The sequence below is a fragment of the Neptunitalea chrysea genome (assembly GCF_027924145.1).
GTDB lineage: Bacteria > Bacteroidota > Bacteroidia > Flavobacteriales > Flavobacteriaceae > Neptunitalea > Neptunitalea chrysea.
This window is the reverse complement of record NZ_BRVP01000014.1, coordinates 1-57,671: the sequence shown is the minus strand read 5'-3', so window position 1 is coordinate 57,671 and position 57,671 is coordinate 1. Positions and strand designations below refer to the sequence as shown.

The window sequence follows — 57,671 nt, the reverse complement described above, 5'->3', positions numbered from 1 at the left end:
GTAGAAACCCGAGCAAAATTTGCGGGTTTTCCTGAGGCTTATATTTTTGATAAATACCATAAAAATGCCTTTTTTGTTTCGTGTAGTAAGAATACGGGAAATGAAATTAATGCGCTCAACCAACGTGCTCTAGATAGCTTAACATCCGTAGATTTTGAGTTGTTACAAGACTTTAGAAAGTTGGTGTTAATGAAAACCAAAACTGTTTTTGCACACGATAATCTGTTTATGCAAGAAACACAAAAGCATACGCTAGACGTATATTTACTATGCAATACAAAAGTGGGTAAAAAGGAACTCAAGAAGCTTGAGAATCTTAGAAATCTTCAAGATTTAGCCACTATTCATATTCTTGATTTAAGTTTGCAAGAAAATTAATCAGCTTTTAAAAAAGCAATTGTTTTTTGGGTTACCGTCATTAAATCTTCAGGTAGGGTATCTGTATCCCATGGATGTTTTCCTGAAAAAACATGATCTCCATTAGGTATAACTTCTAATTGCGCCGTCGGGTTCCATTTTTTCATATGCTCTGCTTCCCAAAGCGGTACGGTAGCATCTGTATCTCCATGTAGCAGTAAAATAGGGATGTTTAGTTTTTGTACAGCGCGTTTAATGTTTAGTCGCTCGCGGTTTGCTATAAAGTTTTTATAAAATTGGTAGTAGTGAGGCATCTTTTGTTTGGTACGAGAGTTTTCTACATATCCTACACCTCTAAGTCGCCAAACTAAACGTTTAAATCCAGTAGGGAATCTGCTTTCAAAATCGCTAACACCTGCCCATGATACTAATTTTTTTAATCGGGAATCTTCTGCAGCACTTATAGTTATTATACCACCACCTCTTGAGTGACCTATTATGTAAATAGCATTGGTATCTATTTCTTTACTGTATTTAAAATCAGTGCTGGTAAAATAATCTATAATTGCCTGAATATCATCTAATTCTTTTACATAGTTATTGTTTCCAAAGGCTTTTAAATCAGGGAAATCTATAGGTTGTTCTACAGTACCGCCGTTATGCGAAAAATTGAATTTCAGGAAGCACATATGAGCCTTTGCAAATTCTTCTGCAACCAAATGCCAGCAGCCCCAATCTTTAAAACCTTTATAACCATGTACAAATATGACCAAAGGTTTTTTCTTCTGATGGGGTACAAGGGTTATGTCAGACAGAATAGGTAGATTGTGTTTTCCTTCTAATACAAATTGTTCTTTTATCATGGCTATACTTCTTTTTCAGTAAACGGAATAGTAGGATTTACTATTTCCTTAATAAGATTGTGTAATTGTTGTTCAAACAACATTAGCGTTTCTTGGGTTATAAGCACCTCTTTATGGGCTTTTGGAGCACGTTTATCTTTTTTGCAGAATTGTAAAAATCCGGCTTGTAAGTTTTTAAACGAAATAATACCGGCAATAGCATTGGTAAAGGGCACTTCTTTATTACGCATATATGCATAGGCAAGTATCTGAAAAGCTTTGCTATAGGTGTACTCATCTATAAGTTCTTCCCATTCAACAATCTCTACATGTTTACTTTCTACTCGCCCAGATTTGTAATCTACAATACGTAATTGCCCGTCTATTTCATCTACGCGATCTACCTTGCCTATTAGATGTACCGGAAAATTGATGCCTTCTATGGTTAAAGGAATTTTGTAATTACCTTCAATAGTAACAACTTTAACGGTATGATTTTTGACGAGGTTGAGTTCAGATTCTAAAAAACGCTTAACGTAAGTATTGGCTACATTATAAATAAGCAGGTTTTTACCCTTGCTATAATCGGCTCCTTTGTATACATCTGCAAATTGTTTTTTTAGCTCGGTTACGTATCCTTTTTGAAACGTTTGTATATTTTCTACAGATAGCACCTTGCCTTCAAAGGGTTTATAAAGGTCTTCAAGGGTATTGTGTATAATAGTACCCAGCGTATTTGCAGCAATGGTTTCTTCTACTTCTTCTTGTTGGCGAATGCCTAAAACAGATTGTAAGTAGAAATCTAACGGATTTCTAATATAATTGGTTAAACTACTAGGCGAATATCCTTTAGCAGAAACTTCTTTAAGGCGCGCTACTAATGGAGCGTCTTTTTGAATTGTTCTCTCTTGTTTAACAATGTTTATTTCTGGTGATGCAACCACATTGGTAATGGTGTGTTGCGGTAGATTTTCTACCTGCAGTTGCATAATGAAACGACTCTTTTCTCCTCCTTTTAAAGCGTCGGCAATTTCAGTGTTGTATAATATATAGATGTTTTTAGCACGCTGTAAAAGTCGGTAGAAGTGATAGGTATAGACCGCATCTTTTTCTTTGTATGTAGGCATTTCCAGTAAATTCTTAATATCAAAAGGAATAAAAGAATTATTGCTTTTACCTGATGGTAATATACCTTCGTTAACAGCTGTTAATATGATGGTCTCAAAATCAAGATTTCTACTTTCCAGCATTCCCATTATTTGAATTCCATCTAACGGTTCTCCCTGAAAATCTAAAGTCTCTGTACTAATAAGTTCTTTATAAATACTATATAACGTTTTAACAGAGCCAATAAAAGTATTATTTTGTAAATATTCGTAAAGCTGATTAAACAACGTATAGAATCTATATAAGTATTCTAATTCTAATCGATAGATGGTTTTATCGGTTTCGTAAAATTTTTGTAGCGCACTAATAAGATTAAAACAGTTATCCACTAACACTTTTGGGGTAACTTTAATGGTATCTGAAAAAAGGTGCTCTAATTCGTTACTAGGTGTATCTACCCATCCTTTTAACTGAAGTGGGGTAATTTGTATTTTATTCTTCTTCTGGATAAAGTTAATAATCTCAGTGGCTGTTTCACCCAATAATTGTCGTGAAATATGATGTGTTAACACGTTTAGCACATCTTTATAATACCAGTGCGCTTTTGGATTAAGATACAATTGAAAGTACAGTGAAAAAAATGCTGCAATGGGAGTTTCTGTAAGGGGTAGTCCCATGGTAATATTCACCTGTTGTACCTGATTAGGTATTTCATTTAAAACAGGTGTTAATAGGGTTTCGTCTCCTAAAACAACGACAGTGTTTTTCAACTGATTTTTTTGGTACAACTCTTCCAGAAGTGCCCCAGTGTATTTGGCTTGCCCTACATTTTTAGGAATGCCAATAAGTTGTATTTCTTTGGCAGTTTCAAACTCATTACATATCCATTTAGGCTGGTTTTCCTGAAAGTACTTCCAGGTTTTAAAATGTTTTCTGATAAATAAACCCGCATCATGCTCTTCATCTTTTAGAAAGTAGTTATCTATATCCCAATAAATATCGGCATTACCATTTTCTAAAAGTTCTTGTATAATTTTTTCTTCTGCTTTGTTTAAGGCATTGAAGCCTACAAATACATGTTTGGTATTAGGATTGTTTTGTTGGTAAAATTCAAGGTTTTCTATAGCCTCTTTATAAATCATACCTTGGTATCCTATTCCTTTTTGTTGCAGATTTTCTTTGTATTGATAATAGTAATCGCTTAAGCCATTCCAAAAGTCAATATATCTTTTTTGGAGCTCTGTTTGCTCTGCTTCTAAAGACCAATGATTCATTTCTTTTATAGAAGCTAAATACGGGAAAACCGTTTCAGGATCTACCAGATATCGGTCTACTTCATTAAAGTCTTGAAGTAAAAGTTGTCCCCATTTAGAGAAACTATAAAAGTCTTCTGGTTCGTTGGTTTCAATGGAAAGGTATGTGCTGTAAAGTTCAAAAAGTAGCTGAATATTATTAGCATATTTTAGACCCGAAATATTTTCTATAAACGATTCTATACTAATAAATGCAGGAGAGAATCCTGTTTTAGTGTAATTTTTTATAAAGGCATTTTTTAAAAATACACCCGCTCTTTTACTGGGTAAAATAAACGAAATATCCTCTACCTTCTCGGCGGTATTTAAAACATGTATGGCAACGTCTTCAAGAAAACTTTTCATTTTATAAAAATAAAAAACGCTCCGAATTTCGGAGCGTTTTACTATAATTGTTTATCAACTTTCTTATTTTACTAAGTTGATTTCTACACGTCTGTTGTTAGCTCTACCAGCTCTAGTTTTGTTAGAATCAATTGGTTTAGATTCCCCATAACCTTTGGCAGATAATCTGAATTCTTCAATACCGTGGCTAGTTAAGTATTCTTTTATAGAAAGTGCTCTAGACTCAGATAATTTTTGGTTGTTAGTTTCGCTACCAACACTATCTGTGTGTCCTTCAACTGTAAATTTAGCACTTGGGTATTCTTTTAATATATCAAGAATGTTTTCTAATACTTCTTGAGACTGTTCTTTAATTGATGCTTTACCAGAATCAAATAAGATAGTTTTAGCATACTCATTTAATTGTTTCTGAACTTTTTCAGTTACTTCTGGACATCCTTTGTTAGCTACTGTACCAGCAACGCTTGGACATTGATCATCTTTATCTAAAACACCATCTTTATCCGTATCTGGCCATGGACATCCACCGTTAGCGATAGGACCTGCTACTTGAGGGCATTTATCGTCTGCATCGGTAATACCATCAGCATCAGCATCAGGACAACCATTCAATGTTTTTAATCCAGGTACTTTAGGACACTTGTCATCTTTATCAGCAATTCCATCACCATCAGAATCAGGACAACCCATAAATTCTTCTAAACCAGCTTCGTTAGGACATGCATCTTTAGCATCTTCAATTCCATCACCGTCAGAATCAGGACAACCGTTAAATTCAATTAATCCAGGTATTTCCGGACATGCATCTTCCTTATCGTAGATACCGTCACCGTCTGTATCTCTTCCGCCAAATTTAAATACAATACCTGCAATGTGTTGGAAGTGTGGCATAGCCTGATCTCCAAACTGATGTTTGTAACCTGTTTGAACGTTGATACCAAAGTTGTCGCTTAACCAAAAATTAATACCAACAGCACTATTTACAGTAGGATTACTCACTGTACCTCCATCTTCATAGTTAGGTAAACCTTCGTCACTACCCATCCATGTATAACCGCCACCAACTTCTAAATAAGGATCAAAAAAACCGCTATTTAATGATTTTTGGAAACTATATTTAAGTGCGGCATCTAAGCCATAATATTTAAGTTCATTTACAGACGATTCTCCGTACTTCTTTATGTTATTAATAGATCCTCTAATACCAACAGAAAAATTACTTCCTACATATCTTGAAACTTGAAAAGTTGAAACTGCAGGTAATACATTCCAATGTTCTTTAGCATTGAAATATTGCGAAAACCAAGATCCCATTTGAGAGTTAGCATTGGTAGGATAGAAATCTACCGCATTGGCACCTAAACCAACGGCCCATGGGTTATTTTCATCCTGAGCTTGAGCGTTAGTGAATACCAAGCCTAGTATAAATACTAGTACCAGTCTGTTTAAGTGTTTCATATTGTTTTATTAGATTTAAGTTAAATATTCCAATATACAAATATATAGCATTTTTTTGGCAGGCAGGCAGGAAATATGAATATTATGATTTTCTAAATTCTAATTATTAAAGAGGCTAATTATTGTTAATTTTATAGTGTTTTTAAGTTGAATTTGGTAAAAAAATTATTAAATTAAACCTCTACTATTCGTATCTCAGGATATATATATACTAATTTTTTAGCGATGTTTTTATAACCCATTTCCGATATGGCATCACCATATTTTCCTAATTGCCTGTAATATGCATTATTTACTTCACCCGTTTTGTAATCAATAATAATGGCATTATCGTCATGAAGCATTAACCTATCTGGTATTAGTATTTCACCCGTTTTGGTGATAATTTCTTTTTCATTATAAACAATGTATTCAGAAGATTGAAAAAACTCTTTTAGCTCTTCATGTTCTGTAATTTCTAATAGTAACAGTTTAAATGCATCTGCCTCGTTGGTATTGAATAAACCTTCAGTGATAGCTTGTTCTATAGCTAGATCAATTTTTTGAACATTGGGTACCCATGATAAAAGCTGGTGAATAATGTTTCCTTTTTCTATGGCTTCCTGTTGGTGGGTGTCCCAAAGCATTCCGTTTTTAGTAACAATATTCCATTGTTTTTGAGCGGTGGCTTTTCCAAAAGGAATTGTCTTCTGATTGAATTTAGTTTCTTTCTCTTTAGAGGGGATATATAATGGAGTTCCATATACCTCATTATAAAGTGCTACTTCTTGTTTTTCTTTGGTAACAAAATTTTTAAGTAATCTTGACAGTGTATTATCGTAGTCTTTAAAGTTGCTTATTATATGTAATTGTGAAACCGCTCTGGTAAAAGCTACATAGATAACGTTAAAGGTATCTAATGTACTCTTACTGTCTAACGCTGTTTTTAAAAGGGCGTTGGCGGGTGAGTATTCTGAGAAATCTTTATTAGCACTTACTAAAACATTTTCAAAACCACCGTATTCTTCGGGGTTCATGGGAGCCCATAATTCATTACGATCACTTACTAACTTGTCATCTGCAAACGGATAAATTACAACAGGGAATTCAAGCCCTTTCGATTTATGAATGGTAAAAATAGAAATCGCATCAATTCCTTCAGGAGCCACTAGGCTTAGTCTATCTCCTTTTTCTTCCCAGTAATTTAAAAATGCAGTAAGTCCTTCTTTATGATCTTGTGAGAACTCCTGAATTTTATCCAAGTAATATTGAAGGTACGCATCAGATGCATCAGCCAAATTAAATTGGTATATAGCATATAAAACAGCATCGTAAAAAGGTTTGTTTAAAAATACCTTTAATGAAAAATTATAAGAAGCAAAGGCTTCTTCGTTAGGGAGTTGCACTCTGTTGTTTATAAACGAATGACAACCTTCCTGATTTTGACTCAATCCTAAGTATAAAAGAAGTTGTGCTTTTAATTCGGTATTGTCTTCAAATAAACCAAACTTTAGTAGGTTGTTCAAAAACTGTATTTTTGGACTGTTCTTGAGTAATAAGGTTTCAGAGGAAACCATTGGTATTTTTTCTTCGGTTAACGAATTTGCTAATAAAACCCCCTGAACATTAGTTCGGGTAAGTATGGCAATATCTTTAAGAGGAACACCTTCCTTGGTAAGTTTATCAATGGTCTCCAAGGTTTTGGATACATATAGATTGTTGGTAGGCGTCTCTTTATCAGGTTCTATAAAACTAACAGTAACTAATCCTCCTTTTTTAGTATTGGCTTTTTGATGTCCTAAAGCATAAAGCTCCTTATGTTCTTCTGTTAATAGAGACTCTTTAGCATAACTAAAAAAGGCATTATTAAAATTTATAATAGCATCATAGCTCCTAAAATTGGTATCAAGGTTCGCGTTGGTTACAGGAACCGTAAAAGGATTTTCTTTTTCAGAAAAAAGATTTACAAATTGTTCTGGGTTACCACCTCTCCATCGGTAGATAGCTTGTTTAGCATCGCCTACTAACAATAAGGATCCCTTTTTCCCGGAAACCGTTTCAGAGACTAATGCATTATCTATTAGTGGTACCAAGTTTTGCCATTGCATTTCAGAAGTATCTTGAAACTCATCTATAAAATAATGTCTAAACTTTTCTCCCAATCGTTCATAGATAAAAGGAGCGGGTTGTCCTTTTATTGTTTCAGAAATGGTGGCATTAAATTCAGATATCAGAACTAGATTCTCTTCTTCCTTTATTTTTTGAAGTTCGTTTTGTACCCTGTTAATAACCGTTAATGGTACAAGGTTTTTATAAATATTCTTAAGAAACTTCCAATGGTAATAGTCGTTTTTAATAGTAGCAAAAGACAGCCCTATTTTAGGAAGCATATCTTCTATGGTTGCAGCCTTAGCCTTGTCTAGTTTGGTCGGAATAATACCTTTGCCTTGTGCTATATTTTCTTCTAGTTTGGTTCCGTAAGGGTTTTGTCCGTACTCTAAATTACGGTGTTTTAAAAAATGGTTAGGTAAAGAGCTTCTGCTAAAATCAGAAAATTCTAATCCTGCATTAGAGATGTCCTCTAAAACGGTAGACGCTTCTTTTTTTATTTTATCAGAAAGTGTTTGAATGCTGTTTGCAACCTGTTTTTTTAAGCTATTAAAATCGGCTATTGATTTATCTTTTAATTTTAAAAGTGGCAGGTAATGATTCTCTTGCGTAATCTTTTTTGAAGTTTCTAAAATATCTCTTGAGATATCCCAGCTTTTATCCTCGTCAATTTTCTCAATAACAAAGTTTACTAATAATTCTGTTAGTTCTTTGTCTTCACCAGCATTAGCAATTAAGTTGTCTACCGCTTCTTTTAAAAGAAGGTCGGTATCTAGCGTAACTTCAAAATTTTGAGGAAGCTTTAAATCAAACGCAAAGGTTCTTATAATCCGATGGTTGAATTTATCAATAGTCGAAACATCAAAAAACGCATAGTTGTGTAATATTTTTTTCAGTGCTTTCTGAGAGCGCCGTTGTAAGGTTAAACAATCTATACCGAGTTCTTCACAAAGCATCTTAAACATATGGTTGTGGTCTTGTGCATGCTTGTTATGTGCAAAATCGGCAAGATTATCAACTATACGTTCTTTCATTTCGCCAACAGCCTTATTGGTAAAAGTAATGGCAAGTATGTTTTTAAAGCCTTCTGCATAATTACTAGATAGTAGAATTGACAGGTAATTTTTTACCAGCGTAAAGGTTTTTCCGGAACCTGCTGAGGCATTATAGATTTTAAAAGAAGTGGCGTTCAATTTATTTGCTTTATTGCAAAATAAGAAATCTTTATGGTTATTAACAATTAATTAGTATAACTATGGTGCTTTAATTGTTAAATTTGATATGTTTGAATTATTAACCTAAAAAAACGAAATACTATGTCATTTGAATTGCCAAAATTGCCTTATGCATATGATGCATTAGAACCACATATTGATGCAAAAACAATGGAAATTCACCATACAAAACATCATGCTGGTTATACTGCTAAGTTAAATGGTGCTGTTGAAGGTACAGAATTAGAAGGTAAAAGTGTTGAAGAAATACTTACTTCTTTAGATATGTCAAATGGAGCTGTTAGAAATAATGGTGGAGGTTTTTATAATCACAACCTTTTCTGGACGGTAATGTCTCCAAACGGAGGAGGAGAGCCAACAGGTGCTTTAGCAGAAGCTATTACTGCTGAGTTTGGTTCTTTTGAATCATTTAAAGAAAAATTTTCGAGCGCAGCAGCAACACAGTTTGGTTCTGGGTGGGCTTGGTTATGTGTTCATAAAGGTGGTAAAGTAGAAGTTTGTTCTACTCCAAACCAAGATAACCCATTAATGCCGGGTAACTGTGGTGGTACTCCAATCTTAGGATTAGATGTATGGGAACATGCTTACTATTTAAATTACCAAAATAAAAGACCTGATTATATTTCAGCGTTCTTTAGCGTAATTAACTGGGAGAAAGTAGCCGAGTTATATGAAGCTTCAAAATAATTAGTAGATTATATATACGAGAAAAGTCCGGTTTATACCGGACTTTTTTTATATCTTACTATTTGATTTTTAGAAATGGAATAGGTGTAAAATAAAAAAAGACGAAAATATATTTTCGTCTTTTTTTGCCCCAAATCTTACCATTAACTTAACCTACTTATGTTATGGCAGTACTAATGTAGTAAGACTTCGATGTTGTAAATAATTTTATAGACAAAATGCAGCTTTATTAGATAAAGCGCAGTATTGCTCCAACGTACTAGTATGCTCGTTCCTTATTACCTTCAAAAAAGTTTATAAAAGCTCTGTTTACCACGCGGTTACCACCCGGTGTTGGGTAATCACCTGTAAAGTACCAATCACCTAAGTTTTTAGGGCAGGCCTCATGTAGTTTTTCTACAGATTGGAAAACGATATCCAATTCAGCTTTTAACGCTTTAGGAGCTAATAATGTAGCAATTTTATCTGAAATTTGCTCGTTGGTAAACGGAGCATATAAATCTTTTACCACATTTACCACATCGGTATCGGTGTAATCAACCTGAGATAAACATCTTTGGTAAATGTCTTCAATGATATCTTCTGTACCAGCATCTTCGTGTAATGCTAAAGCAGCTCTAAACGCAACTAGATCTTCTAAGCGTGCCATGTCTATACCATAACAATCTGGGTATCTAATTTGCGGAGCCGAAGAAACAACAACAATTTTCTTAGGATTAAGACGATCTAGTATACGCAGGATACTCTTTTTTAAAGTGGTACCACGTACAATACTATCATCAATAATTACTAGGTTGTCGTTTTCTTTTACAGAGCCATAGGTAATATCGTATACGTGTGCAACTAAATCATCGCGGCTGTTATCGTCTGCAATAAACGTTCTTAGCTTTGCATCTTTAATGGCTATTTTTTCAATACGCGGGCGCACATTTAAAATTTCCTTTAAACGTTCCGGTGTCATGGTGTCCATTTCGGCAAGGATAAGCTCCTGCTTTTTGTTGTTCAAATACGTTTGAGCCTCTTTTACCATTCCGTAATAAGATGTTTCTGCTGTATTTGGAATGTATGAGAATACGGTGTTTTCTAAATCGCTATCTATTTTTTCAAGAATTTGCGGCATTAGTAATTTACCTAATAATTTACGCTCTTCGTAAATTTCTTTATCACTCCCTCTAGAGAAATAAATACGTTCAAAAGAACACGCTTTACGCTCAAGTGGTTCAAGTATTTTTTTATTCTGAACTTCTCCTGATTTTTTTACAATGATTGCATGCCCCGGGTCTATCTCCTTTACATTTTCAAAAGAAACATTGAAAACAGTCTGTATTACAGGTCTTTCAGAAGCAATTACTACAACTTCATCATCTTGGTAATAATAAGCAGGGCGAATTCCTGCAGGGTCACGTAATACAAAAGCATCACCATGGCCAATTAAGCCAGCCATTGCGTATCCTCCGTCCCAGCTTTTAGCAGAACGCTTAAGGATTTTAGCAATGTTTAAGTTTTCTGCAATTAACGGAGATGCTTCTATTTTGCTGTACCCTTCTTTTTTAAAGCGTTTGTAGAGTTTGCTTACTTCATCGTCTAAGAAGTGTCCAATTCTCTCCATTACAGTAATGGTGTCGGCTTTTTCTTTCGGATGTTGTCCTAAGCGTACTAATTTATCAAACAGTTCATTAACATTGGTCATGTTAAAGTTACCTGCAACAATAAGGTTACGGTGCATCCAGTTATTTTGTCTTAAAAACGGGTGTACACTTTCAATGCTATTTTTACCAAACGTACCGTAGCGTACATGTCCTAAGTAAAGTTCACCTAGATACGGTAATTTTCTCTTTTGAGCTTCAATATCATCAATTAACCCCGGAGTGCTATCCAATATACCATTAATTCGAGTATTTACCTGAGTAAAAATGTCTTGTATAGGTTGCTGCTGATTAGAACGTACTCTACTCATGTAACGCTCTCCTGGTTCCATGTCCATTTTAATACTGGCTAAACCAGCACCATCCTGTCCTCGGTTGTGCTGTTTTTCCATCATTAGGTACATTTTCTGAATACCATAAAAAGAAGTACCGTATTTTTCTTTATAGTATTCTAATGGTTTTAGTAGCCTAACCAAGGCAATTCCACATTCGTGTTTAATAGCGTCACTCATAGTTGTATTGTAAAAGTTATGGGGGCGATTTTGGCCTTATTTACTGTTGTTTTTATTATGTAATAAGTTGTATGTAAATGCATGTCCGCTCGCTAATCTCTTCGTATTAAAAAGCCCCGAAAATTCAGGGCATGTTATTAGGGTATTTCTATTTCAAATTGAGTTAACTTTCTAAACTGTCCGAGACGCTCCTGCATGTCGTCCTTTGTTAAGGTAGTCATCCGTTCTGTTCCAAATTTTTCTACGCAGAAGGATGCCAAATTAGATCCGTATATAATGGCATTCTTCATATTGCTAAATGAAATATCTCCGGTATTTGCTAAATAACCAGAAAAACCACCTGCAAATGTATCTCCTGCTCCGGTTGGGTCAAATACTTCTTCTAGAGGTAGGGCTGGCGCAAAGAAAATATTGTCTTTGTCAAATAGCATAGCACCGTGCTCTCCTTTTTTAATAACCACGTAACTTGGGCCCATTTGTAAAATTTTCTGAGCAGCTTTTACAAGCGAGTATTCATCAGAAAGTTGTCTGGCTTCTTCATCATTAATAGTAACAACATCTACTTTAGATAAAACTTCTATTAACTCATCCCAAGTATTATCCATCCAAAAGTTCATGGTGTCTAAAACTATTAATTGTGGTTTTTTCTCCATTTGCTCAATTACACTTAATTGGACGGATGGATGTAGATTTCCTAACATAACTACGTCTGCGTCTTTAAAATGATCAGGTACAATCGGTTTAAAGTTAGCAAGTACGTTAAGTTCTGTTACTAAGGTGTCTCTTGAATTTAAATCGTTATGATATTTTCCTTTCCAGAAAAAAGTTTTTCCATCTTTCACAACTTCAATTCCTGATATATCGATGTTTTTACTTTTAAGCATCTCCAAATCTTCAGCAGGAAAGTCTTCTCCTACTACAGATACAATACAAGAGTCAATTTTGAAATTAGATGCAGATAAGCCTATATAGGTAGCTGCACCGCCTAAAATTTTATCAGTTTTACCAAAAGGGGTTTCAATAGCGTCAAAAGCTACTGTACCTACAATTAATAGTTTGCTCATTAAACTTTAATTTTTTGCAAATATAAGGTTACTTTTTTATTTACTAAATTTACATTGATAGAAGTGGAACCTTAAATTTATTTATTCTCAAATCCGTAATCTGTTTTAAGTGGTGGCTTTTTAGAAGCCTCTACAGCTAAAAAATCACATCGTTCGTTTTGAGGATGATTATTATGACCTTTAACCCACTGAAAATATACCTTATGTTTTCGGTATTCTACTAAGAAAAGTTTCCAGAGATCGCTATTTTTTTTTCCTTTAAAGTTGGTGCGTTCCCAATTGAAAAGCCATTTTTTAGTTACGGCATCGACTACATATTTAGAATCGGTGAACACAGTTACGGTAGTTTCAGTAAGCTTTAATTTTTTTAAAGCTTCAATCACTGCAAGTAGCTCCATTCGGTTATTGGTGGTTTCTGTAAATCCTTCAAAAAATTCTTTCTTGTAGGGTTTGCCAACCCATTCCATTACAATTCCGTATCCGCCTGGTCCTGGATTGCCTCTAGAGGAGCCGTCTGTATATATATGTACCTGAGAATTACTCATTCAATAGTTTTTCAATTATTTTAGGGAAGTATTCGTATTCTAGGGTGTGCACTTTGTTAGCTACGTCGTTGGCAGTGTCTTCGGGAAGTACATCGCACTCGGCTTGAAAAATAATAGCCCCATCATCATAGTTTTCATTTACATAATGAATGGTAATACCACTTTTTGACTCCTTATTAGCCACTACAGCATTGTGAACATGGCTTCCGTACATGCCTTTTCCTCCGTATTTAGGTAATAATGCAGGGTGAATGTTAATAATTTTGTTGTTAAATTCACGAATTATATTTTCTGGAAATTTCCATAGGAATCCTGCCAAAACTATGAGGTCTGGAGCTGTCGATTTTAGTAAATTTAAGACATGATCTTCTTCGTAAAACGCAGCTCTGTTAAAAGTAAGTGCACTGATGTTATTATTTTTTGCACGCTCTAAAACATAGGCTTTTGGATTGTTACACAGTATGATAGAGACTTTAAAGGTAGGGTCGTCTTTAAAATAGCTAACAATGTTTTCTACATTAGAACCCGACCCCGAAGCAAACAACACTACATTTTTCATGAAAATTTAAATCAATGGTTAAAACGCAAAAAAACTAATAATAATTAAGAATAAGAAGCCCTAAAACTAAATAGTTGAATTAATTTTCACTAATTTAGAAGCACATTTTTGAACTAAAATGTTGTATTCAATTAAAGTTTTTTATTTTTGCCAACAAATTAAATTTTAAAACTAAAAGATTATGTCAGACATTGCATCAAGAGTAAAGGCTATCATCGTTGACAAATTAGGGGTTGACGAGAACGAAGTGGTAGCTGAAGCAAGCTTTACTAACGACTTAGGAGCAGACTCATTGGACACAGTGGAATTAATAATGGAATTCGAAAAAGAATTTGATATTCAAATTCCTGATGACCAAGCAGAAAACATTGCTACGGTTGGTCAGGCAATTCAATACATTGAATCGGCAAAGTAATTTAAAATTTATACAAAGGTATTCATGAAGTTATAGAATGTTCAGCAAAAAGCTGAACATTCTCTTCGTGTTCTAATGTTAATTGGTAAATAAAATTATTTCACATGAAATTAAGGCGAGTTGTTGTTACAGGTTTAGGTGCTTTGACGCCGATAGGTAATAACCTTAAAGATTACTGGGAAGGATTGAAAGATGGAGTAACAGGGGCTGCCCCTATTACACATTTTGATGCTTCAAAATTTAAAACACAGTTTGCCTGTGAGTTAAAAGATTTCAATATTAATGATTTTATTGACAGGAAAGTGACGCGCCGATTAGACAAGTTTTCACAGTATGCTGTGGTTGCTAGTGATGAAGCTATTAAAGATTCTTCATTAGATCTTGAAACAATCGACAAGTCGAGGGTAGGTGTTATTTGGGGAGCTGGTATTGGAGGGTTAGAAACTTTCCAAGACGAAGTACTTAACTTTTCTAAAGGTGATGGTACTCCTAAATTTAACCCATTCTTTATTCCAAAAATGATTGCCGATATTGCTCCTGCTCACATTTCTATGAGAAATGGGTTTATGGGACCAAATTACACAACTGTTTCTGCGTGTGCATCTTCTGCAAATGCGCTTATTGATGCGTTTAACTACATTCGTTTAGGCATGTGTGACGTGGTTGTTTCAGGAGGTTCTGAGGCGGCTGTTACCATGGCCGGAATGGGTGGTTTTAACGCTATGCATGCACTGTCTACCAGAAACGATAGTCCAGAAACAGCATCAAGACCATTTGATGCTGATCGTGATGGGTTTGTTTTAGGTGAGGGTGCTGGTGCGCTAGTATTAGAAGAATATGAATACGCAAAAGCTAGAGGAGCAAAAATCTATTGTGAAATAGGTGGTGGTGGATTGTCATCAGATGCGTATCACTTAACGGCTCCACATCCTGAAGGAATTGGAGTAATTGCGGTGATGCAAAACTGTTTGAAGGATGCTGGTATTTCTCCAGAAGAAGTAGATCATATTAATACACATGGTACGTCTACACCGCTTGGAGATGTAGCCGAGCTTAAAGCGATTTCTACTGTATTTGGTGAGCATGCGAAAGATATTAATATCAATTCTACAAAGTCTATGACAGGACATTTATTAGGAGCAGCCGGCGCTATTGAGGCGATTGCTTCTATTTTGACTTTAGTAGATGGTATTGTGCCACCAACTATTAACCATACAACTATGGATGATAGAATTGACGCTGGCTTGAACTTGACCCTTAATAATGCTCAAAAAAGAGATGTTAAGGTTGCAATGAGTAATACATTTGGATTTGGTGGGCATAATGCTTGTGTTTTATTCAGAAAGATTGAAGAATAATATATGGGGCTCATACGCAAAATATTAAATTCCCGATCTAAAGACGACGGGAATTTTTTTATTCATTTGCACCGAATTTTAGGATTTAAGCCCAAGGATTACGAAATATATAGAATTGCCTTTACGCATCGTTCTACAAATTTGAAAGATGAAAAAGGGAACGCTGTAAACTACGAGCGTTTAGAGTTTTTAGGTGACGCCATGCTTAGTGCTGTTATTTCCAAATATTTGTTTGAAAAGGTACCATCAGGTGACGAAGGATATCTTACCAAAATGCGATCTAAAATAGTAAGTAGAGAGCATTTGAATGAGTTGGGTAAAGAGCTACACTTACTTGATTATGTGATAAGCAGTATTTCTAAAGAAAGTTTTGGAGATAATGTACACGGAAATCTTTTTGAGGCACTTGTGGGGGCAATCTACTTAGATAAGGGGTATAATTCTTGTGAGCGGTTTATTGATAAACGTGTTATTAAACCACATGTAGATATTGAACGCCTAGAAGGAAAGGTGATAAGTTATAAGAGTTTACTTATTGAGTGGTGTCAAAAGGAGAAAAAATCATTTTATTTTAATGTATTTGAGGATAACGGAAATGATGTTTTAAAACATTTTGCCGTAAAGTTGAGTATAGACAATAAGTTAGTTTCTAAGGCTAGAGCTACTTCTAAGAAAAAGGCTGAAGAAGCCGCCGCCAAGAGGGCCTATTTTGCACTTCAAAATCAAATAGAGAATAGGTAGGATTATTAAATTGTTAACTATCTCGTTTTCGTGCCCTGTTCTCATTAAACATTTGAAATATAATTATCTATATTTTTAAAGAAGTCATATCTTTACAATAATTTGCAAATTTTCGATGGCGATATATCGATTAACAGATGATTTTGAAGAGGATGATGTTTTTACATTAATTGCCGTACATAGTTCGGTTGAAGATTATCGTATGGCATATTTGTTTAACCGATATTTAAAAACACGTTTTGTAAAATCGGATCCGGTTGAAATTGATGAGGATGGTATATTTCAAAAGTTTGAATGGGTAGATTCTAAGACAGAGTTTAGGTGGTATCTAATTCAAAACGGAATGAGCAAAGCAAAGGTTCAGGAAAACAATTTTTTACTTTTTAACAATTTGAGTAATGAAGAGAAAGTATATTTGCTTCCTGAATACAAAAAAGTAGATTTTTTTGTTAAAATAGAGGCTCCTGAAGAATTTCTAGACCTCAACAATATTGTGCAGTCAGTACAGCAAATACCAAATATTGTTACAACATATAAAATAGCAGCAAATCAAATCAAAACTAGAACGAACTTAATTTTCTGAAAATGCTAAAAATTAAAAAAACCAAAATAGTGGCAACATTAGGCCCTGCTACCAGTGATAAAGAGACTCTTAAAAAGATGATCGAGGCAGGTGCTAACGTGTTTAGAATTAACTTTTCTCATGCAGATTACAAAGATGTTGAGGAACGAGTTAGAATTATTCGCGAGTTAAATGAAGAGTATGGATATGCAGCGGGTATTTTGGGAGATTTACAAGGACCAAAACTACGTGTTGGTGTAATGGCTGAAGACGTAGTGGTAAATGATGGAGATACAATCACTTTTGTTACTGGGGAACCTTTTGAGGGGAATGCAGAGCGTGTTTACATGAACTATAAAATGTTCCCTAGGGATGTGAAACCTGGAGAGCGTATTTTATTAGATGATGGGAAGCTTATTTTTGAAGTTACTGCAACTAATAAAGAAACAGAAGTTACTACTAAAGTTATTCAGGGTGGGCCATTAAAGTCTAAAAAAGGAGTGAACCTTCCTAATACGGCTTTATCATTGCCTGCTTTAACTGAGAAAGATCTTAAAGACGCTATTTTTGCTATTCAGCAAAAAGTAGATTGGATTGCACTTTCCTTTGTGCGCCATGAGCAAGATATTATAGACCTTCAAAATATTATTAAAGAACATTCTGAAGAGAAAATTCCAATTATTGCTAAAATTGAAAAACCTGAAGGCGTTGAGAACATCGATAAGATTGTTTCTTACTGTGATGGTTTAATGGTAGCACGTGGAGATTTAGGGGTTGAGATTCCTGCTCAGGAAGTTCCATTAATCCAGAAAAAATTAGTTCTTCGTGCTAAAAAGGCTCGTATTCCTGTAATTATTGCTACTCAGATGATGGAGAGTATGATTACGAGTTTGACGCCAACTAGAGCAGAGGTGAACGACGTTGCGAACTCTGTAATGGACGGTGCCGATGCGGTAATGTTATCTGGTGAAACTTCTGTAGGAGCGTATCCGGTACAGGTAATTGAAAAAATGAGCAGCATTATTCAAAGTGTTGAGGACTCATCATTAATTAAAGTACCACAAGATCCTCCTTACATCAAAACAAAAAGATATATTACAAAATCTATTTGTTACCATGCTGCTTTTATGGCAAACGAAATTAAGGCAAAAGCAATTTCTACACTTACTAATAGTGGGTATACTGCTTTTCAGATTTCTGCATGGAGACCAAAAGCGTATATCTTAGTATTTACATCTAACAAGCACATATTAACACAACTTAGTTTACTTTGGGGTGTAGAAGCTTTCTATTACGATCGTTATGTAACCACTGATGAGACTATAGAAGATGTAAACCGTATTGCTTGTGAAAAAGGGTTCCTTGAGCCGGGTGATATGTTAATTAGTTTAGCTGCAATGCCTATTAGAGATAAGGGTATGGTAAATACACTACGAATTAAAGAAATTGAAACATGTAACTTCGGATAATTAACGATACCGAGTTATTACAGATATAAAAAATACTGCCTTTTAAGGCGGTATTTTTTTTATAAGTCAAATTTAAGCTGAACTAAAATAGCGGTATCCTCTTTTTTAGTTTCTTTTTTTTCGGTATTTAAATTGCTTAATGAAATACCTAAAAGGCGGACAGAGTTCTCTGGCTTCTGCTGGTATAGCAGTTCTTTTGCTATTTCTAAAACGAGATTCTTATCTGCTATAAAGTAAGGAAGTGTTTTGCTTCGGGTATGCTGTTCAAAATTGCTATACTTTATTTTTAATGTAATGGTTTTGCCTGCAATTTTACTTTGCTTTAATCGCTTATCTAGTTCTTCAGCAATATTTGTAAGTCGCTCCAACATAAAAATTTCCGAAGTAAGATTCTCACTAAACGTACGTTCTGCCCCAACCGATTTTGGGGTACGGTGTGGCTTTACACTACTTGTATGCACACCTCTAACTATGTTATAGTAATGAGCTCCACTTTTCCCGAAATGGGTGTTTAAATAATCTAAGGATTTAGTTTTTAAATCGGCTCCGGTAAAAATGCCATGTTGGTACATTTTATCGGCAGTAACCTTACCAACCCCATAAAACTTACGGATGTCTAATTTCTCCAGAAACTCAATAACTTCTTCGGGGTTTACTGTTTTTTGTCCGTTGGGTTTATTATAGTCGCTTGCTATCTTAGCTACAAACTTATTAATAGAAATACCTGCCGAAGCTGTAAGTCCAATTTCATTAAAAATTCGGGTTCGTATTTCTTCTGCAATGAGTGTGGCACTCGGATTTCCTTTTTTATTTTCGGTAACATCTAAATAGGCCTCATCGAGTGCAAGTGGTTCAACCAAATCGGTATAATCATAAAAAATAGCTCTAATTTTTTGCGAGATTTCTTTATAACGATCAAATCTTGGTTTTACAAAAATGAGTTCTGGGCATCTCTTTTTTGCTAAATAACCACTTATAGCACTGCGAACCCCATATTTGCGAGCTTCATAACTTGCGGCAGACACAACCCCTCTTTTAGAACCTCCGCCAACAGCCAATGGTTTTCCTTTGAGTTCGGGATGATCCATTTGCTCTACAGAGGCATAAAAGGCATCCATATCTACATGAATAATCTTTCGTAATGGTATAATGTCTGGTGGCGTACTCATTAATACAAAGGTACGCTAAAAGCCATAAGTTGCTTGTTTCAAAATGTGGCAGAAGGCATGGGGTGAACATCTAAAACTAGGTTGACATTAAAAAAAAATGTAATTTTGAGCATCTGTTTGGCAATGATGTCTGCCTTGAACCGCTAAAAGAGCTGATGACGTCTACTTTTTGGCAATATTGCCACAGGAAACGTATATATTTTAATCAGTATGGCATCAATAAAAGAGAAACTAACTTCTATAGAACAAATTCCTTCATTAGTATACTTATGTAAATGGCTTTTAATATGCGCTATTATTGGAGTTTTGGCGGGTTCTGCTTCAGCAGCTTTATTAGAAAGTTTACACTGGGCAACTGAATACAGAGAAAGCCATAAGTGGATAATAGCCTTATTACCAATTGGTGGACTTATTGTAGGGTTGGTATACCATTACTTTGGCACGAGTGTAGTAAAAGGAAATAACCAGTTGTTAGAAGAATTTCACTCACCAAATAAAATCATTCCTTTTAAGATGGCGCCTTTGGTTCTATTTGGAACCGTAATGACACACCTTTTTGGAGGTTCGGCTGGTAGAGAAGGGAGTGCCGTGCAAATGGGGGGGGCTATTGCCGACCAGTTTACTAAATGGTTTAAACTAAATAAAGACGACAGAAAGATTGTTATTGTAGTAGGGGTAAGTGCTGGTTTTGCATCGGTGTTTGGTACACCTTTAGCAGGAGCCATATTTGCATTAGAGGTAATGGTTTTAGGGCGTATGCGTTACGATGCTCTTTTTGCTAGTGTATTGGCAGGGGTGATAGCGGATTACGCTTGTAAAATGTGGCCCGTACACCATACGCATTATGGGGTAGAGAATGTACCTGGTATAGCGCCCGATACTTTGATTTATGCTATAGTTGCCGGGTTGGTGTTTGGCTTGGGCGGACTGGCGTTTTCTAAATTAACGCATTTCTTTACAGTACTTTTTAAAAAATTGAATTACCCACCTTTACGCCCGTTAATTGGAGGTGCGGTAGTAGCGATGGCGGTATATCTTATTGGCACTACCAAGTATATTGGATTGGGAGTACCTACCATTGTAGCTGCTTTTGATGCCGATTTGCCGTGGTACGATTTTGCGGCTAAGTTAGTGTTTACCGCGTTTACTTTAGGTGCCGGATTTAAAGGTGGTGAGGTAACTCCGTTGTTTTATATTGGAGCAACACTTGGGAATGCCCTTATTTGGATTTTGCCATTGCCAACCGATTTATTAGCCGGAATGGGATTTGTAGCCGTGTTTGCCGCAGCTACCAATACACCAATTGCTTGTACAGTAATGGCTATAGAGTTGTTTGGTGCTAAAGGAGCTGTGTATTTTGGTATTGCCTGTGTGGTGGCCTATATGTTTTCGGGGCATTCGGGTATTTACTCGTCTCAGATTGTGGGGAGTCCAAAGCACTTTTTGTTTGGTGTAGATAAAGGGAAAACGCTGGCTGCTATAGAAAGCTTTAGGAAAAAGAAATAAAGAGTCATACTTCATATACATGATAGAAATAGAACGTAAGTTTTTAGTAACGGCTGAAACGTTTAAGCAAGAGGCTATAAAACAAATCAGAATCGTTCAGGGGTTTTTGAGTACCGACCCTGAGCGTACGGTTAGAATACGTATTAAAGGGGCAACCGGATTTATTACCGTAAAGGGAAAATCGGATGATGAAGGATTGTCGCGCTTTGAGTGGGAAAAAGAAATTACGGTAGAAGAAGCAGATACCTTACTGCAAAAGTGTTTACCCGGAGTTATAGATAAAATTAGGTATGAGGTACCTATGGGAAAATTTGTCTTTGAAGTTGATGAGTTTTTTGGGGACAATGAAGGACTGGTTGTTGCCGAGGTAGAATTAGAAAGTAAGGATGAGGAGTATCCAAAACCTGCATGGCTAGGTGCAGAAGTTACCGGAGACATTAAATACTATAATTCGCAATTGAGTAGTAACCCCTATAATAATTGGTAATATGAAAAAGGTTATTTTAGTAGCTGCAGTGGCTTTGGGCGTAATAGCATGTGATATTAATATTAAAAAGGAATTAAATAATAATTCTAATGTGCCAGAACTGGAGACCATTGCTGTTGAAAAAACGGACTCCTTGCATGAAACCTTTACCTATGAGGAAGGCGACACTACCTATGTTATGCAAAAGTACTTTATGATATTCTTAAAAAAAGGACCAAATAGGAATCAGGATTCGGTAACGTTAGCTAAGCTTCAAAAGGAACATTTGGCTCATTTAGAGAAGTTGCATTTAGCGGGGAAAATAAGTATAGCAGGGCCGTTTGATGATAACAGTGAGGTATTGGGTATAGCAGTGTATAATACACCAACATTTGAAGAGGCTGATAGTTTAGCCAATGCCGACCCTATGGTAAAAGCTGGTAGATTAACTATAGAATCGCATCCTTTTTGGGCGGCTAAAGGGAGTAAATTAAAGTAAACTACTTTGGGGTAAGCCTACGAAGTAGCTAATCTCGATTATTGAATAAAATTTGCATATTATTATTTTTTTAGCTAAATTTTTAATGTAAAATAAAAATAGCAGGCTAAAAATGAGAAAGTGTTATGTTTATATTTCTGTAAATGACTGTAGAACTTCTTTTTTTACAGGCTTAACCGATGACCTGCGTAAAAAGATAAGCAACCATACCCCGGTAATCACTCAAACCAAGACTACAAGTAGTAAACACCTTGTATACTACGAAACTTTTATGAACCTGAAACAGGCGATTAAACGGGAACGCCAATTACGAAACTGGAAAGTAGGTTGGAAATTAACACTCATTAAACGATTGAATCCTGAGCTAAAAGCATTGGAAATGTAAACTAGTTTCAAAGTTTAAATGCGTTACCGTCATTCTGAATTTAGTTCAGGGTTACGTGTGGGCACACAACTATTTTACAATTACCAACTACAGTGGGTTAATTAGAAAACTCGTATGTCAGATGACTTTTTAGGTCAGCTATTTGTTGGGTATTTTCAGGAAACTTATCTATAAAAAAATTAGCCCAATATTTAGCGTTATTACAGTAAGTAAAAGTTAACTCACATTGAGTTGCCCGAGTGAGTGCAATACCATAGTAGGCATAGGCATCGTTAGGAACTATTTCCAAGGCTTGCTTAAACTCATAATAAGCCTTGTCCCACTTTTGTGCTTCAAGATACGTATGTCCATTAGTGATATACGTTGTGTATTGTCTTTTTTCAAGTGCAGCTTCTTTTTGCAGGTTTTCAAGTCCTTCTACTTTCGCTTCGTAAATTTTAATGGCAAATAATACAGTTGCCACCAAAGCAATAATGCTTAAGGTGATTATTTTAAAGGCGGAGGCTTTTCGTTGTTGTTTTTCAATTTTCTGTTTAATAGCCTTTAGGTCTTCACTAGTAGCTGTATTAGAAAAATGAAGTTTGGTATGCGCATACTGGGTCAAACCATCCAAACGAGTCTGATGATCTTTACTAAGGTTTCGGTGTTTAGATCTCATGATTTGATTGTTTCTAAAAGAATCAATCATAGCCTGTGCACTGGCTCCAATTCCAAATCCCGGTTTATAATTTCTGCTCATAATGGCCGGTGTATTTTTATATTGCAACAATACATGCTTGTGCTTTCAGGTTTTGGTTATTCTTAAGCGAATTATTAGCCTCCTACTCCAAACATAAGATTATCAATTAAGTGTATACTAATTATACGTAGGTACAAATGATTTTGTTACAATTATGGAGTAAAAATTAATGGTTTTAACACGTACAAAGGTTAGAAGTTTAAAATAACAAAAAGCACAACGGTTTACCTTAAAACTTACTTAAAAGGCAATGTAGAAATTTGGATGTCTGGTACTTTTTTCATTATCATTTCATGATGTTCTAAAAAGCTGTAATAAAACCGCGCTGCTAACTTTTCGGCTCTTTCTACTTTAGGTCCTAATGTTATGGAAGTTATAGCTGATTTTACGGGGGCTAATTTTATATACACCCTTTTCAATGTATTATCTACCTTTGGGGTGTACTTGGTAAGGTCTAAAAGAGAGATGGTTAAGCGTATTTCATTTTCGTATTGGTATTCCGCGCTTTTTATTAAATAGGCAATTTCATTTAATTGATCTTTTAAAACTTTTATTTTATCAAGTTTATCAGGGCTGTCTTTATAAATGGCTAAATACTTTTCAGCCAATTGTTTTATACTGCTTAGGTTGTTAGTAATTTTAGCTGTTTCTTCCTTCTCTAAACCGGGTATAATAAAAGTATTTTCTTTTACCCAATACATTATCCTATAAAAATTGAGTTCTTTGAATATGGTTTTAGAGTTACTTTCATTCGCGTTGTGGTCATTAGGAAGGTTTTGAATAATTTCATCTTTAAATTTTTTCATTTCCAACGTAATGGCAGTTCCTGTTGCTTCTATCATGGCTTCTTTGCCATACATACGCCATGCAGTAAGGTCGTTGTCTTTCTCAGACGGAACAAAACTGCCTATAAAAGGTTTATAGGTAAAAGGGAAAACTTTGTCATTTATTAATTCTTCATCTATTTCAAGATACTTGTAGAGTGTAGTGCCTTCTGCACTATCATTCATAAAGTTACCTTCTGATAGGCGAAAAGAACTTTTTTCAAAGATTAATTTAGTAGAAACTGATGTGCTTGTATAATGGGTTATGCAATCACCATCATATAATAAGAGACGCTTAATATTTTCAATTAAATCACTTATACTTTTCACTTCTTTTTCTTGTAATAAGCTCTTTATTTCTTCCAGCCTGTTTTTAACAAATGAACTAGAGTGATTAGTTAGCTTTAAGTATTTTTGGTAATTTTCTTTTGCTCTTTCTAGTTTATTATTGTTGTAATAAAGGTCTGCTAAATTATAATATGGAGCTGCAAAGTCGGGATTAATTAGAATAGCTTTTTCGTAGTATTGAATAGCCTTTTCATATTTTTTTTGATTACAATAGACAGTTCCTAATCCGTTGTATGGGGTTAAATAGTCGGGATTAATTTTAATAGCTTTTTCGTAGTATTGAATAGCCTTTTCATATTTTTTTTGATTACAATAGACAGTTCCTAATCCGTTGTATGGGTATGCAAAGTTGGGATCAATTTGAATAGCTTTTTTGTAGTTTTGAATAGCTTTTTCATACTCTTTTTGATCTTTGTATATATTGCCTAGGTTATTGTATGCAGACTTATCGTCGTCTGATTCACCTTGAATGCTCTTATTATAATATTTTATCGCTTTCTCAGTTTTACCAATTTCATCGAGTGCATATGCTTTGTAAAAAAGCAAATCACCATCATTGCAATCATCTAATTGCTCAGGCGTCAGTAAATCGTCTAGTTCTTTATAATTATGGTCATCAAATAGTGCTTTCGCTTGTTTTTTTAGTTCTTGGCAAGTCATATTCGGTTAATTAGGATGACTAAAGATACTAAATAACGGATGGTAATAAAAATTAAATAAGTGTGTTACAGCCCTAAAAAAAAATTAAAAATCATGTAACAACTACAAAAAAAGTGCACTAATACAAGTGTTAATCCTATCAATCTTACGACTAATATAGCAAAATCACTCACTTTTCAAAATTCTAGAAGTAGAAGGTGAACTGAAAAATAAAGGCGGTCGGTAACTCATAAAATTGTATTGAAAATTGGAAGGCTATAAAATTAAGAGTAATTTTATGGCAGGCTGGCTACGCCCAAAAAATAAAATTGTATTGAAAATTAAATAAACTATTTAAGCCTAAAAAAATGAGCGAAAATTTTAAGAAAGTAAAAGCTTTTTTACAAGAATTAGAATATACTATTCTACAAGAAAACAGTGATGAAGAACTTTTTGTAGTAGAAAAAGACGATGCGGGAATCACCAATTTAATTATTGATTGTGAAGACCCAATAGTAATTATTGAAGGGGTATTGTTTGACGTAAAAACAAAAACAACCGAGTTGTTTGAAAGCCTGTTAAAAAAGAATCGTGAGATTATTCATGGAGCTTTTGTACTAGATGAAACGGGTACTAAAGTATTTTTTAGAGATACCTTACAGCTAGAGAATTTAGACCTTAACGAGTTAGAGGCTAGCCTAAACTCTTTAGAACTTTTATTGAGCGAGTACGCTACAGAAATTATTGAATTTTCAAAATAAGACAATCATAACACTAAACTAGATATTAAGATAATGGGAATATTTAATAGACTTTTTACCATTGGTAAAGCAGAAGCAAATTCTGCGATAGATAAGTTGCAGGATCCTATAAAAATGACGGAGCAGGGAATTAGAGACTTAAAAACAGATTTAGATAAAAGTTTACAGGCATTGGCAGAAGTAAAATCATACGCCATTAGAAGTAAACGAGATTATAAAAACTATTCGGGGCAGGCTAGTTCATACGAGCAAAAAGCAATCTTATTACTTAAAAAAGTAGAAGAAGGTGGGTTAGATGTTGCCGAGGGCGATCGTTTGGCTACCGAGGCACTAACCAAAAAAGAAGAGGCTACTGAGCAGGCTAAAAGAGCGCAGGAAGAGGTAACTAGATTTGATCAGAACATTGTGACTTTAGAAGCCAATGTAAAAAAATTAAAGTCGACCATCTCTAGATACGAGAATGAGTTACGTACCCTTAAAGCAAGAGCACGTGTAAGTGCGGCTACAGCTAAGATTAACAAGCAGGTTGCAGGTATTGACAGCAACAGTACGGTAAGCATGCTAGAAAAAATGAAGGAAAAAGTAGATCAGCAAGAGGCGTTAGCTGAGGCGTATGGAGACATTGCTTCAGAAAGTAAAAGTGTTGATGATGAGATAGATAAAGTGCTTGGTGATAGTGATGTAAAGGCATCTGCTTCGTTAGCTGCTTTAAAAGAGAAAATGAAAAATTCTTAAGATGGGATTTTTTGATAAATTTTTTTCCAAGAAAGAAGAACCGCATTATGACAGTACCAACATAACGGTTCGTGATTTGGATATCAATTTTGTATTTGACTATGACCTTTCTACATGGAAGGTCATTGCTTTATACGAATACGACTGGGGCGATAGTTATTTTACACGCGAGTTTAAAATTACCGACGGAGATGAAACCTTGTACTTGGGAATGGAAGAAGATGATGAACTGGAATTAACTATTGGAAGCAAAATAAAACTAAGAGAATTAGGGACTGTTTTGGTCAATGAGTTGATGACGCATCAATCACCTCCCAATGCTTTTGCTTTTAAAGGCGAAAACTATGTATTAATGGAACAAGCGCCTGGGTATTTTCATGATGTTAGTAAAGGAGAGAACGATTGGGAAGAGTTTATCTCTTGGGATTTTGAAAATGAAAAGGGAACCCATGTAATTACCATAGAACAATGGGGTGAAAAAGAATTTGAAGCCTCATTGAGTATGTACATTGAAGAATACCAATTAGATAATATTTTACCTGCTTCTGAAGCAACAAACTAACCAAACTATTATGATGAAGGAAGGATTTGTAAAAGGAATTTTAGGCATTCTATTGCTGTTCTTTGTATTAAAGAGCTGCGTGAATTGCACCAGTGGTGGCAATCGTTATTCCAATACACAACCTGCAGTGAGCGAAGTATCTGAACTCACTAAACTAGTTAGAAAATACAAAGACGAAAAAAACTTTTCGATTATTCTGTACGATATGGATTCTAAGAATTCGGAATCGTCTAACGCAACCTATTTACAACAATATCAGGTGGTGGTAGAAAAACCAGATACAGTAACTGCTGAGGTTACCGAATGGTATAAAGTATCTCCGCAAATGTTTAACAAGCACATTAACGATCTTGGAATGGAAATTATTTCTAAGAAAGATGGGGTGTTACATCAAGAGGCTGCTCCGGCTGGGTATACCAACTATGTAGGAAATCCACAGTACGGTCATTGGGTGAATAGAAGTGGCGGATCGTTTTGGGAATTTTATGGTAAGTATGCTTTTATGTCGTCTATGTTTAATATGATGACCTACCCTGCCAGAAGAGCCTATTGGAACGATTATCATACCAATTACTACGGTAGAGGTTCGTATTACGGGCCAAGAGGTAGAACCGTATATGGTACTTCTACTTATAAATCTACCAGTACTACAGGTACCTCTAAAAGATGGAGTAGTAAACCAAGTACGTTTAAATCAAAAGTACGTAATCAGGTAGCACGTTCTGCTGCTGCTTCTAAAAGCAAAAGTTATTCTTCTGGAAGTAGGTATGGTAGCAATAAAACAACCCGTAGTTCTTCTAGATCATCTTCTGGATCTTCATACAGATCGAGAAGTGGTGGATTTGGTAAGTAAAACAAATTAGAAAAGACTAATAACATGTTTCAAGAATTTTCATATTCCATATATAATGGATTGATATACATAGCGCTGGCGTTTGTATTCTTTTTTTTAGGAAAGCTTATTTATCAACTATTACACAAAGATATACGTGTTAAAGAAGAGCTGGTAGTTAAAGACAATCTGGCGTTTAGCTTTGCCCATGTAGGGTATTTTGTGGGGCTATTGTTGGCTATAGGAAGTGCTATAGCAGGGCCTTCTAAAGGATTGGTAGAAGATTGTATAGAAATTAGTATTTATGCAGCATTGGCATTGGTACTTTTAAATATATCGGTGTTTATTACAGATAAAGTAGTGTTGAGAAGATTTTCGGTACAAAAAGAGATTGTTGAAGATCAGAACTCAGGTACAGGAATTATTGAAGGAGCAGTTTCTATAGCGTCTGGATTAATTATTTTTGGCGCTATTAGCGGGGAAAGTGAATCGATTACACATGGGATGTATACCACTGTTTTATTTTGGGGTGCCGGACAATTGTTATTGATACTTACTACCCGTGTATACAACTGGATAACACCTTACGATATTCACGAACACTTAGAGAAAGATAATGTAGCCGTAGGGGTTGGATTTGCAGGGGCACTTATTGCTATTGCCAACTTAATACGTTTTGCTATTACGGGTGTTTTTGAAACCATGGACGAGGTAGCCATTGCTGGGATAGAAGTTGCAGGTGGGTTGTTAATATTACCGGTAATGCGTTTCTTAACCGATAAAATTTTATTACCAGGAGCCTCTTTAACAGATGAAATTGTAAACCAAGAAAAAGCTAATATTGGAGCAGCCTTAGTAGAAGCCTTTGGGTATATAGGCGGATCTGTATTGCTTACTTGGTGTATTTAAGAAGTAGAGTTTAAATAAAAAGCTAATTTGTTTACTAAAAAATCAACGCTTTTAAAAGCAGCCATTTTTGCTACCGGATTTTCGGGTGTGGTGGCAGAGTATATATTGTCTACGCTGGCTACGTATTTCCTTGGAGATTCCATTTTTCAGTGGATTATGATTATTTCACTAATGCTGTTTTCTATGGGGTTAGGAAGCAGGGTGAGTAAAAGTTTTCATACCAATTTACTTAAAAAATTTTTACTGGTAGAGTTTACCCTGTCTATACTAGTAGCTTTTTCGCCTTTGGCGGTGTATACCATTTCGGCCTATTCAGATGCGTACGGACTTATTATTTATATGTTGGCTATAGGTATTGGTATGCTTATAGGTATGGAGGTGCCTTTGGTTATTAGAATTAATGAGGAGTTTGAGCAACTTCGCTATAATATATCAAACATTCTTGAAAACGATTACTACGGAAGTCTTTTAGGCGGGGTGTTTTTTGCCTTTATTGGGTTGCCTATATTAGGGTTAACGTATACACCTTTTGTGTTAGGGTTAGTTAATTTCTCTGTAGCTGTATTGCTTATGTTGGTATTGTGGAAGCTCTTCTCAAGCTCTGATAAAAAGACATTTATACCCTCGGGTATTTTTGTTTTAATAGTGTTGGTTGGCGGGTTGTTTATGGCAAAGCCTATCATACAATTTGGAGAACAAGCGAAGTACAAAGACAAGGTAATTTTCCAAAAGCAAACAACTTATCAGCGTATTGTAATGACCCAATGGAAAGATGATTACTGGTTATACCTTAACGGTAACCAGCAATTGTGTACTCGTGATGAGGTAATGTATCATGAACCTTTGGTACATCCGGCAATGACGTTGCATCCGCATCCTGCAAAGGTATTGGTCTTAGGAGGTGGCGATGGTTGTGCAGTGCGCGAAATTTTAAAATATCCTACGGTAGAGAGCGTGAAGCTAATTGATTTAGACCCAGAAATGACCAAATTAGGGCAAACCTCTCCGGTACTTACCAAACTTAACCAGAACTCTTTAAATAACGAGAAGGTAACCATTGTAAATACAGATGGGTTTCAGTATATTCAAAAGGATACCGATACCTATGATGTAATTATTATAGATTTACCAGATCCTAGAACCGTTGAGTTAGGCAGATTGTACAGTCAGGAGTTTTATGAAATGTGTTATCGTCAGTTACGTCCGCAAGGCGTAATTATCACTCAGGCAGGGAGTCCGTACTTTGCTACCAAGGCATTTCAGTGTATAGAAACCACCATGGCTGCTGCCGGTTTTACTACGGTACCAATACACAATCAGGTAGTTACTATGGGGGAATGGGGTTGGAGCTTAGGGCAAAAACAATCGCCGTACCCCGATTTGCAAAGTACGCTTAGAAGGGTACACTTTAGTGTACCAACACAATGGATAGATAACGAGGCTATGCAATTAATCACTTCGTTTGGAAAAGACACCTATTGGTTAAAAGATACCGAAGGAGTAGAGGTAAACAGTATTCATCATCCGGTGCTGTATCAATATTATTTAAAAGGAAATTGGGATTTATATTAAGAAGAAAAAACATGTCAGTAGAACTATCACATAAAACAGTCCTTCCTCATATTTTTTCCATCAGGGTTTGGATTCATAATACCGATACCGACCTGCTAAAAACAATGGGTGATACCTTATTGGAAAAGGCCGAGTTTAGAGTGCTCAATTTTGTAGAGCATTACTTTCCGGTAAAAGGGTACACAGCATTGTGGTTGTTGGCAGAGTCGCATTTGGCAATTCACACTTTCCCAGATGGTGACTATAGCTATTTGGAGCTTAGTGGTTGTAACGAGGAGAAGACAAAAGTTTTTTTTAACTTACTGGAAGAATCAGGTTTAGAAGTTAAAAAGGAAGATATTGCCTATAATGGGCAACCCTTTAAACCGGCTACATAAGCACATATGAAAAAATGGAATTACTTTTTACTGGCGGTTTTTATCTACCTATTGGCTATTTATGGTATTGGGGTAGTAGAGTCGCAGAGTGAAGCAAGTAACATAAAAGGATTTACCGATGCCCTTTGGTATGCTATTGTAACCCTTACCACAGTTGGGTACGGAGACTCGTATCCGGTAACTCCGGTAGGTAAGGTTATTAGTCTTACGCTGGTAATTGGTAGTATTGGTGTTTTAGGATATTTAATAGGGGAAATTACAAACAAGTTCAATCTATATATGGAAAAGAAGAAAACGGGCTTTTGGGGTACTAATTTTGAAAATCATTATGTGATTATCGGGTATAACGATTTTGGTAGACAGGTGGCCTCTCAAATTGTTGCTACAGGACATAAACTGGCTTTTCTGGTTAACTCTAAAGAAAAGCTTGATCTTATAAAAGATGTTTTTCATTTTGATAACTGCTTTGCCATGTTTGCCGATTATAACAATGACGAAGCCTACGACAAAATTAACCTGACCAAATCGAAAGCAGTCTTCTTAAATTTTGATGAAGATACCGATACCTTGGTGTATGTATTGAACTTGAAGAAAAAATATCCGAACGTGGATGTTGTAGTAACTTGTAAAAATTCGGAATTAAAAGAAACCTTTGTAAATGCCGGAATTAAATATGTAGTATCACAAACCACGGTGGCAAGCCGTTTGGTAGCCAGCTATATTTTTGAACCGGAAGTGGCTTCTTATACAGAGGATTTAATTACCACCAGCAGAACCGAAAATGATTTTGATATGCAGCAGTATAAAATTAATACCTCGGGGATGTACTTTCAAAAATCGTTTATGGATATCTTCTTAGGACTCAAAAAGGAGTTTAATGCTATTGCTATTGGAATAGTAAGTCATGGAAAAGTAATTAAAAATCCACCATCTGACTTTGTGCTTACCGAAAACGATTATGTGATTTTAATTTCTAACGGAGTAAGCAAAAAGCATTTAGAGAAAGCTTTTGGCGTGAAGGAAGGGAAGTAGTTAATCTCAATTATTGAGTAAATTTAAAAACCTATATATCGCTGTAAAAAACCCCTTAAAAGCATGAGCTCCTAAGGGGGGTATAAAATGTGAGGGGAATGTAAAAAATTGCTTATTGCCATCCACCACCAAGGGCTTCGTATAAGTTTACTACTGCTAATAGTTGTTGTAATTTGCTATCAATTAAATTGAGTTCGGCACTTAAACGGCTTTCTCTCGCAGTAAGTAAATCAAGATACGTGGCATATCCATTATTAAGCAATTCTTCTGAGTTTGTTTCGGCATTTTGTAATGCCTGTACCTGTAAATTCAGGTATCCGTATTTTTCTACTTCAGCATTATAGGTGTATAATGATTCTGAAACTTCTTTACCAGCAGTTAGTAAGGTTTGCTTAAAATTCAACAACGATTGTTCTTGTTGTGACTGAGCAACTTCGTACTGGGTTTTAATTTGTCTTTTATTAAAAATGGGTTGGGTAATACCTCCAACTAATGTGGCAAAAAATGAGTTGCCAGTAAACCAGTTGTCAAAAGTTAGACTTTGTAACCCGCCACTTGCCGTTAAGGTAAGCGAAGGATAAAAGTTGCTTTTGGCAACATTGGTTAATTCAAAGGTGTTAATCAATCCATATTCAGCGGCAATAACATCGGGTCTGTTACGAAGTAACTCAGCCGGTACGCCCACTTTCAATTCAGTTGTAATGGTTTCGTTCTCTAAAGTACCTCTTTCATAGTGTTGAGGGGTTTCACCTAGCAAAATAGCCAAGGTGTTTTCTGCCTGAAAAATAGTATTTTTAAGGTCTACCACTAACGCTTGCGCACTGTACAACTGTGCTGCTGTTTGGTCTACAGCAACCTGATTTTGTTGTCCGGCTTCTTTTAACGCTTTAATCGTTTCAACGCTCTGTGTTCTGGTAGCTACGGTTTGTTCGGTAATACGTAATTGCTCATCTAAAGAAACCAAGGTATAATACGTAGTAGCAATTTGAGCTATCAACGCTGTTTTTACTGCTTTGTGTGCTGCTACACTTTGTAAGTAGGTAGCTTCGTAAGCTCTTTTATTACTTCTTATTTTACCCCAAATGTCAGCTTCCCATGAAAGATCTGCAGACAATTCGTATTGATCTAAATGATCTACCCCTAAAGAGCTAAGCATAGCGCCTTGTTGTCCGTTCTCTGAAATGTACGAACGTGTAAAATTAGGTCCTGCTGTAATTGTAGGGAAGTAACCGCTTTTACCTTGTTTTAAATAAGCCTGAGCAGCGTTTATTTGTTGAAGCGCTACACGAATATCAATATTATTTTCTAGACCTCTTTCTATATATCCTGCCAAATGTGGGTCGGTAAACAGTTCTTTCCACGAAACATCAGCCAACGAAGTACTATCTGCCGGTAACTCATCGGTACGATATAAATTAGTTGTTTCTTCAAACTCCGGACGTTGATAGTCTTTAGCTACAAAACAACTTTGCAGGGTAACGGTCAGAACAGCAATAAGGGCTGTTCTGATCCAAATATTTTTATTTTTAATGAATTTCATTGTTATATGTTTTCATTTTCTGTTTGTTCAACAAATTTTGGTCCGCCTGAGATTTTTTCCTGTAACCATTGGAACATGATATAAAGGATTGGAATCACAAATAATCCTAAGATGGTACCAATTAATAAACCACCTACAGCACCGGTACCAATAGATCGGTTACCTTCAGCACCCACTCCTGAAGCAATAACTAAAGGCGTTAATCCTAAGATAAAGGCAAAAGAGGTCATTAAAATAGGACGTAAACGTGCTTTTGCACCATCTATAGCCGAGTCTACAATAGATTCTCCTTGGCGTCGTCTTTGAATGGCAAACTCCACAATAAGAATGGCATTTTTAGCCAATAAACCAACCAGCATGATTAATGCAATTTGGAAGTAGATGTTGTTTTCTAATCCGGTTAAGTTGGTACTAATGTAGGCTCCAAAAATACCTAATGGTAACGATAAAATTACCGAAAGTGGTAGTAAGTAACTTTCGTATTGTGCCGCAAGTAAAAAGTATACAAATACCACACAAAGAATAAAGATTACTAAGGTTTGGCTACCAGCATTTACCTCTTCACGTGTTAAGCCAGAATAGGCAATACCATAGTTAGAACCCAGCTTGGCAGCTTCTTCTTCTACAATTTTAATACCATCACCAGAACTATAACCATTGTTCATGGCAACGTTAATTTTGGTGTTGTTGAACAAGTTGAAACGGGTAACAGATTGTGGCCCGTATACTCTTTTTAAAGATACATACTGACTTAATGGAGACATTTCTCCGCTGCTTGTTTTTACAAACATTTTATCAAGATCGGAGGTGTTTGTTCTATCTGATGGATACGATTGAATGTACACACGATATTGTTTACCAAATCTTGAGAAATCGGCAGCATAAATACCTCCAATATATCCTTGTAATGTAGCGAAAATAGTATTTACAGAAACCCCTGTTTGTTTTGCCAATGGCATATTAATATCCATTTCGTATTGCGGATAATTGGTGTTGAATGATGATTGCCCATATTTTACTTCTGGGTGTTTCATTAGGGCACCAATAAACTCATTTTTGGCTTTGTCTAGTTCTATTGGATCTCCCCCGGTGCGGTCTAGAAGGTTTACTTCTACTCCTGCAGACATACTAAATCCTGATACACTAGGAGGGCCAAAGAATAAGATGGTAGCATCTGGCAACGATTGTGCTAAGCCATATAACTGACCTTGGATGGCCTCTAAAGACATAGACGGGTCTTTACGTTCTGACCAGTCTTTTAATTTTATAAATCCTAAAGCATAGTTACTACCCGAACCACCTAATAAACTGAATCCGTCTACAAGGCTGATACCTTCTATACCTGGAATGTCTTTTATTTTTTCGTATAAGGCATCCGTAACTTCACGTGTTTTGTCTAAAGATGAACCCGCAGGTAATTCTACATTGGCAAACACAATACCTCTATCTTCATTAGGTACAAAACCGGTTCTGGTATTGTTAGAAGCCCACCAAATACCAACTCCTGAAAGGATAATTAGTAAGAAGGTAATCCATTTGTTTTTGTATAAAAAATATAATGATTTACCGTAACGGTTAATAGTAGCATTAAATCCACGGTTAAAGGCGTCATAGAAACGTTGTAAGAGTGTTTTCTTCTCATGATTGTGTTCCAATTCATCATGTCCTTTCAATAATAAAGCACACAATGCCGGACTCAACGTTAAAGCGTTTACCGCAGAGATTATGATGGATACAATTAAGGTAATACCAAATTGCTCATAGAATACACCTGTAGGCCCAGTGATAAAGGTTACCGGAATAAATACAGCCGCCATTACTAAGGTAATAGAAACTATAGCACCCGAAATTTCGTGCATGGCATTCAATGTTGCTGTTTTGGCGTTGTTAGCACCTTGGTCAATCTTGGCATGCACTGCCTCTACAACAACAATGGCATCATCCACTACAATACCAATTGCCAGTACAAGGGCAAACAAGGTTAAAAGGTTTATAGAGTATCCAAACAAGTTAAGGAAGAAGAAAGTACCTACAATGGAAACCGGTACTGCAATTGCCGGAATTAAGGTAGATCTTAAATCTTGTAAGAAGATGAATACCACCACAAATACTAGTATAAATGCTTCAAATAAGGTACGTACTACTTCATCAATAGAAGCTGTTAAAAACGCGTTGGTATCAAAAGGGATAAATACCTCTATACCTTCTGGAAAATCGGATCTTAATTCTTCTATACGAGTCTTAATGTTTTCAATAATCTCTTGGGCGTTAGAACCTTTGGTTTGGTAAATTGCCATACTCACACTAGGATACCCTTTTGTTTGTGAGTTTGTTTTATACGATTGTGCATCAAGTTGAATATCGGCTACATCTTTAAGGCGTAGGAACTGTCCGTTACCAATTGATTTTATGATAATATCTTCATATTGGTTCTCATACTTGTATCTACCGCTATATTTAATGGTATATGAAAATGCTTCTCCGTTGTTTTCACCTAACGAACCAGCTGCTGCTTCTTGACTTTGCTCGTTGATAGCAGATGAAATGTCTGCCGGAGAAAGTCCGTAGGCCTGAAGTTTTTCAGGTTTTAGCCAAATACGCATGGCATATGTTTGCTCCGAGAATACATTTACATCCCCAACACCAGATACTCTTTTAAACTCAGGAACTACGTTAATGTTTAAGTAGTTGTTTAAGTAAGTGGCATCATAATCAGGGTTGGTAGAGTAAAACGACAAAAACATCAACGAACTGGTTTGTTGTTTTTTTGTAGTAACCCCTGCTTGTGTTACCTCAGCGGGTAACAATGGGCTTGCTAGGGCAACACGGTTTTGTACGTTTACCGCTGCAATGTCTGGATCCGTATCCTGATCAAAGTATACTGTAATTTCGGCAGTACCCGAGTTGGTTGCTGTAGACGTAATATACGTCATACCTTCTACCCCGTTAATTTGCTCTTCAATAGGAATAATAACACTTTCTAATATGGTTTCGGCACTAGCACCTTTATAGGCAGCCGATACTTTTACCGTTGGCGGAGCAATATCTGGATATTCTTCCACAGGAAGGGTGGTAAGTCCTAATACTCCCAGAATAACTAAGATGATAGATATAACTGTAGAGAGCACAGGTCTTTCTATAAATGTTTTTAACATGATTTAATAGCTTCTTTTTTAAAACAATATTTTTATTGGTTTCGCAATGCTGTCAAAGGGAACTTCGGTTGGTTGTACACCGGCTCCCGGGCGCAGCTTGCTAACCCCTTCTGCTACCACTTTATCCCCTTTTTTAAGACCTGATTCTATTACATATAGATTTCCTACAGTAGCTTTGGTTTTTATTAAGGTAGAAACGGTTTTATTGTCTGCAGATACCGTATAGGTCATAATGTTCCCTTGTTGCTCAAACGTTGAATTTTGAGGGATTACCGGGCTGTCTTTATAAATTACCGGAACTTTAATGGTTCCGCTATTTCCGTTGGTAAGTAGTTCTTTTGGATTTTCAAAAACAGCTCTAAAACTTACGGTACCAGTATTCGAGTTAATTTGTCCGGTAACAGTTTCTATTTTTCCTTTTTCTTCATAGGTACTTCCGTTAACTAGTACAAGAGAAACCTCTGGGAAGTTTGCTATTTTTTCTTGTTTTGTTGCACCTGGTGTATTTTGTAAAAAGCTCAAATAGTCCGATTCATTCATAGAGAAGTATGCATATACCTGTTTAATTTCGGTTACTGTAGTTAATGGAGTAGCATCAGTAGAGCCCACTAAAGTACCTTGTCTGTATGGGATGCTTCCTACATACCCATCAATCGGACTTTTTACTGTTGCATACCCAATATTAGCCATAATACTTTCATAACTGCTTTTAGCTTGTTGTAATTGTGCTTTGGCAGTTTCTAATTGTACATTACTAATAATGTTCTTTTCAACAAGAGGTTTTAATTTGTCAACTTCAACCTGAGCGGCATTTACATTAGCTTTAGCAGCAGCAGCATCCTGATTTAAACTTTGGGTTTCTAGTCTAAATAGCGGTTGTCCTTTTTTCACTTTTTGTCCTTCATCTACTAATACTTGCTGTATGTATCCTTGTACTTTGGCACGTACACCACTATTAATAATACCTTCTATACTAGTAGGGTAGCTCTTATACCCTGTAACTGTTTTACTTGGTATGGTAATTAGCGAAACAGGTGTGGCGCTTGCTTGTGCTGGAGCTTGCTGTTGCGCGTTTTCGTTCCCACAACTAACAAGTAATGCTGTTGTTAGACCTAATGCCATTATTCGAGTAAAGGCTTTTTTTCTCATCAATTTTTTTTTTCGCATTTTTAAATGTCTAGTAAGTTTTGTTTTAATTTTTTCAGATCTTCTATCATAGCTTCAGTAAACTCTATGTAGTGTTTATTGTATGAGATTTTAATTTTTAAATTGCTGTTGTCTTCAATATTTATTTTATTTAAGGCGAGGACTTTTTCTTTATAAGACAATACTTTTTCGTGTAGAATTTTCTCTTGTTTCCAATCTTCAATCTTTTCATCAAGGCGAGTCATAATCTGTTGATCATCTATCTTAAAATAGCGTTTACGGTCGCCAGGTTTAGTGCAGTAATCAATTCTTCCTTTAGATTGTAAGAGTTGAAGATTTGTACAAATAGAGCTTTTACTGGCTCCAAGAGTTTCTTTAATTTCTTCAAATGTAACACCATCTTCTAGCGATAATGCTAATAGTGCAAAGACTCTTGAAGACAAGGGAGATAAGGTATCCCAATTCTCAAAGAAGACGCCCATTTTTTCTATTAATAATCTTTTTTCTTTCTCTAAATCATCACTATTCATAATACATGAATCTAAATTGTGATGCAAAATTACGATTGGTTCGGTATTTACCGAACCAAAAGGAAGTTAATTATTTGTTAATCTTTATGAGTCTGATAATTTGATATCCGTCTTCGTCTAAAGCAGTAATCATATGGTTGCCTTTCTTTGGGCTAATACTCATTTCATGAAATTGTTTGGTAACCCCTATGTATGTGCCATCTAGGTACCAAAAAACGTTCGTTCTTGGATTTCTGTGGGCTATTTTTAAAACGAGATCATTGGTAGTTTCATCAAAGTTTTTAGGGAGTGTTATAATACCGTCTGTTTTTGGGTAAATAAATTCCATGTTCTTTTCTACTCGTCCTGTACAATCTTTTCGGTATTGTGGTAAAACCTTATAAGTAGCGTGGCTACGTTTGTAGTAGTATTCCATTAATGGAGGTAATGTAAACCAAGACTCATTGACTATTTGGTCTACCGTTTCGCAAGAAGCATTTACCCGATATTGTTTTTTAGCATCTAAATGTACTAAGTGGTGGTAAGGGCATACGGTACTTTTGGTACCGGATGTTGGAATCCATTGTGTAGTTTTTTGGCAAATAGAAGAGGCTAAATATCCACTTTGTTTACAAATAGAGCGTTCCACTAATTCGTCATAAGGAGGTTGAAACCATGCCGATTTGGGTAACAATTCAAACACATCAAAAAGTATGGGTGCAGCACTGCGTACTCCGGTTATTTGGGGTCTGCCTTCTCCATCTGCATTACCTACCCAAACACCAACCACATAATCGGGTGTAACACCAATAGACCAAGCATCCTTGTTTCCGAAGCTAGTACCCGTTTTCCAGGCAATTTCTTTGGACGACTCAAAGTACTCCCACGAAACTTCATCTTCCGGTCTGTTCACTTTTTTCATAGCCTGTAGTGTTGCGTAGATGCTTCCGGCATCAAAAATATTTTTGTGCTGTATTTTGCTTCCAAAATCTTTTTTTGTGTTGGCAAGTACATTTGGTTCGGTAAATTCATGGCTGTAATACTCGCTTGAAGTGTTATTAAAATTATGTACCGTTGCGGCTAATGAAGCATATGTTTTGCACAAGTCCCAAAGGTTGCTTTCTGCACCTCCTAAAATTAAAGGTAAACCATAATAATGAGCGGGTTTGTTGATATCTCTAAGCTTAAAATAGTCAAGTTCATCTCTAAATTTTTCAAGACCATGTTCCTGTAATAAACGAACTGCAGGAATATTTAATGATTGCGCTAATGCTTCACTTGCAGGAACAGCCCCACTATACGTTTCGTTAAAGTTTTGTGGACTATAGCCTGCTATTTCAGTAGGGATGTCGGCTACTAACATTTCTGGTAATAATTCGCCTTCATCCATCATGGCCATATATAGCAATGGTTTTAATACGCTTCCTGTACTTCTGGGAGCATGAATCATATCTACATCTTTCTCATGTAGCCTGTCGGTAGCAGTGTTACCTACATAAGCCAGTATATCTCTGGTATGAACATCTAATACTAATACGGCAGCATTGTATACATGATTTTGTTTTAGTTGTGCATAATGTTTGCCAACAATGGCGTTTACGTCTTGTTGTAATTTATACTGTATGGTGGTAGCAATTTTTTCACCTTTATGTTTTTTGGTTAAGTATTCTGTAAGGTGTGGTGCTAGTTTTGGTATACCATATGCTTTTTGAGGTAAATCTTCTGCAATTGCCAGCTCATAGGTTGTATTGTCTATAATATTTTTGTCTTTTAGTTTTTTAAGAAGAGTGTTACGGCGCTCCAATAGCGTAGCTTGGTTTCTACCGGGATAGATAATACCAGGGGCATTAGGCAATACAGCTAAGGTAGCGCTTTCTGCCCACGATAATTGTTGAGGTTGTATACCAAAATATCGCCATGCAGCAATATTAAGTCCTACTATATTACCACCAAAAGGGGCGTGGGAGGCATACAAGGCTAAAATTTTATCTTTTGAATAACGCAACTCTAGTCGGGTGGCTAAAATAGATTCTTTAATTTTTTCGAAATAGCTTCTAGGTTGTCCTTTTCTGGAAAGGCGTATTACTTGTTGTGTTAAGGTGCTACCTCCTCTAACCGTTTTACCAGCCTTTATGTTGGCTATCATTGCTTTACTCATAGATACCGGGTTGACTCCGGGATGGTAATAAAAATATTCATCTTCAAAGAGTAGAATACATTGTTTGAATTTTTCGGGAACTGAATCTACTTCAGGAAATCTCCATTGATCGTCATCGGCAATTTTAGCGCCAATCCAATGCCCGTCTTTTGTTTCAACCACAGTGGAGGTAGGCTCTTTGAATAGGGTATTAGGTAGGCAGAAATAGTACCAAACCAAGAGCAATGCAATGATAGTATTCCGAATAGGATGTTTTTTAAACCAGTTTAAAGATTTTGATATTACTTTCAAAAGAGTAATTAACTAGAGTGTATTTATAAAAGTCTAAGCAGCAACGAAATATATTCTAAGATTTTTATCACATTGAAACTTAGAAAGTATGTCATAGGCTGTTTATGTAAATTTAAAATTTTCTTGGGTAAAATTCTGTAGTATCAATGCAAAAATTTTGGAACTTTTAAGGAGAGTTTTGCCAAACTTTTTGATTAGAAACGTTTTGTCCTATTTTAACTTATAAATGTAACAAGAAAGGTGGAAGTAGTTTACATAGTGAGTTTGATTAATAATGTGTTTATAAATTCATAACGTTTTTTTTGAATTATAAATTTTTAATTAGCATTAAATTTAATTATTTGGTAATTCTTTAACTCAATTTTTGAGCATGTATGAAATTTAAATACTTTTAGTATCGATCATCTTAACAAATTACAAATTTATTATGAAAAAAAACTACACAACCCCCACCAAAACGTTTAAAAAGCACATTATCGGAAGAAAGCTCCGGATACTACAGTTCGTGTTTTTACTTACATTTTTTGCTAATTGGGCACAGGCTCAATATGATGTAAGTATTGGTTTAGGAACTTCAACACAATATTATAGTCCAATCAATAGATGGTTTAATAATAGTGCGAGTGAAATACTATATTACGGTTCTGAGATAGGAGTAACAGGAACCATTACAGATATTAAGTTTGATAAAGCATCAGGATCTAATTCTGTTACTATTGATGAGGTTTTTATTTATATGAAAACTACTTCTGCTACAGCTGTAACAGCAGCTCCAGATCAGACCACTTATACATTAGTTTATCAGGGAGCTTATCCGAATGATAATACGGGTTGGATTGGAGTAACATTAGATACTCCCTTTGCTTTTTCAGATGCTTCTCAAAACCTTTCTGTATTAGTAGTTAAGTCGTATCAGTCGTATACAAGTGACAGACCTTATTATTCGTATACTACTACCTCTGCTAGCACAATGGCGTATTACCAAAGTGACGGATCGGCATGGTCTAATGGCGGAAGTATGAATTCAAGCTCAAATCGCCCTAATGTTCAATTTACATTATCAGGTGTAGCAGCCTGTAGTTCACCTACAGATGCACCTACAGCTCTTACACTTACAGCGGATTCTTATTCGCAAATTTCAGGATCGTTTACAGCAGCGGCTTCTGCTCCTGATACGTATATGGTGGTTAGAAGTACTGCTAGTACACTTACTGAAACTCCTGTAGATATGACTAGCTACTCTGGTGGTGATGCCTTTGGGGGTGGTATGGTTGTTCAGGTGAGTCCAAATATTACTTTTACAGATGCTGGTCTTGATGAAAATACAACTTACTATTATTTTGTATATAGTTTAAACGGAGCTTGCTCAGGAGGGCCATTGTATTATGCAACAGAACTTACAAGTTCTTTAGCAACTCCTTACGAGCCACCAATGATAATTGGAGCTAGTAACATTACAGCCAATTCTGCAACAATTAATTGGGTTAGCAGTGGAGCTAGTTCAACATATGCTTTAGATATTGCTACAGATGCAGCATTTACTACTATTGTAAGTAGTTATACAGGGCTTACTGCGACTTCACAAGATATTACAGGATTATCTGATGCTACGATGTATTATGCTCGTGTAATGCTTGAAGGAGAAGGTTCATATGCTACAATTAATTTTACAGCAATGAATGATCTTACCCCTATTACGGTAACAGGTTTTAATGCAGATGTAATAGCAAATGGTACAGGATCTGCAAGTGCTAGTACAAACAATGTTGTAGATGGAGGTGTTTATGCATTTTTAGCTAACGGATTTAACCCTTCGGGAACTGTTTATACTAACGGATTGCCTGAAGATAGAGTATTAGTTAGTGAGGCTGCTCCTGTTGGTTTAGAATATTTTATGGCTGCTTACGATCAGGATAACGATCTTAGACTTGGTATGGATGGAGATACAGGTACATTAACGCTTACTACTCCATTAATGTTACAAGAAATTTATTTGGGTGTTACAGGAGGATCTGGTTCTGCCTCTTTTACTGCAGAAGTTACTTATGATGATGCTACCTCTGATACTTTTACAAGTCTTAATGCTCCTGATTGGTTTGGTAATTCTGGATATATAACAACGATTGGCTCTCGTGTAAGTATTACAGATGACGGTGTTGGAACGTCTTTTTCAGGGCCTCGTATTTATGCTGTTACTTTAGATATTCCTATTGCTAGTGAGTTAAAGAATGTGGTAAGTATTACATTTACAAGTACTACCGGAGTAACTTCGGGTGATAATGTTTTAAATATTTTTGCTATGTCTGGTAAAGTTTCAAGTGTATGTTCTGGAACACCTAATGGTGGAGATGCTTCTTTATCTGCTACAAGTGGTGGTGCTGGTACTACTTTTACAGCTACTGCAACCAATATTTCTGATGCGGTTGGTGTAATTTATCAGTGGCAAATGTCTGCTGACGGTGTTACCTGGACAGATATAGCTGGTGCTACTACTGTAACTTATGACATTACTGCAGAATCTAGTTTAGGCACTTACTATTACAGATTGACTTCTATTTGTGAATATTCTTCATCAATGGCGTATTCTACAGAAGTGTCGTATACCACAGTACCCTGTACTCCAAGTTATAATGTTTCTGGAAGTAGTTGGAGCATGAATAACTTCTCAATTATTGAAGTTGGTTTTTCTGATGCAACTATGTATTATTCAGATCATGATCAAACAGATGTAGTGATTCCAGATCTTACCATTGGTGATACATATACTTTTGAAGTAGACGTTTCAGGATGGATGAGTGTTGGAGTTGCTGTTAACCTTGATATGAATGGAACATTCTCTGATACTGATGAAATTTTAGCAACACCTTTGTATGAGGCTTCAAGTCCTAATACCTATAGTTTCTCAGTAACGATTCCTTCATCTGCTAGCGTTGGTGTGTATACCATGAGGTTATGGAACAGAGAGGCGAATTCAAATCCAGGTACAGACCCTTGTGGTTCTTACAATTACGGAACGTATGCAGATTACTCTATTACATTAGTTGATAATTTAGCTGTAGAATCAGTTAACAACTTTACGTTAGAGACGTATCCAAACCCGGTTAAAGATTACTTTACTATTAATACAGATACATTAATTGAGTCTGTTGCTGTATACACTATTACAGGACAACAAATTAAAACTCAATATGTAGATGCTACTAAAGCTCAAATAGATATGAAAAACATTGCTTCTGGAGTTTACTTTGTAAGAGTTGTAACTGAGAATTCAGGAACTCAAACTATTAAAATTCTTAAGCAATAAATATTGCCTTAATAACTGAAGAGCCTCCGAAAGGAGGTTTTTTTGTTTTATATAGGTTAGGTTTACTCTATGTAAAGATAAGTTGATAGCATATATATATAATCCTAAGTACTATAATAGTTAGCCTTGAGTTTAGGTTTATCTTATTGGAAAGTACCACCTTTTATAGCTAAGCAATCTTTGATGTTTGAAGAATAGATTTAGGAGGGGTCTATTTAAATATATAATATATTAACCCCGAACTGCAATAGCAGTTCGGGGTTAATAATTTTAAGCTTAATCATTTGATAATTGTGCTTTGCTACTTTACAACTTCTACCCATTCACCTTTGGTTCTTAGAATATAGTTGTTGTCATACATGGCTTCACACTGTATACCAGGTAAATAATATTTGCCTAAATAAGATGCATTTAGTAATACATGTACATGTTTTGTTTCATGTGCTTTCATATCAAAATAGAAATTGGCACGGTCATCTCTAATATCTGTATATGTAATATTCTTGTTTCCAAAATCTCCAAAATCGGTAAAACGGGTATTTACAATTTCCCAACCACTCGGAAAAATTTCTGAAAGTGCTACATCTTTAACATCGTTATCTGTACTGTTGGTAATAGTCACTACAGCCACAAAATCGGTTCCCTGAGCAATTTTACTAGGATTAATTTCGGATCCGTTTCTGGATTTATATTTCACATACCCATAGAAATTTTTCTGGGCTTCTTTTTCTTTCCCTATAGGTAAAATACCAGAGTTTAGCACCTTAATATACACGGTCTGTTCCTTGTTGTTTACAACTTGTATGGCGTTGGTACCCTTTTTTATTATAATGTCTCTATTTACAATAGACTTATCGGTAGTGGTTATAGAACTACTTTTACCATTAACTTTTAGTGTAAGGTTCATTGCTTTACCACCTACAAACTTGGCAAACTTGGCCATAGAAAGTAAACTATAGGCAGTGGTTTGTGTACTCATCCAGTAATCACTATTTAATTTTTCTGCAATGTTATCTGCCATTGCTCTACTCCTATAGGTGTCTTTTAATAAGATGTAGGTTTCTAACTCCATAGCATCATTACGTAATTTAGAACCATATGAGTAATGGTAGTAATTGTATTTGGTATTTGCTACCGGAGCGCCTGCGGTACTTAAGATATCTTTGGCAGCTTTGCTTTGTCCTATAAGTGCGTACGTAGCAGCTAAACGGTATTTAGCTTCTCTTGAAATTCCGTTCACCTCTCTCATCCGGTTCATAGATGAAACATCTGGGCTTCCTGCTAATGCCAATGTGTATAAACGATATGCCTGAGCCAATGAACCACCAGAAGCATTACGCCATTGTCTGGCTGTCTCTTTTTGATACTTTATCCATTTGCTTTTAAAGTTGATAGGAAGTATATATCCCTTTTTCTCAGCTTCAATTAAGAAATGACCCGCATAAGAAGTTCCCCAATCACTGGTATAATTTTGGCCTGCCCAATACGAGAAGCCTCCGTTAGGTAACTGGAAGTTAGCCAAACGCTTAATACCTTCTTTAATGTTAGACTGTATTTTTAGTTTTTTATCTCCGGTAAGACTTACCACATCATTTAAATATAATTGAGGGAATACTGATGAGGTAGTTTGTTCTACACACCCATGCGGATACTGAATTAAATATTCCAAACGACCGGCCAAATTCATAGGTGGTAGTGTAGAAAACTCTAATTGTGCGGTATTAGTACCCTTAACTCCAAAGGTTTCAAATGAAACGTCTACTAACGCTTTTGGAGCAGTGGTATAATCGGTACTAATAGTAGTAACCGGATTAGGGTTAACTGCATCAATTTCTACTTCGTAAGAAGCTTTTTCTCCATTTCCGGTAGCTTCTACCATTACTTTACCAATACCTTCAAAATCGGATACTTTTAGTTTAAAGTAGACCATTTTTTCATCAGGCTGATCAAAAGAAATAGTTTGTGAGTTATCTCCAATAATAGTATACGATTTATCGTTTTTAACTTTAATGGTAACGTCTTTTACCTTCTTTTCCATGGCAAATACAGTAACCGGTAGGGTTACTTCTTCTCCTGGTGTTATTTTACGAGGTAAAGAAGCAAGTACCATTAATGGCTTTCGTACCGGTGTGGTTTTTTCTGCATTACCATAAGCTTCTTTTTCTTGGTTTTCTGCAATCACCATGGTTCTAACAGATCCTATGTATTTTGGTATTTTAATGGAGTGTGTTTTAGTTTCTCCTTTACCAATGGTAAAAGGACCTTTGTAAATAACCATAGGTTTAAACCTATTGGCTTTTTTGTTTTTAGCACCCGCTAGGCCATCATCACCACCAATGGCAAAAACCTGATCTATTTTACCTCCGTAGGCACCTATTACATCATCATAAACATCCCATGTTTTTACCCCAAGAGCTTCTCTAGCATAAAATTGATCCCACGGATTAGGTGTTTTAAAACGAGTAAGATCAAGTAAACCTTCATCTACTATTGCAATTGTATAGGTCATTGGGGTTCCTGATTTTTCTTTTACCTTCACACTTATGGCTTGTTCCGGTTTTAAAACATCAGGCATTTCAATAGTTGGGTACAACCGTGTATTAGGATCTTCTACAGATATGGGCATTACACCATACATACGTATAGGTAAATCATTTTTTGTAGAGGCGTGTGGTTGTAGTAATGAGATATGTATATAAACATTGGGTGTATACGTATCTTTAATAGGTAATTCAAAACGAGTTTCTCCTTTTTTAGGAGTTATCCATAAAGCATCTACAACTTCAGTTCCGTTTTCAATGGTAACCAAAGCTCTCCCTTGTTTACTACTAGGAAACGTAATAATTGCTTTTTCACCAACATTATAGGCTTCTTTATCTGTAGAAAATGCTAATACTTTAGCATTGCTCGGATCGTTTTTTCTAGATTTACCAGCCCATCCCGGCCAGTCTATATACATTGTTTTTCCGCAGGCATGTCCGCCGTCTGTATCTTCTACACGTACAAGGTATCTTCCCCAGTTAGGGTATTTCAATTCAAATTTAAAAGAAGTCTTACCACTGGCATCGGTAGAAATATTTTTCTGAAATATTTGTTCATGGTAGGTGCTACCATTGTATGATGAAATATTATCATATCCGGTTTCCCACCACCAGCGCCAGCTTACTTTATGTATGGTAACTTTTAGATTCTTAGCGGCCTTTGGTTTTCCGTTTTCATCTACAGTTACTACCTCAAAAGTATGCGGTGTATCGGTTAACAACATACCGCGTGTTTTATCTCCCTTAGGCACATTAATCCCAACAAAAGTGTTATATGGGGCATAGGTTTTGGTAAAAACATCGGTACTAAAATCACCTCCGTTTTCATATACCTTTGTAATAAACGATGCTTTTAGCATACCCGGAGCACTTTCCTTAAGCTCTGGTTTTAAGCTAAAGGATGTTTTTCCTTGGTTATCTACTTTTCCATTGAATACGGTTTGCTCTTCGGTACTAAATCTACGTGAAGGATCGTCAAATACATAGCCAGGGAACGTTTTGAAACTTGTGGTAGTCGGATAAAATTTAACCTTAATATCAGACTTTAAGTTTTTAGCAATTGCACCATGTAACCACGCTACTTCCATAGTACCTTTAATAGGGGAGGTTCCTTTTAAAATTTCATCTTTAAATTCGGTTTTAATCTTAAGGCGGTTCGGTTTAACAGTTTCAATTTTTATTCGCTTACTAAAAGTAGCGCCACCAACAGTTACTTTAGCACGCCAGTTTCCTGTAGGTGCATTAGTGGCTGTAGCAACTATAAAATTGTAAAAATTAGAAGACTCGTTAGTCTTAACAATTCTGTTTATGAGTTTACCATAAGGGTCGTATAACTCAAATTTTATGGGGTGCTTTTTAGGTAATTTACTTCTTGCGTCATTTAGCATAAACGACAGGAATAAGGTATCTCCTGGTCTCCAAACACCGCGTTCTCCGTAAATATATCCTTTTAATCCTTTTTTTAATTCATTTCCTGCAACATCAAATTTACTTACAGATAATACATTACCATCGTTTAGTTTAATGTACGATTTTTGGTTGTTGCGTTCAGCAATGGCAAAGGCTGCTGGTTTAGTACTATCAAAATGAGCAAATCCTTTTTCATTGGTATGTACATTGCCTAGTTGTTGCTGTTGGTAATTATAAAAAGTTACTTTGCAATCCTTTAATGGTTCTGTGGTTAATATATCATTTACAGAAACAAAATAACTTCCGTTTTCTCCCTTCTTAATCGTTAAGCCAAGATTGCTAGCTAGTATATTAGTAGAAACACTTTTGTTTCTATAATAGGAGGTATGACATGGATTATCTCTTTCTCTCCAACTGTAGTCGTAGTTATAATAGTAATCATCTTCGTAGTAATAATATTCCTCAGCAGAGTCCCAATAACTGCTTGGTTCAACCTGTTCATCATAGTTTTCGGTAACTTCAATTTTATCAGAAGTATCAAAGTTGGTTTCATCACATCGGTACGTACTATATTCGGGTTTAAAATTAAAGGTGACTCTATAAATAGCACCGGGTTCCGGGGTTATTAATTTTTTAAGGTCAACTGCGTAAGCTCTGAAAGTACTGGTGTTAGAATGTGTAATATTACTTTGTAAAATAATGGTTTTTTGAGCAATTGGGCGTGCAACATTTCGTAAGTAGTCATTGCCTCTTAAATTATTAAACTGTAAAAATTGTAATACATTATTCTTAAATATTTTGGTAACCGAAACATCTACTGCTTTTAAGTTTACAGCTTCAAAGTTTACCTTTAAGTTGTTAGAGTTAGGCAGTATGGTAGCATTAGATATAAGGCGAACCTTTGGCTTCATTTGCTCAAAATTAAGAACCTCAGAAAAGGTTGTTTTCAATTTATACCCGTCGGTACTTTTGATACCTTCAAAAAGTTCCACTCTATTGTTTCCTTTAAATTCTGTTTTAGGGTATACTTTTAAAATATTACCGTCTATACTAAAAGTAAGTTTGTCTAAACCACTTATAGCCACAAGTCCGTTTAAGTTTTGAGAAGTATCTAACGGGTCAGAGAAATTTATTTCTACATATTGTTTTGCACCACTGTTTACATTAATGTCAAGTACTGTAAAATTATCCTTTCCTGGAATCAACATATATTTAGAACCTTCATTTTCAATATTTAAAGGTTTCCCAGACCAGCTTACTTTAATACTGTCGTCTGCTACTTTTCTATTAATACTGTCAATTTTAAATTGAAGTATAGTACCTTCTTTAGGGATGCTTTCAAACTTTACAGAAAGAGATTTTCCGTTTTGGGTAGCACTTACTAGTTTTTTAGCATCGGTAACACTAATAATGTCTGCAGTATGTAAGTTACCTTCAAGATATTGCCAATCTTTAGAATATGATTGAAGGTTTTCGGTAACTACATTGAAATCTTGTTTACTAGTATGTATACTGAAATGAAAGGTTTCAAGCCCTTTAGGTATATCTTTGTAGATAGTTTTAAGGTTTAATGTAAAGTTGTAGATTTTATCATTTTCGAATGGAGTATCTGGTATAAATGATAAGGTTTGACTGTTTAAAGCAATAATTTTACCCTTAACAGAAGGAGCTATTTCTAGAAGGTCATTACTTAATTTCTTATCTGTTTCCCAGTTTTTTAAAGGCTTTTGGAGCACTACCTTAATATCGCTATGCGATGAGACTTCCCCTTGGGTAACACTACTAACGTACCCTCTAAATTTGTACAAGTTGTCAATTTGTTCCTGTGCGGTTTGTTCTTTTTTAGAACAGGAACTAAGTACCATAAGCAAACCTATGGCAATAGCAAACGGTTTAAAAAGCAGTTTTTTCATTTCAATTATAAATACCAATGTTTAAATTTCCTTTTGTGTCAATACGGGTTCTATACATATCTGTGGTAGTAAATGTTGTTATAATGTTTCTATTAGCATCTATACCAATAATGCCTAGTGCCTCCCATTTGGGTTCGTTTCTCTTTTATTACTGTACTAGCAACTTCTTGCGAGCTTATATTTTTGTATTCCATCATAGCCGATATATCATAGACCACAACTTCTCATTATTAGAATAGTATAAGCCCATTAAAAGGAGCGTGACATATTTTCTTTTGCACCATCGTGTATAACAATAGCAAGTTTTGGTACTGAATCGTGTGCCATATCCTGCTGGGTTTGAATATGAGGTTTTTGCGTGATATTACAGCCCAAAAAAAGGGAGTAATACACATTAGGTAAAAAACGCTCATTTGTAATTATGTTTTAGATGAAAAATCGCCCTTTTAAAGTTAGGAAAATCGCTTTTAATTTAAGCTGTTAAAGCATTGTTTTTTTGATTTTTTTTGAGGAAAGTACGGGCGAATGTTAGGAGTATGTTAAGAAAGTAACTGAATATTAATTACTACCTTTATAATCTATAAATAATACTGAACTATGGCTATTTCAAAACCATTTAATTTACAGCAGTGGATAAAGGATAACAGACACTTGTTGAAACCACCTGTAGGGAACAAAAATATTTATAAGGACTTGTCTGAAGACTATATAGTGATGATAGTTGGTGGACCAAACGCACGTAAAGACTATCATTATAACGAGACCGAAGAGTTGTTTTACCAATTGGAAGGAACCATTCAAGTAGCTATTCAGGAAGATGGTGAAAGAAAGGTAATGGAATTAGGACCGGGAGATATGTATCTACACCCTGCTAATGTGCCTCATTCTCCTATCAGATCGGAAGGTTCGGTAGGATTGGTTGTTGAGTATAAGCGTGCCGGTAAGGGATATACAGACGGATTGGTATGGCATTGTGAAAGCTGTAATCATAAACTATATGAGGTGTTTTTTGAACTTCATGATATAGAAAAAGACTTTTTACCACATTTTAAAAATTTCTACGGTTCTAAAGAATTACGTACATGCGATGCTTGTGGAACACAGATGGAGGCAGATAAGCGTTTCGTATCAGATGAAGGATAAATAATTGTCAAAATAGAATATGTATATTTGTAAATATAACATAACTACACAAAAAAGTTAAAAATGCAACAATTAACACAAGACTTCGGAATTTCCGAAGCATTAGCAACTTTATATATTCAGGAAACGAATAATGGTACTTCTACTGGAAATGATTGGTTTGGTAGTGGTGAGTCTATTGTTTCTTCTTCTCCTGTAGATGGATTATCTATTGCATCAGTAAGTACTACTACCAAAGAAGATTATGAAAAGGTAGTAAGTAAAGCTCAGGAGGCTTTTAAAACCTGGCGCATGGTGCCTGCACCTGCAAGAGGTGAAATTGTACGTCAGTTTGGAGATAAGCTCCGTGAGTATAAAGAACCTTTAGGAAAGTTGGTTTCTTATGAAATGGGAAAAAGCTATCAGGAAGGTTTAGGAGAAGTACAGGAAATGATTGATATCTGTGATTTTGCAGTAGGATTATCTAGACAATTACATGGGTTTACTATGCATAGTGAGCGTCCGGGACACCGTATGTACGAACAATATCACCCGCTAGGAATTGTAGGTATTATATCTGCTTTCAATTTTCCGGTGGCAGTTTGGAGCTGGAATACTGCATTGGCATGGGTGTGTGGTGATGTTTGTATTTGGAAACCATCTGAAAAAACACCGTTAACAGGAGTAGCTTGTCAACAACTAATAGCGGAGGTTCTTAAGAAAAATGAGATGCCAGAAGGTATTTCTTGTCTAATAAACGGGAACGGTGAAGTAGGTGAGTTTATGACCACCGATAAGCGTATACCATTAATTAGTGCTACCGGATCTACTCGTATGGGTAAAAAAGTGGCGGCTACTGTAGGAGAACGCTTAGGGAAATCGTTATTGGAATTGGGCGGAAATAATGCTATTATTGTAACCCCAAATGCCGACATTAAAATGACGGTTATTGGAGCTGTTTTTGGAGCGGTAGGTACGGCAGGTCAGCGTTGCACATCTACCCGAAGATTAATTGTTCATGAATCAGTTTTCGATCAGGTAAAGGATGCGTTGGTAGCTGCCTACGGGCAATTGAAAATAGGAAACCCGTTAGATGAAAATAACCATGTAGGTCCTATTATAGATAGTGATGCAGTACGCATGTATCTTATGGCGCTTGAAAAAGCAAAAACCGAGGGCGGGAATGTTTTGGTTTCCGGCGGAGTATTGGAAGGAAATGGTTATGAAAGTGGTTGCTATGTAAAACCTGCCATTGTAGAAGTTGAAAATAGCTATAATATTGTACAACAAGAAACCTTTGCTCCTATTCTATATTTAATAAAATATAGTGGAGATGTAGAAGATGCTATTGCTTTGCAAAATGACGTAGTGCAAGGTTTATCCTCTGCAATTATGACGTCGAATCTTAGAGAGGCTGAGCTTTTCTTAAGTCAGAAAGGTTCTGATTGTGGTATAGCCAATGTGAATATAGGAACTTCAGGAGCCGAAATTGGTGGCGCTTTTGGAGGAGAAAAAGAAACTGGTGGCGGTAGAGAGTCGGGTTCGGATGCATGGAAAGTGTATATGCGAAGACAAACCAATACCATTAATTACAGTACTGGGTTGCCATTGGCACAGGGTATTAAATTCGATTTGTAGACAACAGTGTCAGAGGTGGCACTGAGAAAATAGGTTTTAGACGACTTTTAAACATTTGTAGATCCTGCTATATAGCAGGATTTGCTTTTTTATATACGTATTGTTTGCATGAGATTGTCTATCTACGATAGTTTTATAATGATCTATTAATGTATTTTGAATGTATTAAGATTTAGCATCTTTTTTGATAATTACAGAGAAATTATAGATGTTTAATAGTCATTTTTCTCTTAAATGATAATGAAATGCTATCTTAATTAAAGGGATTAGATTGTAAAAAGTCTATTGCTACCTCCAACTTATGCAGGGTGTCAATAGTATAACAACAATCTTTCATATTTTCTAACGATTTAAGCAGAGCAGGACTTTTTTCAGCATTGCTTGAGACGTCAAATACTTCTTTATTTGGCCATTGTGCATAGGCAAGGTAGCTGGTATCTGTTGGTTTATGGAGTCGTGAGCCTAGGCTACCATGATTTTTATATAACTCTTTAGTTACATTTAGCCATGAAGTTTCAAAATCATCTTCTTTGCCAGGTTTTACAATAAAGGAGTAAACAATAGTATACATGGTATGTTTTTGTTTAAAATGTAAATATACTATACGTAATGTTAATTAGAGGGGGCTAGTAATACAATGATGTTTGCCAAAAATAGCTACTTTTGTAGGAAATTATAGTGGTATGAAATATCTGTTATGTTTGTTACTTGGTTTGACTAATTTAAGTATTGTTGCTCAAGAATATAAAGATTTGGAAGATAAGGCCTATGAGCTTACGGAAAGTACAAAGGATACAATAGCCAATGCTCAGGAGGCATTTTCAATATTTACTTCACTACATGAAAAGTACCCCGAAAAGGACGATTTTTGGAATCTGTACTACACTGCTTATGCTGCTAATAGATGCGGGAAAGAAAATGAAGTATTTCATTGGTTAGAGAAAACATTGACACATTACAATGAAGTAGATGTTGCTATGATTGAAGAATATGCGCCTACTGATTTTTCATCTATCTATAAGACGGAGCAATGGAAATTATTACAGAATCGTATAGATAGTCTTATAAAGATACGTGTAGATGCTATAAAGCAAACACAGAGCTACTTGATGTTAACGGGGCTTGCCACAATTGATTTTGATGGGACTGAGATTGGCAAGGAAATGTATTACCAAATTAAAAACTTTCATAGTTTTCCTATGCTTAATCAAAAGGAAATATTTGGTTTTATTAGGTTAAATGATACACTTGAAAATAGTTATTTTGTAAAAATACCAACAAGCTATACTCCTGAAAAACAATCGAAAGTGCTTTTGTTTTTACCTGGAGCAGTACGTTTTCAGAAAATACCGTCTTATCCTACCACCGAACTAGAAAATGATTGGCAACGGTTTTACAAAAAATATGCAGAGAAGTATAATATTATTATGGTATATCCAAACTGTAGTAAAGAGTATAACTGGATGCTTAAAGATAAAGGGTTTTTCATGATACCTGAAATTTTAAAACAATTAAAGACATTTTTAAACATAGATGATAACGGAGTGTTTATATCAGGACATTCCAATGGTGCTACCGGATCATTCAACTATTTGGTGAAAAATCCGTCTGAGTTTTCAGGGTTCTATGGATTTAATACTCAGCCGAAGGTATATACAGGCGGAACTTTTCTTAAAAATGTATCTAATAGGTATTTTTATAATGTTTCTACAGATCAGGATTACTATTTCCCTCCAGAAGCAAATGATACATTAACTCTTGTTGCAAAAAAGGTTGGATTACAGTTTTTAGATCACAGGTATATAGGTTATCCCCATTGGTTTCCTAAATTTGATGCATCGGAGCCTGCTGTAAAGGGAGTTTTTCAAGATGTTTTAGCTCACGAGAGAAACCCTTATAATGATACTATTTATTGGGAGTGTGATGACGTGAAGAATGGTAAAGTTGATTGGCTTGCTATTACAAAATTAGATACTTTGAGTAAGAGGGCATCATGGCATAAGAAAATAGATTTTGGTATTCATAAATGGTATTACATTACAGATGCAGATACATTAGCTGTTAAAGAAGTAGATAAAAGGGCATTTGATTTTCCTAGAAAATCGGGAGCAGTAAAAGCAGTTTTTAATAATAACACCTTTTATTTAGAAACCTCTTGTGTGAATCAAGTTACTGTATACGTTTCCCCTGAGATGGTTGAAATGGATAAACCGATTCACGTATATGTAAACGGGGTTTTACGTAAAACTATTATGCCTGCTTATGATAAAGCGTTTATTCAAGAGAATTTTGAAATGTACCATGATCGCAAAGCAATATGGGTTCAAAAGATTGTTATCTAACAGAGTTTATGTGGTAGATTGGTTATAGAATTTATAGACAAAGTAAGCCCTCCATAAGTTTTAAGTCTGGAAAAACATAAATTATAAAAACAAAAGAGCGATATGTTCTTTACACATATCGCTCTTTTGTTTTTATAGTTTTATAAATTTTTTAGTAGAGCTAGCCCCTGATGGAGCCGTTATTTTTACAAAGTATACCCCAGAAGCATAGGCGGAAACATCTAAAAAGGTAGTACTGTTTTTAGAGGTAATCAAGGTGCCATTTGCTGTATAAATAGCAACGTTTTCTACGCTATCTGAATTGGCAACTTTAATGCTTAAGTAATCCGTTGTTGGATTGGGGTATATCTCTAGAGAAGATAGTTCATAATCTTCTGTTTTCATTGGTGTATAAGTACAATCACTGTTTAATTGAAATTCATAGGCCTTGCTAATAATGCAACCAGAAAGACAATCACCACCATAAAGCCAAAAAGTATAAATACCATTTTCAACAGTAATATCTGTTATTTGTACTTCTGAGGTCTCCCCCCAGATGGAGCTAATGGTGTAATTTATTCCTGTATAGTTATAGGATAGGGCACTATCTGAAGAGGTATCTACATAAGTAATGTCAGTTACCGAAGCAAAATCATCTACCAGGGCATTTACATTTATAATTTCAGTAGATTCAATATGAAACCAAGTGCAGTTGCAGCCGGATAAATCGGTATAACTTTCCACTCCAAAATTGTAGGTACTCATTAAGTTATCTAAAGTAGTATCACCAGATATCCCTGTATTTTTAAAATCATTAAGCCATGAAGTAGTTGCAGGTACTTTTAAGTTGATAGTATGCGGAGTAGCTGTTTGAAGACTTACAGGATGAATGTGAATTGCGAATTCGTTAAACATAGAATCGGTTACCTGATTGTTAGCAGTATTGGTATAGATTACAGATAGCCCCTCTAAATACGGTTGATATCTTGCCTGAGGAATAATTGGGTTAGTATAATCGACGTCATTAGTGTTACTTAAGATTTCTCTAAGTGCTAAAATTTTAGCGTCGTTTATATAATTAGTGCTTATATAAGGGTCAACGGTACATTGACTATATCCTGTATAAGTACCTATAAAACATAAAATTGATAGGAGTAGTATATTTTTCATAAACACAAATTTTTACATGGTTTAAATGTATAAAAATAACTGTTTAAAAAAAACGAAAAAATAAGTTTTTTTGTAACAAATAGTATGATTTTTACTACGTTGTAATTTAACTGTAGAATGTGCTATTTGGGTACTTTGAGAGGCAATTGAAATAAAAAGCCCGGTAATTTACCGGGCTTAGATATTATTTTGTTTTCTTAACGTATTGCGTAAGAATTACAATATGCTGACCTTCAACACGGCCTTCTATTTGTTCTGCATTGTCCCAAACCAATGAAATACGGTGTACAGGCGTACCACGTTTAGCAGTAAAATTAGCACCTTTTACATCCAAGTCTTTAATTAAAACAACAGAATCTCCGTCTTGTAAAATGTTACCATTACTATCTTTATGAATAATGGTAGGTTCTTCATCTGCTTCACCTGTAGCCTTAGCCCACTCTAGTGCCTCTTCATCAAGGTACATCATATCTAGTAAATCCTGTGGCCATCCTTCAGCACGTAATCTTGTAAGCATACGCCAAGCAACAATTTGTACCGGTAAATGTTCACTCCACATGCTGTCGTTTAAACATCTCCAGTGGTTAGCGTCCATTTTTTCAGGATCTTCAATTTGTTTTACACAAGTATTACATGCAAGCACACAGTTTTCAAGGGCGGCTTCTTTCGGAGCTACCACAAATACATTTAAATCATGTTCATTACCACAAAGTTCACATTTAGAACCGCTTCTGTCTTTTAATTTTTTTTCTAGTACACTCATGGTTTGGTCTATTTGCCGGCAAATGTACTATTTTTTGTCAGGACGCGTAGGTCTAACTTCAATTTTACTTGGTAAAGTACGCGGATTCATCTTTAAAAGGTCTAAAACAATTTGTCCTATATCTTCTGGTTGAATCTTCCATGCATCACTTTCGCTAGGTACATGGTTGTTAAAGTTAGAACTTACAGAACCCGGCATAATAGTAGATACTTTAATGTCGTATTGTCTTAAATCTAACATGGCAGCTTGGGTAAATCCAACTACTCCAAATTTACTTGCATTATATCCTGCGGCGCTTGCAAAGAAATTGGTACCTGCTAAACTTGCAATGGTAATATAATATCCTCCACTAACCTTTAATGCTTCTACCGATGCTTTTAATGTATGGAATGCACCATTCAAGTTCGTATCTATCATTTGGTGCCAAGCCTCTTCTGTTAGTTGGTCAATAGGAGCAAAATGTCCTACACCTGCATTAGCAAGAACCACATCTAACTGTCCAAATGTTTCCAAAATTTTAGCTACAGCAGCCTCTTCATCAGCTAATTTGCTTACATCAGAAGCTAAGCCTAAAACTTTAGATGTATCTCCTAACTCTTGTGCAGCCGATTGGGCTGTTTCAGCATTTCTTCCGCTAATAGCCACGCGCATACCTGCATCTAATAGTACTTTAGCCATTCCTAAACCGATACCTTTAGTACCACCTGTAATATAAACTACTTTATTTTTTAAGCTCATGATTATTTTTTTTAAATGAGGAGAAAAATAAGGCGATTTCTAAAAAATCGCCTTATTAAAAGTGTTATTATTTTCTTAACAAAGAAAAAACAACTTGGGGTGAAAAGCTTGGACTTTTCTGGATTTGTCAAATTTTTTAGAATTCTGTATTGGAAGATTATACTGGAATTGGTAGAAGACAATTAGAATAATTTTTCAACATGAACTCATTTTAAATAATAATAAGTTTCATGCCAAAAAATGTAACTTGTTGGTTTGTAGTTTTTTGAATAAATTAGGAAATAGCAGAAGCATG

44 protein-coding genes and 1 riboswitch (1 of these 45 running past the window's edge) are annotated in these 57,671 nt (G+C 35.5%); of the genes, 23 read left to right on the top strand and 21 right to left on the bottom strand.

Annotated elements, in window-relative coordinates; translation table 11 throughout:
* Nucleotides 1–378, top strand: the 3' portion of a protein-coding gene (locus NBRC110019_RS10940) for a hypothetical protein (RefSeq protein ID WP_281754803.1). 204 nt of this gene lie to the left of the window's left edge; 378 of the gene's 582 nt are visible here — the last part of the coding sequence; the start codon falls outside the window, past its left edge; its stop codon occupies nucleotides 376–378.
* On the opposite strand, the gene NBRC110019_RS10935 is transcribed toward NBRC110019_RS10940, so the two are convergent.
* The 4 genes from NBRC110019_RS10935 to NBRC110019_RS10920 all read right to left on the bottom strand — a co-directional run bounded on the left by NBRC110019_RS10935 (nucleotide 375) and on the right by NBRC110019_RS10920 (nucleotide 8,703).
* On the bottom strand, nucleotides 375–1,220 hold the full coding sequence (locus NBRC110019_RS10935; protein WP_281754802.1) for an alpha/beta hydrolase family protein: 846 nt from the start codon (nucleotides 1,218–1,220) through the stop codon (nucleotides 375–377). The genes NBRC110019_RS10940 and NBRC110019_RS10935 overlap by 4 nt on opposite strands.
* A 2-nt stretch (nucleotides 1,221–1,222) precedes the next feature.
* Nucleotides 1,223–3,964, bottom strand: coding sequence for a PD-(D/E)XK nuclease family protein (locus NBRC110019_RS10930; RefSeq protein WP_281754801.1), 2,742 nt, complete (start codon nucleotides 3,962–3,964; stop codon nucleotides 1,223–1,225).
* Between the two features lie 63 nt (nucleotides 3,965–4,027).
* Entirely contained in the window at nucleotides 4,028–5,422 is a 1,395-nt protein-coding gene (locus NBRC110019_RS10925; protein WP_281754800.1) for an OmpA family protein, read from the bottom strand.
* A gap of 173 nt (nucleotides 5,423–5,595) precedes the next feature.
* The gene (locus NBRC110019_RS10920; protein ID WP_281754799.1) at nucleotides 5,596–8,703 is read right to left on the bottom strand and encodes a UvrD-helicase domain-containing protein; all 3,108 of its coding nucleotides are present in this window, start codon (nucleotides 8,701–8,703) and stop codon (nucleotides 5,596–5,598) included.
* A 123-nt stretch (nucleotides 8,704–8,826) separates the two neighbouring features.
* Between NBRC110019_RS10920 and NBRC110019_RS10915 the strand changes: the two genes are divergently transcribed.
* Complete coding sequence (locus NBRC110019_RS10915; RefSeq protein ID WP_281754797.1) at nucleotides 8,827–9,432, top strand: superoxide dismutase; 606 nt, start codon at nucleotides 8,827–8,829, stop codon at nucleotides 9,430–9,432.
* A 259-nt stretch (nucleotides 9,433–9,691) separates the two neighbouring features.
* Here NBRC110019_RS10915 and NBRC110019_RS10910 read toward each other — a convergent pair whose 3' ends face one another.
* The 4 genes from NBRC110019_RS10910 to purN form a co-directional block, all read right to left on the bottom strand.
* A complete protein-coding gene (locus tag NBRC110019_RS10910; protein WP_281754796.1) occupies nucleotides 9,692–11,590 on the bottom strand; it encodes an amidophosphoribosyltransferase in 1,899 nt (632 codons plus the stop codon).
* A gap of 137 nt (nucleotides 11,591–11,727) precedes the next feature.
* On the bottom strand, nucleotides 11,728–12,654 hold the full coding sequence (locus tag NBRC110019_RS10905) for a PfkB family carbohydrate kinase (protein WP_281754794.1): 927 nt from the start codon (nucleotides 12,652–12,654) through the stop codon (nucleotides 11,728–11,730).
* A gap of 77 nt (nucleotides 12,655–12,731) precedes the next feature.
* Nucleotides 12,732–13,199 carry a ribonuclease HI gene (rnhA, locus tag NBRC110019_RS10900; protein ID WP_281754793.1) on the bottom strand — a complete coding sequence of 156 codons (468 nt, stop codon included), beginning with the start codon at nucleotides 13,197–13,199 and terminating at the stop codon, nucleotides 12,732–12,734.
* Entirely contained in the window at nucleotides 13,192–13,758 is a 567-nt protein-coding gene (purN, locus tag NBRC110019_RS10895) for a phosphoribosylglycinamide formyltransferase (protein ID WP_281754792.1), read from the bottom strand. Before purN ends, rnhA begins: the two co-directional genes overlap by 8 nt.
* A gap of 181 nt (nucleotides 13,759–13,939) precedes the next feature.
* On the opposite strand from purN, the gene NBRC110019_RS10890 reads away from it, so the two are divergent.
* From NBRC110019_RS10890 to pyk, 5 genes are all read left to right on the top strand, one after another.
* Complete coding sequence (locus NBRC110019_RS10890) at nucleotides 13,940–14,173, top strand: acyl carrier protein (protein WP_008236559.1); 234 nt, start codon at nucleotides 13,940–13,942, stop codon at nucleotides 14,171–14,173.
* Nucleotides 14,174–14,277: 104 nt separating this feature from the next.
* Nucleotides 14,278–15,531, top strand: coding sequence for a beta-ketoacyl-ACP synthase II (fabF, locus tag NBRC110019_RS10885; RefSeq protein ID WP_281754791.1), 1,254 nt, complete (start codon nucleotides 14,278–14,280; stop codon nucleotides 15,529–15,531).
* A 3-nt stretch (nucleotides 15,532–15,534) separates the two neighbouring features.
* Nucleotides 15,535–16,272, top strand: coding sequence for a ribonuclease III (gene rnc, locus NBRC110019_RS10880; RefSeq protein WP_281754790.1), 738 nt, complete (start codon nucleotides 15,535–15,537; stop codon nucleotides 16,270–16,272).
* A gap of 115 nt (nucleotides 16,273–16,387) precedes the next feature.
* Nucleotides 16,388–16,855 carry an IPExxxVDY family protein gene (locus NBRC110019_RS10875; RefSeq protein ID WP_281754789.1) on the top strand — a complete coding sequence of 156 codons (468 nt, stop codon included), beginning with the start codon at nucleotides 16,388–16,390 and terminating at the stop codon, nucleotides 16,853–16,855.
* Between the two features lie 2 nt (nucleotides 16,856–16,857).
* Nucleotides 16,858–18,303 (top strand): pyruvate kinase, encoded by a 1,446-nt coding sequence (gene pyk, locus NBRC110019_RS10870; RefSeq protein WP_281754788.1) that lies wholly within the window; start codon nucleotides 16,858–16,860, stop codon nucleotides 18,301–18,303.
* Between the two features lie 59 nt (nucleotides 18,304–18,362).
* On the opposite strand, the gene dinB is transcribed toward pyk, so the two are convergent.
* Nucleotides 18,363–19,472, bottom strand: a complete 1,110-nt coding sequence (gene dinB / locus NBRC110019_RS10865; RefSeq protein ID WP_281754787.1) for a DNA polymerase IV — start codon at nucleotides 19,470–19,472, stop codon at nucleotides 18,363–18,365.
* 110 nt (nucleotides 19,473–19,582) lie between these two features.
* Nucleotides 19,583–19,644: riboswitch (Fluoride riboswitch) on the top strand.
* A gap of 38 nt (nucleotides 19,645–19,682) precedes the next feature.
* Here dinB and NBRC110019_RS10860 point away from each other — a divergent pair.
* The 4 genes from NBRC110019_RS10860 (at nucleotide 19,683) to NBRC110019_RS10845 (ending at nucleotide 22,328) form a co-directional block, all read left to right on the top strand.
* The gene (locus NBRC110019_RS10860; protein WP_281754786.1) at nucleotides 19,683–20,978 is read left to right on the top strand and encodes a voltage-gated chloride channel family protein; all 1,296 of its coding nucleotides are present in this window, start codon (nucleotides 19,683–19,685) and stop codon (nucleotides 20,976–20,978) included.
* A gap of 19 nt (nucleotides 20,979–20,997) precedes the next feature.
* Complete coding sequence (locus NBRC110019_RS10855) at nucleotides 20,998–21,465, top strand: CYTH domain-containing protein (protein WP_281754784.1); 468 nt, start codon at nucleotides 20,998–21,000, stop codon at nucleotides 21,463–21,465.
* Nucleotide 21,466: 1 nt separating this feature from the next.
* Nucleotides 21,467–21,943: a YciI family protein gene (locus NBRC110019_RS10850; RefSeq protein ID WP_281754783.1), complete on the top strand. Its 477-nt coding sequence runs from the start codon at nucleotides 21,467–21,469 to the stop codon at nucleotides 21,941–21,943.
* A gap of 112 nt (nucleotides 21,944–22,055) precedes the next feature.
* Complete coding sequence (locus tag NBRC110019_RS10845) at nucleotides 22,056–22,328, top strand: GIY-YIG nuclease family protein (RefSeq protein WP_281754781.1); 273 nt, start codon at nucleotides 22,056–22,058, stop codon at nucleotides 22,326–22,328.
* A 97-nt stretch (nucleotides 22,329–22,425) separates the two neighbouring features.
* Here the strand turns inward: NBRC110019_RS10845 and NBRC110019_RS10840 are convergent, their stop codons facing one another.
* Both NBRC110019_RS10840 and NBRC110019_RS10835 read right to left on the bottom strand, forming a co-directional pair.
* Nucleotides 22,426–23,067 carry a tetratricopeptide repeat protein gene (locus NBRC110019_RS10840; protein WP_281754780.1) on the bottom strand — a complete coding sequence of 214 codons (642 nt, stop codon included), beginning with the start codon at nucleotides 23,065–23,067 and terminating at the stop codon, nucleotides 22,426–22,428.
* 236 nt (nucleotides 23,068–23,303) lie between these two features.
* On the bottom strand, nucleotides 23,304–24,899 hold the full coding sequence (locus NBRC110019_RS10835; protein WP_281754778.1) for a tetratricopeptide repeat protein: 1,596 nt from the start codon (nucleotides 24,897–24,899) through the stop codon (nucleotides 23,304–23,306).
* A gap of 347 nt (nucleotides 24,900–25,246) precedes the next feature.
* On the opposite strand from NBRC110019_RS10835, the gene NBRC110019_RS10830 reads away from it, so the two are divergent.
* The 8 genes from NBRC110019_RS10830 to NBRC110019_RS10795 are packed head-to-tail and all read left to right on the top strand — an operon-like array spanning nucleotide 25,247 to nucleotide 31,658.
* Nucleotides 25,247–25,639, top strand: a complete 393-nt coding sequence (locus tag NBRC110019_RS10830) for a YbjN domain-containing protein (protein WP_281754776.1) — start codon at nucleotides 25,247–25,249, stop codon at nucleotides 25,637–25,639.
* A gap of 33 nt (nucleotides 25,640–25,672) precedes the next feature.
* Nucleotides 25,673–26,374 carry a PspA/IM30 family protein gene (locus NBRC110019_RS10825; protein ID WP_281754774.1) on the top strand — a complete coding sequence of 234 codons (702 nt, stop codon included), beginning with the start codon at nucleotides 25,673–25,675 and terminating at the stop codon, nucleotides 26,372–26,374.
* Between the two features lies 1 nt (nucleotide 26,375).
* A complete protein-coding gene (locus NBRC110019_RS10820) occupies nucleotides 26,376–26,936 on the top strand; it encodes a DUF4178 domain-containing protein (protein WP_281754772.1) in 561 nt (186 codons plus the stop codon).
* Between the two features lie 10 nt (nucleotides 26,937–26,946).
* The gene (locus NBRC110019_RS10815) at nucleotides 26,947–27,789 is read left to right on the top strand and encodes a hypothetical protein (RefSeq protein WP_281754770.1); all 843 of its coding nucleotides are present in this window, start codon (nucleotides 26,947–26,949) and stop codon (nucleotides 27,787–27,789) included.
* A gap of 24 nt (nucleotides 27,790–27,813) precedes the next feature.
* Nucleotides 27,814–28,677, top strand: coding sequence for a DUF350 domain-containing protein (locus NBRC110019_RS10810; RefSeq protein ID WP_281754769.1), 864 nt, complete (start codon nucleotides 27,814–27,816; stop codon nucleotides 28,675–28,677).
* 27 nt (nucleotides 28,678–28,704) lie between these two features.
* Nucleotides 28,705–30,249 (top strand): polyamine aminopropyltransferase, encoded by a 1,545-nt coding sequence (locus NBRC110019_RS10805; protein WP_281754767.1) that lies wholly within the window; start codon nucleotides 28,705–28,707, stop codon nucleotides 30,247–30,249.
* Between the two features lie 11 nt (nucleotides 30,250–30,260).
* Nucleotides 30,261–30,626, top strand: a complete 366-nt coding sequence (locus tag NBRC110019_RS10800) for an S-adenosylmethionine decarboxylase (protein ID WP_281754764.1) — start codon at nucleotides 30,261–30,263, stop codon at nucleotides 30,624–30,626.
* 6 nt (nucleotides 30,627–30,632) lie between these two features.
* On the top strand, nucleotides 30,633–31,658 hold the full coding sequence (locus NBRC110019_RS10795; RefSeq protein ID WP_281754762.1) for a potassium channel family protein: 1,026 nt from the start codon (nucleotides 30,633–30,635) through the stop codon (nucleotides 31,656–31,658).
* A gap of 112 nt (nucleotides 31,659–31,770) precedes the next feature.
* Here the strand turns inward: NBRC110019_RS10795 and NBRC110019_RS10790 are convergent, their stop codons facing one another.
* The 5 genes from NBRC110019_RS10790 to pbpC form a co-directional block, all read right to left on the bottom strand.
* Nucleotides 31,771–33,198, bottom strand: coding sequence for an efflux transporter outer membrane subunit (locus NBRC110019_RS10790; RefSeq protein ID WP_281754760.1), 1,428 nt, complete (start codon nucleotides 33,196–33,198; stop codon nucleotides 31,771–31,773).
* A gap of 2 nt (nucleotides 33,199–33,200) precedes the next feature.
* Nucleotides 33,201–36,353: an efflux RND transporter permease subunit gene (locus NBRC110019_RS10785; protein ID WP_281754758.1), complete on the bottom strand. Its 3,153-nt coding sequence runs from the start codon at nucleotides 36,351–36,353 to the stop codon at nucleotides 33,201–33,203.
* A gap of 18 nt (nucleotides 36,354–36,371) precedes the next feature.
* Nucleotides 36,372–37,502 (bottom strand): efflux RND transporter periplasmic adaptor subunit, encoded by a 1,131-nt coding sequence (locus NBRC110019_RS10780; RefSeq protein ID WP_281754757.1) that lies wholly within the window; start codon nucleotides 37,500–37,502, stop codon nucleotides 36,372–36,374.
* A gap of 20 nt (nucleotides 37,503–37,522) precedes the next feature.
* Nucleotides 37,523–38,029, bottom strand: a complete 507-nt coding sequence (locus NBRC110019_RS10775) for a GbsR/MarR family transcriptional regulator (protein ID WP_281754755.1) — start codon at nucleotides 38,027–38,029, stop codon at nucleotides 37,523–37,525.
* Nucleotides 38,030–38,099: 70 nt separating this feature from the next.
* On the bottom strand, nucleotides 38,100–40,448 hold the full coding sequence (gene pbpC, locus NBRC110019_RS10770) for a penicillin-binding protein 1C (RefSeq protein ID WP_281754898.1): 2,349 nt from the start codon (nucleotides 40,446–40,448) through the stop codon (nucleotides 38,100–38,102).
* Between the two features lie 436 nt (nucleotides 40,449–40,884).
* Between pbpC and NBRC110019_RS10765 the strand changes: the two genes are divergently transcribed.
* Nucleotides 40,885–43,761, top strand: a complete 2,877-nt coding sequence (locus tag NBRC110019_RS10765) for a T9SS type A sorting domain-containing protein (protein ID WP_281754753.1) — start codon at nucleotides 40,885–40,887, stop codon at nucleotides 43,759–43,761.
* Nucleotides 43,762–44,062: 301 nt separating this feature from the next.
* Here the strand turns inward: NBRC110019_RS10765 and NBRC110019_RS10760 are convergent, their stop codons facing one another.
* Entirely contained in the window at nucleotides 44,063–49,624 is a 5,562-nt protein-coding gene (locus NBRC110019_RS10760) for an alpha-2-macroglobulin family protein (RefSeq protein ID WP_281754751.1), read from the bottom strand.
* Nucleotides 49,625–50,221: 597 nt separating this feature from the next.
* Here NBRC110019_RS10760 and NBRC110019_RS10755 point away from each other — a divergent pair.
* Entirely contained in the window at nucleotides 50,222–50,767 is a 546-nt protein-coding gene (locus tag NBRC110019_RS10755) for a 3-hydroxyanthranilate 3,4-dioxygenase (RefSeq protein ID WP_281754750.1), read from the top strand.
* Between the two features lie 63 nt (nucleotides 50,768–50,830).
* Nucleotides 50,831–52,384, top strand: a complete 1,554-nt coding sequence (amaB, locus tag NBRC110019_RS10750) for an L-piperidine-6-carboxylate dehydrogenase (RefSeq protein ID WP_281754748.1) — start codon at nucleotides 50,831–50,833, stop codon at nucleotides 52,382–52,384.
* A gap of 253 nt (nucleotides 52,385–52,637) precedes the next feature.
* On the opposite strand, the gene NBRC110019_RS10745 is transcribed toward amaB, so the two are convergent.
* Complete coding sequence (locus NBRC110019_RS10745; RefSeq protein WP_281754746.1) at nucleotides 52,638–52,955, bottom strand: antibiotic biosynthesis monooxygenase family protein; 318 nt, start codon at nucleotides 52,953–52,955, stop codon at nucleotides 52,638–52,640.
* Nucleotides 52,956–53,067: 112 nt separating this feature from the next.
* Here NBRC110019_RS10745 and NBRC110019_RS10740 point away from each other — a divergent pair, with 112 nt between their 5' ends.
* Nucleotides 53,068–54,726 (top strand): alpha/beta hydrolase, encoded by a 1,659-nt coding sequence (locus NBRC110019_RS10740; protein WP_281754744.1) that lies wholly within the window; start codon nucleotides 53,068–53,070, stop codon nucleotides 54,724–54,726.
* A gap of 132 nt (nucleotides 54,727–54,858) precedes the next feature.
* Here NBRC110019_RS10740 and NBRC110019_RS10735 read toward each other — a convergent pair whose 3' ends face one another.
* The 3 genes from NBRC110019_RS10735 to NBRC110019_RS10725 form a co-directional block, all read right to left on the bottom strand.
* Nucleotides 54,859–55,875, bottom strand: a complete 1,017-nt coding sequence (locus tag NBRC110019_RS10735; RefSeq protein ID WP_281754742.1) for a T9SS type A sorting domain-containing protein — start codon at nucleotides 55,873–55,875, stop codon at nucleotides 54,859–54,861.
* A gap of 184 nt (nucleotides 55,876–56,059) precedes the next feature.
* Nucleotides 56,060–56,638 (bottom strand): PhnA domain-containing protein, encoded by a 579-nt coding sequence (locus NBRC110019_RS10730; RefSeq protein ID WP_281754740.1) that lies wholly within the window; start codon nucleotides 56,636–56,638, stop codon nucleotides 56,060–56,062.
* A 27-nt stretch (nucleotides 56,639–56,665) separates the two neighbouring features.
* Nucleotides 56,666–57,376: an SDR family oxidoreductase gene (locus tag NBRC110019_RS10725; RefSeq protein WP_281754738.1), complete on the bottom strand. Its 711-nt coding sequence runs from the start codon at nucleotides 57,374–57,376 to the stop codon at nucleotides 56,666–56,668.
* Nucleotides 57,377–57,671: the final 295 nt, after the last annotated feature.

What these genes read in the sequence shown, in the direction of transcription:
- NBRC110019_RS10935 (WP_281754802.1), bottom strand. Translation starts at nt 1,220, where the DNA reads ATGATAAAAGAACAATTTGTATTAGAAGGAAAACACAATCTACCTATT.
- NBRC110019_RS10930 (WP_281754801.1), bottom strand. Translation starts at nt 3,964, where the DNA reads ATGAAAAGTTTTCTTGAAGACGTTGCCATACATGTTTTAAATACCGCC.
- NBRC110019_RS10925 (WP_281754800.1), bottom strand. Translation starts at nt 5,422, where the DNA reads ATGAAACACTTAAACAGACTGGTACTAGTATTTATACTAGGCTTGGTA.
- NBRC110019_RS10915 (WP_281754797.1), top strand. Translation starts at nt 8,827, where the DNA reads ATGTCATTTGAATTGCCAAAATTGCCTTATGCATATGATGCATTAGAA.
- NBRC110019_RS10910 (WP_281754796.1), bottom strand. Translation starts at nt 11,590, where the DNA reads ATGAGTGACGCTATTAAACACGAATGTGGAATTGCCTTGGTTAGGCTA.
- NBRC110019_RS10905 (WP_281754794.1), bottom strand. Translation starts at nt 12,654, where the DNA reads ATGAGCAAACTATTAATTGTAGGTACAGTAGCTTTTGACGCTATTGAA.
- rnhA (WP_281754793.1), bottom strand. Translation starts at nt 13,199, where the DNA reads ATGAGTAATTCTCAGGTACATATATATACAGACGGCTCCTCTAGAGGC.
- purN (WP_281754792.1), bottom strand. Translation starts at nt 13,758, where the DNA reads ATGAAAAATGTAGTGTTGTTTGCTTCGGGGTCGGGTTCTAATGTAGAA.
- NBRC110019_RS10890 (WP_008236559.1), top strand. Translation starts at nt 13,940, where the DNA reads ATGTCAGACATTGCATCAAGAGTAAAGGCTATCATCGTTGACAAATTA.
- fabF (WP_281754791.1), top strand. Translation starts at nt 14,278, where the DNA reads ATGAAATTAAGGCGAGTTGTTGTTACAGGTTTAGGTGCTTTGACGCCG.
- rnc (WP_281754790.1), top strand. Translation starts at nt 15,535, where the DNA reads ATGGGGCTCATACGCAAAATATTAAATTCCCGATCTAAAGACGACGGG.
- NBRC110019_RS10875 (WP_281754789.1), top strand. Translation starts at nt 16,388, where the DNA reads ATGGCGATATATCGATTAACAGATGATTTTGAAGAGGATGATGTTTTT.
- pyk (WP_281754788.1), top strand. Translation starts at nt 16,858, where the DNA reads ATGCTAAAAATTAAAAAAACCAAAATAGTGGCAACATTAGGCCCTGCT.
- dinB (WP_281754787.1), bottom strand. Translation starts at nt 19,472, where the DNA reads ATGAGTACGCCACCAGACATTATACCATTACGAAAGATTATTCATGTA.
- NBRC110019_RS10860 (WP_281754786.1), top strand. Translation starts at nt 19,683, where the DNA reads ATGGCATCAATAAAAGAGAAACTAACTTCTATAGAACAAATTCCTTCA.
- NBRC110019_RS10855 (WP_281754784.1), top strand. Translation starts at nt 20,998, where the DNA reads ATGATAGAAATAGAACGTAAGTTTTTAGTAACGGCTGAAACGTTTAAG.
- NBRC110019_RS10850 (WP_281754783.1), top strand. Translation starts at nt 21,467, where the DNA reads ATGAAAAAGGTTATTTTAGTAGCTGCAGTGGCTTTGGGCGTAATAGCA.
- NBRC110019_RS10845 (WP_281754781.1), top strand. Translation starts at nt 22,056, where the DNA reads ATGAGAAAGTGTTATGTTTATATTTCTGTAAATGACTGTAGAACTTCT.
- NBRC110019_RS10840 (WP_281754780.1), bottom strand. Translation starts at nt 23,067, where the DNA reads ATGAGCAGAAATTATAAACCGGGATTTGGAATTGGAGCCAGTGCACAG.
- NBRC110019_RS10835 (WP_281754778.1), bottom strand. Translation starts at nt 24,899, where the DNA reads ATGACTTGCCAAGAACTAAAAAAACAAGCGAAAGCACTATTTGATGAC.
- NBRC110019_RS10830 (WP_281754776.1), top strand. Translation starts at nt 25,247, where the DNA reads ATGAGCGAAAATTTTAAGAAAGTAAAAGCTTTTTTACAAGAATTAGAA.
- NBRC110019_RS10825 (WP_281754774.1), top strand. Translation starts at nt 25,673, where the DNA reads ATGGGAATATTTAATAGACTTTTTACCATTGGTAAAGCAGAAGCAAAT.
- NBRC110019_RS10820 (WP_281754772.1), top strand. Translation starts at nt 26,376, where the DNA reads ATGGGATTTTTTGATAAATTTTTTTCCAAGAAAGAAGAACCGCATTAT.
- NBRC110019_RS10815 (WP_281754770.1), top strand. Translation starts at nt 26,947, where the DNA reads ATGATGAAGGAAGGATTTGTAAAAGGAATTTTAGGCATTCTATTGCTG.
- NBRC110019_RS10810 (WP_281754769.1), top strand. Translation starts at nt 27,814, where the DNA reads ATGTTTCAAGAATTTTCATATTCCATATATAATGGATTGATATACATA.
- NBRC110019_RS10800 (WP_281754764.1), top strand. Translation starts at nt 30,261, where the DNA reads ATGTCAGTAGAACTATCACATAAAACAGTCCTTCCTCATATTTTTTCC.
- NBRC110019_RS10795 (WP_281754762.1), top strand. Translation starts at nt 30,633, where the DNA reads ATGAAAAAATGGAATTACTTTTTACTGGCGGTTTTTATCTACCTATTG.
- NBRC110019_RS10790 (WP_281754760.1), bottom strand. Translation starts at nt 33,198, where the DNA reads ATGAAATTCATTAAAAATAAAAATATTTGGATCAGAACAGCCCTTATT.
- NBRC110019_RS10785 (WP_281754758.1), bottom strand. Translation starts at nt 36,353, where the DNA reads ATGTTAAAAACATTTATAGAAAGACCTGTGCTCTCTACAGTTATATCT.
- NBRC110019_RS10780 (WP_281754757.1), bottom strand. Translation starts at nt 37,502, where the DNA reads ATGAGAAAAAAAGCCTTTACTCGAATAATGGCATTAGGTCTAACAACA.
- NBRC110019_RS10775 (WP_281754755.1), bottom strand. Translation starts at nt 38,029, where the DNA reads ATGAATAGTGATGATTTAGAGAAAGAAAAAAGATTATTAATAGAAAAA.
- NBRC110019_RS10765 (WP_281754753.1), top strand. Translation starts at nt 40,885, where the DNA reads ATGAAAAAAAACTACACAACCCCCACCAAAACGTTTAAAAAGCACATT.
- NBRC110019_RS10760 (WP_281754751.1), bottom strand. Translation starts at nt 49,624, where the DNA reads ATGAAAAAACTGCTTTTTAAACCGTTTGCTATTGCCATAGGTTTGCTT.
- NBRC110019_RS10755 (WP_281754750.1), top strand. Translation starts at nt 50,222, where the DNA reads ATGGCTATTTCAAAACCATTTAATTTACAGCAGTGGATAAAGGATAAC.
- amaB (WP_281754748.1), top strand. Translation starts at nt 50,831, where the DNA reads ATGCAACAATTAACACAAGACTTCGGAATTTCCGAAGCATTAGCAACT.
- NBRC110019_RS10745 (WP_281754746.1), bottom strand. Translation starts at nt 52,955, where the DNA reads ATGTATACTATTGTTTACTCCTTTATTGTAAAACCTGGCAAAGAAGAT.
- NBRC110019_RS10740 (WP_281754744.1), top strand. Translation starts at nt 53,068, where the DNA reads ATGAAATATCTGTTATGTTTGTTACTTGGTTTGACTAATTTAAGTATT.
- NBRC110019_RS10735 (WP_281754742.1), bottom strand. Translation starts at nt 55,875, where the DNA reads ATGAAAAATATACTACTCCTATCAATTTTATGTTTTATAGGTACTTAT.
- NBRC110019_RS10730 (WP_281754740.1), bottom strand. Translation starts at nt 56,638, where the DNA reads ATGAGTGTACTAGAAAAAAAATTAAAAGACAGAAGCGGTTCTAAATGT.
- NBRC110019_RS10725 (WP_281754738.1), bottom strand. Translation starts at nt 57,376, where the DNA reads ATGAGCTTAAAAAATAAAGTAGTTTATATTACAGGTGGTACTAAAGGT.